The sequence below is a fragment of the Lacinutrix gracilariae genome (genome assembly GCF_042684485.1).
In the GTDB taxonomy this organism is placed as follows: domain Bacteria; phylum Bacteroidota; class Bacteroidia; order Flavobacteriales; family Flavobacteriaceae; genus Oceanihabitans; species Oceanihabitans gracilariae.
Genome location: NZ_JBHULM010000011.1, coordinates 1,095,760 through 1,153,430, shown reverse-complemented (window position 1 = coordinate 1,153,430; position 57,671 = coordinate 1,095,760). Strand labels below are relative to the sequence as shown.

The 57,671-nt window shown below is 32.4% G+C and carries 49 protein-coding genes (1 of these 49 running past the window's edge); 14 read left to right on the top strand and 35 right to left on the bottom strand.

The genetic code is table 11. The features are described 5' to 3' along the window. Positions 1–81: the start of an NADP-specific glutamate dehydrogenase gene (gene gdhA / locus ACFSSB_RS12185; RefSeq protein ID WP_379904614.1), read on the bottom strand. 1,263 nt of this gene lie to the left of the window's left edge; only the first 81 of its 1,344 coding nucleotides appear in the window; it begins with the start codon at positions 79–81; the stop codon falls past the left edge of the window. Between the two features lie 240 nt (positions 82–321). On the opposite strand from gdhA, the gene ACFSSB_RS12180 reads away from it, so the two are divergent. Continuing rightward, positions 322–1,119, top strand: coding sequence for a THC0290_0291 family protein (locus ACFSSB_RS12180; protein WP_379904612.1), 798 nt, complete (start codon positions 322–324; stop codon positions 1,117–1,119). A gap of 72 nt (positions 1,120–1,191) precedes the next feature. Here ACFSSB_RS12180 and ACFSSB_RS12175 read toward each other — a convergent pair whose 3' ends face one another. Then, entirely contained in the window at positions 1,192–2,331 is a 1,140-nt protein-coding gene (locus ACFSSB_RS12175) for a cystathionine gamma-synthase (RefSeq protein ID WP_379904610.1), read from the bottom strand. Positions 2,332–2,429: 98 nt separating this feature from the next. On the opposite strand from ACFSSB_RS12175, the gene ACFSSB_RS12170 reads away from it, so the two are divergent. Next, positions 2,430–3,155 carry a DUF3298 and DUF4163 domain-containing protein gene (locus tag ACFSSB_RS12170; protein ID WP_379904608.1) on the top strand — a complete coding sequence of 242 codons (726 nt, stop codon included), beginning with the start codon at positions 2,430–2,432 and terminating at the stop codon, positions 3,153–3,155. Here the strand turns inward: ACFSSB_RS12170 and ACFSSB_RS12165 are convergent, their stop codons facing one another. After that, positions 3,156–3,611: a DinB family protein gene (locus ACFSSB_RS12165; RefSeq protein WP_379904606.1), complete on the bottom strand. Its 456-nt coding sequence runs from the start codon at positions 3,609–3,611 to the stop codon at positions 3,156–3,158. Positions 3,612–3,684: 73 nt separating this feature from the next. Between ACFSSB_RS12165 and ACFSSB_RS12160 the strand changes: the two genes are divergently transcribed. Then, on the top strand, positions 3,685–4,038 hold the full coding sequence (locus tag ACFSSB_RS12160) for an arsenate reductase family protein (RefSeq protein WP_379904604.1): 354 nt from the start codon (positions 3,685–3,687) through the stop codon (positions 4,036–4,038). Beyond that, on the top strand, positions 4,031–4,924 hold the full coding sequence (locus tag ACFSSB_RS12155) for a DMT family transporter (RefSeq protein ID WP_379904602.1): 894 nt from the start codon (positions 4,031–4,033) through the stop codon (positions 4,922–4,924). Before ACFSSB_RS12160 ends, ACFSSB_RS12155 begins: the two co-directional genes overlap by 8 nt. Here the strand turns inward: ACFSSB_RS12155 and ACFSSB_RS12150 are convergent. Then, a complete protein-coding gene (locus tag ACFSSB_RS12150) occupies positions 4,913–5,392 on the bottom strand; it encodes an acyl-CoA thioesterase (RefSeq protein WP_379904600.1) in 480 nt (159 codons plus the stop codon). The two genes, ACFSSB_RS12155 and ACFSSB_RS12150, sit on opposite strands and share 12 nt — an antisense overlap. Positions 5,393–5,504: 112 nt before the next feature. Between ACFSSB_RS12150 and ACFSSB_RS12145 the strand changes: the two genes are divergently transcribed. The 3 genes from ACFSSB_RS12145 (at position 5,505) to nadD (ending at position 7,614) form a co-directional block, all read left to right on the top strand. Next, positions 5,505–6,362 (top strand): YicC/YloC family endoribonuclease, encoded by an 858-nt coding sequence (locus ACFSSB_RS12145; RefSeq protein WP_379904598.1) that lies wholly within the window; start codon positions 5,505–5,507, stop codon positions 6,360–6,362. A 72-nt stretch (positions 6,363–6,434) separates the two neighbouring features. Next, positions 6,435–7,034: a guanylate kinase gene (gene gmk / locus ACFSSB_RS12140; RefSeq protein WP_379904596.1), complete on the top strand. Its 600-nt coding sequence runs from the start codon at positions 6,435–6,437 to the stop codon at positions 7,032–7,034. A 1-nt stretch (position 7,035) separates the two neighbouring features. After that, positions 7,036–7,614 carry a nicotinate (nicotinamide) nucleotide adenylyltransferase gene (nadD, locus tag ACFSSB_RS12135; RefSeq protein WP_379904594.1) on the top strand — a complete coding sequence of 193 codons (579 nt, stop codon included), beginning with the start codon at positions 7,036–7,038 and terminating at the stop codon, positions 7,612–7,614. Positions 7,615–7,686: 72 nt separating this feature from the next. On the opposite strand, the gene lysM is transcribed toward nadD, so the two are convergent. Together lysM and ACFSSB_RS12125 are read right to left on the bottom strand one after the other, a co-directional pair. Beyond that, positions 7,687–8,184, bottom strand: a complete 498-nt coding sequence (lysM, locus tag ACFSSB_RS12130; protein WP_379904592.1) for a peptidoglycan-binding protein LysM — start codon at positions 8,182–8,184, stop codon at positions 7,687–7,689. 222 nt (positions 8,185–8,406) lie between these two features. Continuing rightward, on the bottom strand, positions 8,407–9,363 hold the full coding sequence (locus ACFSSB_RS12125; RefSeq protein WP_379904590.1) for a nicotinic acid mononucleotide adenyltransferase: 957 nt from the start codon (positions 9,361–9,363) through the stop codon (positions 8,407–8,409). 266 nt (positions 9,364–9,629) lie between these two features. Here ACFSSB_RS12125 and ACFSSB_RS12120 point away from each other — a divergent pair, with 266 nt between their 5' ends. Further along, complete coding sequence (locus tag ACFSSB_RS12120) at positions 9,630–10,631, top strand: NAD(P)H-dependent glycerol-3-phosphate dehydrogenase (protein WP_379904588.1); 1,002 nt, start codon at positions 9,630–9,632, stop codon at positions 10,629–10,631. Between the two features lie 4 nt (positions 10,632–10,635). On the opposite strand, the gene ACFSSB_RS12115 is transcribed toward ACFSSB_RS12120, so the two are convergent. From ACFSSB_RS12115 to ACFSSB_RS12085, 7 genes are all read right to left on the bottom strand, one after another. Further along, positions 10,636–11,031, bottom strand: coding sequence for a hypothetical protein (locus ACFSSB_RS12115; protein WP_379904586.1), 396 nt, complete (start codon positions 11,029–11,031; stop codon positions 10,636–10,638). Between the two features lie 269 nt (positions 11,032–11,300). Beyond that, positions 11,301–12,719, bottom strand: a complete 1,419-nt coding sequence (locus ACFSSB_RS12110; RefSeq protein WP_379904584.1) for an efflux transporter outer membrane subunit — start codon at positions 12,717–12,719, stop codon at positions 11,301–11,303. Between the two features lie 5 nt (positions 12,720–12,724). Beyond that, entirely contained in the window at positions 12,725–15,859 is a 3,135-nt protein-coding gene (locus ACFSSB_RS12105) for an efflux RND transporter permease subunit (protein WP_379904582.1), read from the bottom strand. 22 nt (positions 15,860–15,881) lie between these two features. After that, on the bottom strand, positions 15,882–17,015 hold the full coding sequence (locus ACFSSB_RS12100; protein ID WP_379904580.1) for an efflux RND transporter periplasmic adaptor subunit: 1,134 nt from the start codon (positions 17,013–17,015) through the stop codon (positions 15,882–15,884). A 12-nt stretch (positions 17,016–17,027) separates the two neighbouring features. After that, entirely contained in the window at positions 17,028–17,531 is a 504-nt protein-coding gene (locus tag ACFSSB_RS12095; protein ID WP_379904578.1) for a GbsR/MarR family transcriptional regulator, read from the bottom strand. A gap of 168 nt (positions 17,532–17,699) precedes the next feature. Next, positions 17,700–18,719, bottom strand: coding sequence for a phenylalanine--tRNA ligase subunit alpha (pheS, locus tag ACFSSB_RS12090; RefSeq protein WP_379904576.1), 1,020 nt, complete (start codon positions 18,717–18,719; stop codon positions 17,700–17,702). Between the two features lie 221 nt (positions 18,720–18,940). Continuing rightward, on the bottom strand, positions 18,941–19,297 hold the full coding sequence (locus ACFSSB_RS12085) for a hypothetical protein (protein ID WP_379904574.1): 357 nt from the start codon (positions 19,295–19,297) through the stop codon (positions 18,941–18,943). 156 nt (positions 19,298–19,453) lie between these two features. Between ACFSSB_RS12085 and ACFSSB_RS12080 the strand changes: the two genes are divergently transcribed. Beyond that, entirely contained in the window at positions 19,454–19,975 is a 522-nt protein-coding gene (locus tag ACFSSB_RS12080; RefSeq protein WP_379904571.1) for a CvpA family protein, read from the top strand. 9 nt (positions 19,976–19,984) lie between these two features. On the opposite strand, the gene ACFSSB_RS12075 is transcribed toward ACFSSB_RS12080, so the two are convergent. The 5 genes from ACFSSB_RS12075 to ACFSSB_RS12055 all read right to left on the bottom strand — a co-directional run bounded on the left by ACFSSB_RS12075 (position 19,985) and on the right by ACFSSB_RS12055 (position 25,497). Next, positions 19,985–20,338, bottom strand: a complete 354-nt coding sequence (locus ACFSSB_RS12075; protein WP_379904569.1) for a DUF6686 family protein — start codon at positions 20,336–20,338, stop codon at positions 19,985–19,987. A gap of 16 nt (positions 20,339–20,354) precedes the next feature. Beyond that, complete coding sequence (locus ACFSSB_RS12070; RefSeq protein WP_379904567.1) at positions 20,355–22,538, bottom strand: PepSY domain-containing protein; 2,184 nt, start codon at positions 22,536–22,538, stop codon at positions 20,355–20,357. Positions 22,539–22,614: 76 nt separating this feature from the next. Further along, positions 22,615–23,100 carry a DUF2271 domain-containing protein gene (locus ACFSSB_RS12065; protein ID WP_379904565.1) on the bottom strand — a complete coding sequence of 162 codons (486 nt, stop codon included), beginning with the start codon at positions 23,098–23,100 and terminating at the stop codon, positions 22,615–22,617. 10 nt (positions 23,101–23,110) lie between these two features. Continuing rightward, positions 23,111–24,589, bottom strand: a complete 1,479-nt coding sequence (locus tag ACFSSB_RS12060) for an ankyrin repeat domain-containing protein (RefSeq protein ID WP_379904563.1) — start codon at positions 24,587–24,589, stop codon at positions 23,111–23,113. Between the two features lie 2 nt (positions 24,590–24,591). Continuing rightward, on the bottom strand, positions 24,592–25,497 hold the full coding sequence (locus ACFSSB_RS12055; protein ID WP_379904561.1) for a DUF6607 family protein: 906 nt from the start codon (positions 25,495–25,497) through the stop codon (positions 24,592–24,594). Between the two features lie 104 nt (positions 25,498–25,601). On the opposite strand from ACFSSB_RS12055, the gene ACFSSB_RS12050 reads away from it, so the two are divergent. Both ACFSSB_RS12050 and ACFSSB_RS12045 read left to right on the top strand, forming a co-directional pair. Next, positions 25,602–27,731, top strand: a complete 2,130-nt coding sequence (locus ACFSSB_RS12050; RefSeq protein ID WP_379904559.1) for a TonB-dependent receptor plug domain-containing protein — start codon at positions 25,602–25,604, stop codon at positions 27,729–27,731. 12 nt (positions 27,732–27,743) lie between these two features. Then, a complete protein-coding gene (locus tag ACFSSB_RS12045) occupies positions 27,744–28,823 on the top strand; it encodes an HmuY family protein (RefSeq protein ID WP_379904557.1) in 1,080 nt (359 codons plus the stop codon). 74 nt (positions 28,824–28,897) lie between these two features. On the opposite strand, the gene ACFSSB_RS12040 is transcribed toward ACFSSB_RS12045, so the two are convergent. The 15 genes from ACFSSB_RS12040 to ACFSSB_RS11970 form a co-directional block, all read right to left on the bottom strand. Then, positions 28,898–29,524, bottom strand: a complete 627-nt coding sequence (locus ACFSSB_RS12040; RefSeq protein ID WP_379904555.1) for a carbonic anhydrase — start codon at positions 29,522–29,524, stop codon at positions 28,898–28,900. A gap of 11 nt (positions 29,525–29,535) precedes the next feature. Further along, positions 29,536–31,398 carry a SulP family inorganic anion transporter gene (locus ACFSSB_RS12035; protein WP_379904553.1) on the bottom strand — a complete coding sequence of 621 codons (1,863 nt, stop codon included), beginning with the start codon at positions 31,396–31,398 and terminating at the stop codon, positions 29,536–29,538. Between the two features lie 41 nt (positions 31,399–31,439). Continuing rightward, complete coding sequence (locus ACFSSB_RS12030; protein WP_379904551.1) at positions 31,440–32,111, bottom strand: DUF2490 domain-containing protein; 672 nt, start codon at positions 32,109–32,111, stop codon at positions 31,440–31,442. Positions 32,112–32,129: 18 nt separating this feature from the next. Then, positions 32,130–32,756 (bottom strand): carbonic anhydrase family protein, encoded by a 627-nt coding sequence (locus ACFSSB_RS12025; RefSeq protein ID WP_379904549.1) that lies wholly within the window; start codon positions 32,754–32,756, stop codon positions 32,130–32,132. A gap of 37 nt (positions 32,757–32,793) precedes the next feature. Beyond that, positions 32,794–33,576 (bottom strand): universal stress protein, encoded by a 783-nt coding sequence (locus ACFSSB_RS12020; RefSeq protein ID WP_379904547.1) that lies wholly within the window; start codon positions 33,574–33,576, stop codon positions 32,794–32,796. Between the two features lie 6 nt (positions 33,577–33,582). Continuing rightward, positions 33,583–35,175 (bottom strand): SulP family inorganic anion transporter, encoded by a 1,593-nt coding sequence (locus ACFSSB_RS12015; protein WP_379904545.1) that lies wholly within the window; start codon positions 35,173–35,175, stop codon positions 33,583–33,585. A 94-nt stretch (positions 35,176–35,269) separates the two neighbouring features. Next, positions 35,270–35,563: a hypothetical protein gene (locus tag ACFSSB_RS12010; RefSeq protein ID WP_379904543.1), complete on the bottom strand. Its 294-nt coding sequence runs from the start codon at positions 35,561–35,563 to the stop codon at positions 35,270–35,272. A gap of 61 nt (positions 35,564–35,624) precedes the next feature. Then, a complete protein-coding gene (locus ACFSSB_RS12005) occupies positions 35,625–36,383 on the bottom strand; it encodes a tetratricopeptide repeat protein (protein WP_379904541.1) in 759 nt (252 codons plus the stop codon). Between the two features lies 1 nt (position 36,384). Further along, positions 36,385–38,157 (bottom strand): BatD family protein, encoded by a 1,773-nt coding sequence (locus ACFSSB_RS12000; RefSeq protein WP_379904539.1) that lies wholly within the window; start codon positions 38,155–38,157, stop codon positions 36,385–36,387. A gap of 70 nt (positions 38,158–38,227) precedes the next feature. Next, positions 38,228–39,109, bottom strand: coding sequence for a tetratricopeptide repeat protein (locus ACFSSB_RS11995; RefSeq protein WP_379904537.1), 882 nt, complete (start codon positions 39,107–39,109; stop codon positions 38,228–38,230). Positions 39,110–39,223: 114 nt separating this feature from the next. Then, a complete protein-coding gene (locus ACFSSB_RS11990) occupies positions 39,224–40,264 on the bottom strand; it encodes a VWA domain-containing protein (RefSeq protein ID WP_379904535.1) in 1,041 nt (346 codons plus the stop codon). A 63-nt stretch (positions 40,265–40,327) separates the two neighbouring features. After that, positions 40,328–41,332: a vWA domain-containing protein gene (locus ACFSSB_RS11985; protein WP_379904533.1), complete on the bottom strand. Its 1,005-nt coding sequence runs from the start codon at positions 41,330–41,332 to the stop codon at positions 40,328–40,330. Between the two features lie 3 nt (positions 41,333–41,335). Beyond that, a complete protein-coding gene (locus ACFSSB_RS11980; RefSeq protein ID WP_379904531.1) occupies positions 41,336–43,018 on the bottom strand; it encodes a hypothetical protein in 1,683 nt (560 codons plus the stop codon). A 15-nt stretch (positions 43,019–43,033) separates the two neighbouring features. Further along, a complete protein-coding gene (locus tag ACFSSB_RS11975; RefSeq protein WP_379904529.1) occupies positions 43,034–43,900 on the bottom strand; it encodes a DUF58 domain-containing protein in 867 nt (288 codons plus the stop codon). A 94-nt stretch (positions 43,901–43,994) separates the two neighbouring features. After that, positions 43,995–44,996 (bottom strand): AAA family ATPase, encoded by a 1,002-nt coding sequence (locus ACFSSB_RS11970; protein ID WP_379904527.1) that lies wholly within the window; start codon positions 44,994–44,996, stop codon positions 43,995–43,997. Positions 44,997–45,157: 161 nt separating this feature from the next. Here ACFSSB_RS11970 and ACFSSB_RS11965 point away from each other — a divergent pair, with 161 nt between their 5' ends. The 3 genes from ACFSSB_RS11965 (at position 45,158) to ACFSSB_RS11955 (ending at position 48,103) form a co-directional block, all read left to right on the top strand. Beyond that, entirely contained in the window at positions 45,158–46,030 is an 873-nt protein-coding gene (locus ACFSSB_RS11965) for an aldo/keto reductase (protein WP_379904525.1), read from the top strand. A gap of 130 nt (positions 46,031–46,160) precedes the next feature. Continuing rightward, a complete protein-coding gene (locus tag ACFSSB_RS11960; RefSeq protein ID WP_379905681.1) occupies positions 46,161–46,913 on the top strand; it encodes an SDR family NAD(P)-dependent oxidoreductase in 753 nt (250 codons plus the stop codon). Positions 46,914–46,969: 56 nt separating this feature from the next. Next, complete coding sequence (locus ACFSSB_RS11955; protein ID WP_379904523.1) at positions 46,970–48,103, top strand: ATP-binding protein; 1,134 nt, start codon at positions 46,970–46,972, stop codon at positions 48,101–48,103. Between the two features lie 83 nt (positions 48,104–48,186). On the opposite strand, the gene ACFSSB_RS11950 is transcribed toward ACFSSB_RS11955, so the two are convergent. Together ACFSSB_RS11950 and ACFSSB_RS11945 are read right to left on the bottom strand one after the other, a co-directional pair. After that, positions 48,187–56,715, bottom strand: coding sequence for a T9SS type B sorting domain-containing protein (locus tag ACFSSB_RS11950; protein WP_379904520.1), 8,529 nt, complete (start codon positions 56,713–56,715; stop codon positions 48,187–48,189). Between the two features lie 2 nt (positions 56,716–56,717). Then, positions 56,718–57,188: a hypothetical protein gene (locus ACFSSB_RS11945; RefSeq protein WP_379904518.1), complete on the bottom strand. Its 471-nt coding sequence runs from the start codon at positions 57,186–57,188 to the stop codon at positions 56,718–56,720. Between the last annotated feature and the right edge of the window lie 483 nt (positions 57,189–57,671).

Genomic DNA, 57,671 nt, shown 5'->3' with positions numbered 1-57,671 from the left:
ATGAACAGCCTGTAAAAACTCAGGTTCATGGCTGTTTTTTTCTTTTACTATATCTAAAAAAGCTTCAATTTTATTTTTCATTTTATGAAATTTTTGATAAATATTATATATCGAATATTATATGTGCAAATATACATTATCTTTAAAAAATAAGGGCTTTTTTTTTGTTTTTAGCAATTCATTTTAAATAATAAATTATTAGCTTGGTTATTATTGCTAGTACAGTAAGAATATTCTATCCTTTTACCTGTTTTATTTGCGGGTTTAGCGAGAATTTCTATATTTGTTGTAAGTATTTTGCTCTAATTTTGAAATCATACCATGTTTAATTTGAAACAATTAACCTTCGTTTTGTTCTTTATTATAGGAACACACACTACTTTTTCACAATTGGGATTTTCTCATGAAATAGGTGTTATTGCTGGTCCTGTGGCCTTTCAATCTGACTTTGGAGTTAGAAATGATTTTGAAACAGACGCTGGAAATACAGGAATTGGTATTGGTATTATACACTATATCAACTTTGCATATAGAGCAGATTGTAATTGCTATTCTACAGATACTTATTTTAATGATCATTTTAAATTACGTAGTGAACTTTCTTGGAACAAAACCAAACTAGATCACTTTGGAGAATGGGTAGATAATCCTAGTCCTAGTTATGATCAACTAAGAACACATCATGGAGAAGCCAATAATTTTGATATTGGTATGCAGTTAGAATACTTTCCTTTAAGTATTCGATCTTTTCAAGGATTTGCTTATAGATTTGCTCCTTTTGTTAGTCTTGGTATGCATTATACTTCTTACAACCCTAAAGTGTATACTGATGAACCTGGAGGAAACATATTAGATCCTAATAATTTTTTCGGTCCTTGGGTACAAGGGCAATCTTCGGTTACTGATGTTATTAGTGATGCATCTGGTAGCACTTGGTCTACTGTAGCTAGTGTTGGTGTACGTTATAAACTTACAGTGGTTTCTGACTTAATGCTAGATTTAAGAACGCAATATTTTTATAGCAATTGGGTAGATGGCTTAAACCACACTTTAGACTCTAACAAAGCAAATGATTGGCTAGTATGGCTAAACTTTGGTTATATTTATTATTTAGACTAGAAATTAAAACATAAAACAAAAAAACTCCAGCTTTTAAACTGGAGTTTTTTTGTTTAGTATAAAATTGTTGTTCTATTCTAACGCTTGTTTTAAATCTGCAATTAAATCTACTTCATCTTCAATACCAACACTTAAACGTATTAGTGAGTCTACCACACCAATTTTTTCTCGTTCTTCTTTTGGTATGCTAGCATGTGTCATGCTTGCTGGATGACCAGCTAAAGATTCTACACCACCAAGTGATTCTGCTAAAGTAAACAGTTTTAATTTTTCTACTATTTTAATTGCTTCCTCATAATTATTTCCTTTAGTAGTAAAAGACAGCATACCACCAAAATCTTTCATTTGCGCTTTTGCAATATCGTGATTTTGATGCGTATCAAATCCTGGCCAATATACTTTTTCAATTTTTGGGTGTGCTGCTAAATACATAGCAATAGCTTTTCCATTTTCACAATGACGTTGCATTCTTACATGTAAGGTTTTTATTCCTCTTAAAACTAAAAAGCTATCTTGAGGTCCGCAAATAGCACCACTAGCATTTTGTATAAAATACAGTTTACCTGCTAATTCTTTATCCTTTACCACCAATGCTCCCATAACAACATCACTATGACCACCAAGGTATTTGGTAGCAGAATGCATAACAATATCTGCACCTAAATCTAATGGTTGTTGTAAATATGGTGTAGCAAAAGTGTTATCTACAGCAAATAAAACATGGTGTTTTTTAGCAATTGCTGCAATTGCTTTAATATCTATAATTTGTAATAATGGGTTGGTTGGTGTTTCTACCCAAATAAGTTTTGTATTAGAGTTTATAAAACTTTCAATAGTGCTAGCATTTTTCATACCAACAAAATGGAATTTAATACCAAAGGATGCAAAAATCTTAGTAAACAACCTATAAGTTCCTCCATATAAATCGTTAGTAGCTATAACCTCATCACCAGGCTTTAAAAGTTTTACAACCGCATCTATAGCAGCAAGTCCAGAACCAAATGCTAAACCAAAATTTCCGTTTTCTAAAGCTGCAAAAGCATTTTCTAAGGCATTTCTTGTAGGATTATGTGTTCTAGAATACGCATAACCTTTATGTTCTCCAGGAGTAGTTTGGGCATAAGTTGTTGTTTGGTATATAGGAGGCATTACTGCACCATAAGCTGGATCTGGTTTTTGCCCTCCATGAATTACCTTTGTATTAAACTTCATTTGTAAATTTATTTATAACAAAAATAAGTTTTAACTCGTTGTATTCAAACCTAAAGTATATCTTTAATCTATCTTTAACTTATTAATTAATTTACACATTGAAATATCTTCGTTTACTTATTCTTCTATGTATTTTCACTTCTTGCGAAAAAGAAAACACCACGCTTGCTTTTTCTGAAATTACTATTTTAAAAGAAACTACTACTACTATTGAAATTAATATGCCTAAAGCACAAGGCAATAATCCTGCAGCAGAAAAAGTAAATGCTACACTTAATAATTTTGTTTGCGAAGCTTTACATATAGATGCTGCAACACCAAAAAAAGAAACTCTAGAGCAATGCATGCAAGATTTTAATGATGCATACAGCAATTTTAACACCTTAATAAGTGAAGAGTTAAAAGAAGAACTACCTAAATGGGAAGCTTTAATTGATGGTGAAGTTATTTACAGCACCACAAATTTTGTTTGTATTGCTATGAACTCTAGCATAAACACAGGAGCTGCAAACAGTAGTTTAATTTTAGAGTTTTTTAATTTTGACACAAAAACAGGAGCGCTTTTAACCACAAAAGATATAATTAACAATACAGAAGATTTTACCTCTTTAGTTAAAAAATATTATAACAAAGAAGTTACTTCCACCTTTATAGAAGCAGAGTCTCTTTTAAACAAAAACACCTTTAAACTACCTAAAACTTTAGGTTTTAGTGAAGATGGTATTATCATTTTATATGATAATTTTAGTGTTGGTGCTTTTGAAAAAGAAATTGTAGAATTTACTATTCCGTATGAAGTAGCAAACAGCTATTTAAAAATTTAATTACAAAGCTCTTTTAAGTGCTAAAATATATCCTAAATGAATACCTTCATGAAAGTTATTAAACGCAATAGCTTCTTCAACATTAGTTAAAGTACTTTTGGTAGAAACCGTATATTCTGTATAGGTTTTAAAAATGTTGTTATTATAATCTTCTTGTGTTTTAGTAATTGTAGAAAACAAAAAACCTTTAATTTCATCAACCTCTACTTGTGTTATATCGCGTTCTGTTTTAGTACCTTTTCTATACATTTCTATCATTTCATCTGTTAAAACAGAAGGCAATCCAGATAACTTATACACCAACAATTGTTGCGTTACAATGGTATGTGCAATATTCCAAATAATAGTATTATTAAACCCTTTAGGCTTTTGATTAAGTTGTTCTAGACTAAGATTCTCTAACAAAGAGTGTAGTATATTTCTATTTTTTAAATTTATTTCAAAGGCCCAATTCATAATTCTATTTTTTGGATAAAAATAATTATTTTTTAAGGAGAATGAACGTAATTTGCAGCATAAATTTTTAGGTATGAAAAAAGTATACTATTTAAAAACTTGCAGTACATGTACTAGAATTTTAAAGGAATTAAATCTTCCTGCAGAATTTATTCTTCAAGACATAAAAAAAGAAGAGATTACAGTTCAACAATTAGAACAAATGAAAGCCTTAGCAGGAAGCTATGAAGCGCTTTTTAGTAAACGTTCTAAACTGTATAAAGAAATGGATTTAAAAAACCAGAATCTAACCGAAAAAGATTATAAACACTATATTTTAGACCACTATACTTTTTTAAGTCGTCCTGTGTTTATAATAGATAATGCTATTTTTATAGGAAACTCTAAAGCAAACGTTGAAGCTGTTAAAAAAGTTTTAAATGCATAAAAGAACCGTTGCCTTAATTGCTGTATTTTTAGTACAATTACTTTACGGCTTAAATTTTACTTTTGCAAAATTTGTAATGAATGAAGGCTATATAAAACCGTTTGGTTTTGTGTTACTTCGTATTTTTGGGGCAACCATATTGTTCTGGATCTTAGATGCTTTTATGCCTAAAGAAAAAATTGATACCAAAGATTTTAAAACCTTTGTTATTGCTGCTTTTTTTGGTGTGGCAACTAATATGCTACTATTCTTTTCTGGACTAGAACTCACTACACCTATTCACGCTGCGGTAATTATGATTACCACACCTATAATTATACTTATATTCTCTGCCTTTTTTTTAAAAGAACGCATTACAGGCTTAAAAGTAACAGGAATATTATTAGGTTTTGCTGGCGCACTAGTACTATCTATTTATGGTAAATCAGCACGTGTTGGTGATAATATATTTTTAGGAAACTTAATGGTTTTTGCAAATGCGGTTTCCTATAGTGTATACATTATTATTATAAAAAAACTTACCGAAAAATACCATCCTTTTACTTTTATAAAATGGTTGTTTCTGTTTGGTTTCTTTATAGTGCTTCCTTTTGGTTATCAAGAAGTACAAGAAATACAGCTAGCTACCTTTTCACCTTATGTTTATTTTTCTGTAGGATTTGTAATTATTGGAGCCACTTTTGGCACCTACTTATTAAATCCTTTAGCCTTAAGAACCTTAAAAGCAAGTACTATTGGTACCTTTATTTATTTACAACCAGTAATAGCAGGAGTATTTGCTATTTTAATGGGAGTAGACTCTTTAAACGCTGTAAAAATAGTAGCTATGCTTCTTATTTTTTCTGGCGTATACTTGGTAAGTAAAACACCTAAATTACAAGACTAAATTTTTAGGCACCTTACCTTTTTCTCTGGTATCTTCTTTAGTAAGTACTTTATACGCTTCAGATTTTGGAAAAGCATCAGCAATAACTAATAACTCCTCAGGTAAAGCAGTCATTTTTCTTGCTTTTAAATCAATCCAAGCTCCCATCATTTCACAATGTGCAATATTTTCGCCTTTTTTATTGTAAAAATTATGGTCAAATTTAAAAAGTGTTCCGTCTTCACTTAAACCAGAAACACTAAGACTAACGGTTATTGCTTGTCCTAAAAAAGCTTCCTTAAAATAATACATATGCTCATAAAAAACAACAGGTCCTATGTTATATTTTGCAAGCTCTCGCATAGAAAAACCTTGCTCTATAAGAAAAGCCATTCTGGTATGACTCATAAAATTAGTATAAGCAGAATTTGCTAAATGTCTGTTAGCGTCTACATCGCTCCAACGTATTTCAAATTGTTTAGTGTACATCTTTTTTAAATTTATATGCAAATTTACATATTTATATTATGCACGCATACTATAAATTGTGTTTTCTAAACCTATACTTTTAGCTATCTTTGTAAAACTTAAATAAATTCTTATGATTCATTCTATGACGGGTTATGGTAAATCTGTTTTACAATTACCAACAAAAAAAATTACTTTAGAAATTAAATCACTAAACAGTAAAAACCTGGATTTAAATGCTAGAATGCCTTCTATATATAGAGAAAAAGAATTAAGCCTACGCAAACTTATTGGTAAACAATTAGAACGTGGTAAAATTGATTTTTCTATTTATGTTGAAGTTACAGGTGAAGAAACCACCACACAACTTAACAAACCTGTGGTAAAGCAATACATGAAACAACTTAAAGAAGTTGTAGATGGTGACGAAACAGAATTATTAAAAATGGCTGTTAGGTTTCCAGATGCTTTAAATACAGAACGAGATGAGATTGATGAAAACGAATGGAATACCATTTTAGACGAAATAAAAGTAGCTTTAAGCAGAATTGACACCTACAGGTTAGACGAAGGAAAAGTACTAGAAGCCGACTTTAAAAATAGAATTGCATCTATTGCAGACCTACTAGAACAAGTCATTAAAATGGATCCTGAACGCATTGAAGGTGTTCGTGAACGTTTACGTAAAGGTGTAGAAGATTTAAAAGAAAAAGTAGACCAAAACCGCTTTGAACAAGAGCTAGTTTACTATATTGAAAAATTTGATATCACAGAAGAGAAAGTGCGTTTACAAAACCACTTAGAGTATTTTATTTCTGCCTTAAACTCTAAAGATTCTAACGGAAAAAAATTAGGATTTATTAGCCAAGAAATAGGAAGAGAAATAAACACCATAGGTTCTAAAAGTAATTATGCACCAATGCAAAAATTGGTAGTACAAATGAAAGATGAGCTAGAAAAAATAAAAGAACAACTTCTTAACGTACTTTAATCTTAATTAAAGACAATCTAGAACTAATAATAATGCACGCTTAGTTTGACAAAGCGCTTTAAAAAATAGAATTTGACTAAAAATAACAAAGAAAAAGGGAAACTAATAGTATTTTCTGCTCCTTCAGGATCTGGAAAAACAACCATTGTTAGACACCTACTTAAACAAGAAAAATTAAATCTAGCATTTTCTATTTCTGCAACTTCAAGAGAAAAAAGAGGAACAGAAGTACATGCCGAAGACTACTATTTTTTATCTGCAAACCAATTTAAGCAGCATATTAAAGATGACGAATTTCTAGAATGGGAAGAAGTCTATAGAGATAATTTTTATGGTACTTTAAAAACCGAAGTAGAACGCCTTTGGTCTTTAGGTAAAAATGTAATTTTTGATATTGATGTTTCTGGTGGTTTACGTATTAAACGCAAATTTCCAGAACAAACCTTGGCTGTTTTTGTAAAACCACCAAGTATTGATGAGTTAAAAATTAGATTAAAAAAACGCAAGACAGAAAGCGACGATAAAATTAATATGCGTGTTGCAAAAGCTAGTGCAGAACTTGCTACAGCACCTCTTTTTGATGTGATTATTGAAAATGATAATTTAGATAAAGCACTACTAGAAGCGGAAACTATAGTTGGTGATTTTTTAAACCCGAAAAAAGAGGAATAAAATGAAAGTAGGTTTATACTTTGGCTCTTTTAATCCTATACACATTGGTCACTTAATAATTGCTAACCATTTAGCAGAGCATAGTGATTTAGATCAAATATGGTTTGTAGTAACACCACACAATCCTTTTAAAAAGAAAAACACCTTACTTGATAATTACCAACGTTTAGAAATGGTATATCAAGCTACCAAAGATTATATAAAACTAAAACCTAGTGATATTGAGTTTGGCTTACCACAACCCAATTACACCATAAATACCTTAGCGCATTTACAAGAAAAATACCCTAAAAATACTTTTAGTTTAATCATGGGAGAAGACAATTTAAAGAGTTTTCATAAATGGAAAAACTACGAGCTTATTTTAGAGAATAATGATATTTATGTTTACCCTAGAATTTCTGAAGGAAAAGTAGAAACACAGTTTGATAATCATGAACGTATTCATCATATAGATGCACCAATAATACAGCTTTCTTCTACCTTTATACGTAAAAACATTAAAGCAGGTAAGAATGTAAAACCAATGCTACCAGAGTATGTTTGGAAGTATCTTGATGAAATGAATTTTTACAGATAATTAGATTAAATCATAAAAAAAACGCCAACTTAAAGTTGGCGTTTTTTTTTATATTATCTACAATTAGTACAACTAGTCTAAAGCAGGAATACGTAAAACTTGACCTGGATAAATTTTATCAGGATGCTCTAACATTGGTTTATTAGCTTCAAAAATCACAGGATATTTCATAGCATTACCATAAAATGTTTTTGCTATTTTACCTAAAGTATCACCACTAACTACAGTATGAAATTGCGCTTCTGGCTCTACATGTTCTACAGTCATTTGGTCATCTACTGTAGCAATACCATTAGAGTTACCTACTACTAATATTATTTTTTCTCTTGTTGCTTGATCATAAGCCATACCAGAAATGGTGGCTGCATCATCATCAATAAATACACTTAAGTCTTCTACTTGTAAACCTAAGTCTTTAACTGTTGTTTCTAATCTTTTTGCAACTAATGCTTCTTCTTTAAGTTCTTCTGCATTTGCTTTTGCTGCTGCTTCAGCTGCTTCTTCTTCCGTAGTTTTTCCTATTCCAAAAACTTTTGCACCTGCATCTTTAATAAATGAAAATAATCCCATAATTGTTTTTTGTGTTTAATGTTGTTAATTAATTATTGTAAAGTTTAAAAAAAACTTCTTCAATTCCAATTAATGTTAACAACTAACGTGCCAATATCTTACAAAAAAGAAACCGTTTAAAAATTTCTTTTTAAACGGTTTCCAAATTAACTAACTAACCAATTTTTATAGTGATGACCATTTACTAATCCATAGCAATCACTTTATATTTTTTATTTTTTCTTACCATACATCACGTGTGTTTTCACGTACGTTTTCTGTTTTTTCTGTACGTTGTACTCGTGGTTTTTCTGCACTAGATTTTGTTTTATCTGTTGGTGTTCCTGTTTTTAAATACTGTATATAACCTCTTCCTCTAAACTCATATAAAGTACCTGATGCGTTATGAAACAACTCTATAGTATTATCACTAATAACGCTCAATTCAAAAAATTCATTGTCAAAGTAATTATAATCTAATGTTAATGTTTTTTGGTACATATTACCACTTACATTTCCAACGGTATATATTCCAGAATAATCCCAAAATATATTGTTTGGGTTGGTACCAACTCCATCTTGTGAGCTTCTAAAGGTTACTCCGTTTCCTCCAGCTAAAAACTGCATAAAATTTTCATTATCAAATTCATTTAAAGCGCCATAGTTACTAGTGTATGTTTTTTCCCAAGCTTCATATTCTTGTAAGAAATAATGAATATTATCATAAAAAACATAATTATAATCAAAGTTAGATCGTTGGTAACCATGTAAAAAATACGAAGTGTCGTTATAAGGATTATACAATTCTATGGTATTATAATCTATTTGGTAAACATCAAAAGTGTTATATCCATCAATATCATGATTTACATCTAAAATCATATTATAGGCATTATAATAACCTACAGAAATACCATAACCGTTTCCTTGACTACCAATACCTACTAAGTTATTGTTAGCATACAGCACTCCGTTTCTAAAAGACACTGTAAATGCTGTTTGTAAAAAACGTGTTTCGCCATAACCTATGGTTTGATTAATATCTACATACCATAACTCATAAGAACTCAACAGTTGGTTTAATGAAGCCGTTGTTGTTGGGTTATTACTATAATTATTTTCATAAATATCTTCATGATAACATGAGGTAAATAAAAGTGCTATTAAAGCAAATCCTGAAAGTAGTTTAGTAGTTTTCATATGTTTCTATTTAATTAAAACGCTTGTATAATATAATTTGTAAAACAGCTATAAATCTAGGTTATTAATTAAGATTTCAATGGTTTTTACGCCTTATATTATTTGTTGTTTTAGGTTTAATATTTTACAACATTCAAAACGCATGCCAAAAAATTTAAGTATCTGTTTTTACATCGCTTAGCTATCATTGATATTTTATGTATTTTTGGTTTTTAAATGAATTAGTATTTTTTCGCTTTCGCGGAAATGAAAAGAAAATATTCTCCATGAGTACACCTTTAAAATTTGCTGTTTTTGGTAGTGGCAGTTGGGCTACTGCAATAGTAAAAATGTTATGTGAAAACCAACAAGAAGTTGGTTGGTATATGCGTAGTGTATATATAAAAGAACATTTACTAAAAGAACAGCATAACCCAAGCTATTTAAGCTCTGTAGAGTTTCATTTAGAGCAGTTAAAAATAAGTAATGATATAAATGAAATGGCAGCATATGCCGACGTATTAATATTTGTAATACCGTCTGCTTTTATGTATTCTGAACTAGAAAAACTTACTTATAACATTCAAGATAAAATTGTAGTTTCTGCCGTAAAAGGCATTATACCAGAAACAGGAAAACTAGTAGGTGAGCATTTTCATGATGTATATAAAATTCCTTTTGAAAACATTGGTGTCATTGCTGGTCCTTGTCACGCAGAAGAGGTTGCTCTAGAGCGTTTGTCTTACCTAACCATTTCTTGTGCAGATCCAGAAAAAGCACAAGATATAGCTAACGCACTATCTAGCGACTATATTAAAACCAAAATTAGTGATGATGTAATTGGTACAGAATATGCTGTAATGCTTAAAAACATATACGCAATTGCCGCAGGAATAGCACACGGATTAGGTTATGGTGACAATTTTCAGAGTGTACTAATGAGTAATGCAATACGTGAAATGAAGCGTTTTATTAAAAAAATGCACAAAATGAAACGTAATATTAACAACTCTGCATATTTAGGAGATTTGTTAGTAACTGGTTACTCTGTTTTTTCAAGAAACAGAATGTTTGGTAACATGATTGGTAAAGGCTACACAGTAAAGTCTGCACAGATGGAAATGAGCATGGTTGCAGAAGGCTATTACGCTACAAAATCTGCACATTTACTAAACAAAAAAAACAAAAAGAAAACGCGTTTACCTATCATTGAAGCTGTTTACGAGATTCTTTATGAAAATAAAGACGCTAAAAAAGTGTTTAAAAAATTAACCGATAATTTAGATTAACAAATTATTTTACTAAAACACCTTGAGCTCCTATTAAAGGAATAGTTTGCAATGCTTTTAAATTGATGGTGTTTTTTCTAAAGGTGTAGGTTTTATCAAACATTTTATTGCCTTCAAAAAAAGATACTTTAAATTGGTTGTTTATTGCAAATAGCTCTTCTTGCATCAGTTCAATTTTAGCATAGCTTTTTTTAGGTAATCGGTCTAGTTTTTTTCTAAAAACAGAAGTTATTTTATCTTCAGAAAACCCACTAGTTACTATAAGAACCATCTCTAAGTCTACATCTTTATTATTTACAATATATGCATTCCAGTCTTGGCTTTTATACGTATCGTTATACTCATTAACCACAGCAATGTAAACATCTTCAACTTTAGGGATTTCTATATCTTTTTTCATTTTGCAAAAATAACAAACTATTAAAAATAAGAAATATAATACTTAGGCATTATTCTTTTTTTAACTTAAAATGAATAAAAAGTGGAAAAACGATTCATTAGTTGCTTCTATTTTCACTAGAAATTGTAAAATCACGTCAATTTTTAATAAAAACCCAACATTAGAAAGTTTTCCATTTGCAAAGATTACTCTTATTTTTAGGTGTTTTTTTAAATAGAAAAGAGGGTTTAAAACATTAAACCCTCTTTTTAATTAGTATTACTCTAATTTTATCTCCAACCACCACCAAGGGCTTCATATAAATCTACAACAGAAATTAATTGTTGTAATTGGCTGTCTATAATATTAAGTTCTGCGCTTAAAGCACTTTGTCTTGCTGTTAATAAATCTAAATAATTAGCATAACCATTTTTAAGTAACTCTTCAGAATTTGCTTCTGCAGTACGTAAGGCTTCCACTTCGTTTTTTCTGAATTGAAATTTCTTGGTTTCAGCTTCATAAGAAAACAATGCATTTGACACTTCGCTTCCAGCAACCAATAAGGTTTTCTTGAAATTTAATAAAGTGCTTTCTTGATTTGCTAGAGCAACTTCCTTTTGTGTTTTAAGCTTTCTTTGATTTAAAAGCGGTTGTGTTAAGCCACCAACAACGGTTGCAAATAAAGAATTTACATTTAATAATTTATCTAATTCTAAACTTTGTAATCCGCCTGAAGCTGTTAATGTTAAAGATGGATACAAGCTACTTTTAGCAACATTAGTAAGTTCAAAATCTTTAATTAACGCATATTCTGCAGCCATAACATCTGGTCTGTTACTTAACAATGTTGCTGGCACACCAAGTTTAATATCTTGTTCTATTTTTTGAACATCTAAACTACTTCTTTCAAAACTTTGTGGTTGTTTACCTAATAATATACTTAGTGTATTTTCGGTTTTAAAAATAGCTGTTTCAATATCTACTTGTAAAGCCTTGGCACTATTGTATTGCGCTATATTTTGGTCTACAGCAACTTGTGTTACTTGTCCAGCATCTTTTAATGCTTTAATAGTAGCCACACCACTTTCTCTGGCTTCTATAGTTTGTTTAGTAACCTCTAATTGCGCATCTAAAGCCAATAAGTTATAATAGGTATTTGCAATACTAGAAATCAATTGCGTTTTTACGGCTTGATGTCCTGCTACACTTTGCAAATAAGCAGCTTGTGTTGCTCTTTTATTAGATCTTATTTTGCCCCAAATATCTGCTTCCCATGAAAGGTTAGCAGTAATATCATAGGTATCTGTTCCTCCACTAAATATAGATCCGAACTGACTGTTTTCAGAAAATTCTTGACGTGTATAGTTAGGACCAACGCTTAAAGTTGGCAAATAACCTGCTTTACCTTGTTTTGCATAAGCTTGAGCAGCAATTATTTGTTGCAATGCTATACGTACATCCATATTATTTTGCAGACCTTCTTCTATATATTGTTGTAGGTATGGATCTGTAAATAAATTTTTCCAAGATACGTCTGCAATAGAAACGCTATCTGTAGGTAAATTTTCTGTTCTGTAAAGCGCTTCTGTTTCTGCAGTTAATTCTGGTCTTACATAGTCTTGCGCTACAAAACAACTTTGTAATGTTAAGGCAACAACTAGTAATAAAACGGCTTTGTTAAAATTTCTATGTTTTATAATGGTTTTCATAGTTTTTAGTCTTCAATAGTTTGTACTGCTGGTTTACTTGAAACTTTTTCTTGTAACCACTGGAATAATATAAATAGTATAGGAATTACAAACACACCTATAATGGTACCAATAAGCAGTCCGCCAACAGCACCTGTTCCAATAGACCTGTTTCCTTCAGAACCTACTCCTTTAGCTAATACTAATGGCATTAAACCTAGTATAAAGGCAAAAGAGGTCATTAAAATTGGACGTAAACGTGATTTTGCACCATCTAATGCAGCATCAAGAATACTTTCACCACTTCGCCTTTTCTGCAATGCAATTTCCACAATAAGTATGGCGTTTTTAGCCAATAGCCCAATTAACATGATTAAGGATATTTGGAAATAAATATTGTTTTCTAATCCTAATAATTTTGTAGAAATATAGGCTCCGAATACACCAAAAGGTAAGGACAATACCACTGCAAATGGTAGTAAATAACTTTCGTATTGTGCACTTAATAAAAAGTAAACAAATACAATACTTAATATAAATATAAAAGTGGTTTGGTTACCAGCACTTACTTCTTCTCTAGTTAATCCAGAATATGCAACCGTATAGTTACTTGGTAGTTTGGCTACTTCTTCTTCAATCACTCTAATAGCATCACCAGTACTATAGCCATCATTTGTAGCACCAGAAATCATTGTAGAATTTAATAAATTGAAACGTGTTACCGATTGTGGTCCATACACACGTTTTAAGTTTACAAACTGTGTAATTGGTGTCATTTCGCCTGTATCTGTTCTTACATACATGCTGTTTAAGGCACTTTCGTCTGCTCTATCTTCTGGTAACGCTTGAATGTATACTCTAAATTGTTTTCCGTATTTAGAAAAATCAGATGCATAAATCCCTCCAATATAACCTTGTAAAGTAGAAAAGATACTATTTACAGAAACTCCTTTTTCTTTTGCTAATGGTACATTTACTTCCATTTCGTATTGTGGATAGTTGGTACTAAAAGAAGATTGTGCATACTTAATTTCTGGATGACTCATTAAAGCCATAGAAAAATCTTTATTGGCTTGATCTAGATCTTTAAATTCACCTCCATACTTATCTAACAAATTCACTTCAAAACCAGATGAGTTACCAAAACCACGTATACTTGGTGGTGAGAAGAAAATAATTTTAGCTTCTGGCACTCCTGCTGCAATACCAAATAATTTTCCGGTAATAGCTTGCGCAGATAGCGATGCATCTTCACGCTCACTCCAGTCTTTTAACTTAATAATTCCCATACCATAGTTAGAACCTGTACCATTAATTAAACTTCTACCTTTAATAAAGTTAACACCAACAATACCATCCATACCATCTATTTTAGAGTATAGCTTTCTGGCAACAGCATCTGTTCTATCTAAAGAAGCACCTGCAGGCAATTCGATATTAGCAAAAATAATCCCTCTATCTTCATTAGGTACAAAACCTGTAGGTGTTGTATTTGCTGCCCAATAAATACCACCAACAGCAATAATTAATAATAATGCAGATACAAATTTGTTTTTATATAAGAATTGTAGCGAATTACCATAACGATGTATAGTAGCATTAAAACCACGATTAAACAATGTATAAAAACGCTGTAAAGGACCTTTACCTTTTACCTCTTCGTCATCATGCGATTTTAATAACAAGGCACATAAAGCAGGACTTAAGGTTAATGCATTTACTGCAGAAATTAAAATAGCTATAATTAAGGTTACACCAAACTGCTCATAAAAAACACCTGTAGGACCTGTTACAAAAGTTACAGGAATAAATACTGCAGCCATTACTAAAGTAATAGAGATGATGGCTCCAGAAATCTCGTTCATGGCTGTTAATGTTGCTTTTTTAGGATTATGCTCGCCATCGTCCATTTTAGCATGTACAGCCTCTACCACAACAATAGCATCATCAACCACAATACCAATGGCAAGCACTAACGCAAATAGCGTTAAAAGGTTAATAGAATACCCAAAAACATTCAAGAAAAAGAATGTACCAATAATAGAAACAGGTACTGCAATTGCAGGAATTAAAGTAGAACGGAAATCTTGTAAAAAGATAAACACTACTAAAAACACTAATAAAAAGGCTTCTAATAAGGTGTGTACCACTTTTTCAATAGATGCATTTAAAAATAAACTAGTATCATAAGGCACAAAAATATTTAAACCTTCTGGCAGATCACTTTTAACCTTTTCTAAAGTAGTTTTAATATTTTCAATAATCTCTTGTGCATTAGATCCTTTGGTTTGAAAAATACCCATAAATACAGCAGGATTACCTAAACTCATGGCATTTGCTGCGTATGATTGTGCATCTAACTCAATAGTTGCTACATCTTTTAAGCGTAAAAACTCTCCGTTACCTAAGGCCTTAATTACAATGTCGCTGTATTGACTTTCGTTTTTAAAACGACCACTATACGTTAAGGTATAAGAGAAAGATTCTCCATTATTTTGCCCTAAAGAACCTGCTGCTGCTTCTAAATTTTGTTCCGCTAAAACTGCAGAAATATCAGAAGGAATTAATCCATATGCTGCTAATTTTTCTGGTTTTAACCAAATACGCATAGCGTAATCCTGTTGCGAGAATACACTAACGTCTCCAACACCACTAATACGTTGCATGGCAGGAATAACGTTTATTTTTAAGTAATTCTGAATAAAAGTAGCGTCGTAGTTATCGCTTTCCGAATACATAGACACAAACATTAACGCACTAGTTTCTACTTTTTGTGTAATAACACCTGTTTGTGTTACCTCTGACGGCAACAATGGTGCAGCTCTTGCCACACGATTCTGCACATTTACCGCAGCAATATCTGCATCCATTTCTTGGTCAAAATAAACGGTAATTTCTGCAGTTCCAGTATTTGATGCTGTAGAGGTCATATAGGTCATTCCTTCTACTCCATTAATCTGCTCTTCAATAGGAATGATAACACTCTCTAAAACAGTTTCGGCATTTGCTCCTGTATAACTTGCTGTTACCTTAATAGTTGGTGGCGCAATATCTGGATATTCTTCTATAGGTAATGTACCAATACTTATGGCACCTAGTAAAACTATGATAATAGAAATTACCGTTGAAAGCACAGGTCTTTCAATAAATGTTTTTAACATAACTAAAATTTTTAGAGGTTATCTAATTTCTAAATAAGGTTGCTATAGGCTTAATAGCTTCATTAAAATCGGTTTCTTGAGGCGAAATAGCCATCCCGTTTCTTAACTTACTAACTCCAGATACAATAATTTTATCACTTACATCTAAACCAGACTCTACAACATAAAGGTTATCTACTGCGTCTTTTACTTTTATAATAGCTGTTTGCACCTTATTATCTTCTCCTAACTTAAAAATCATCACATTACCTTGTTGCTCAAAGGTTGCAGATTGAGGTACTACTAAAGCATCTTTATATTCTATAGGAAATCTAATTTTACCACTATTTCCGTTGGTTAAAATTTCGTTAGGATTATTGAAAGCTGCTCTAATTTGAATGGTTCCTGTACTTTGGTTTATTTGTCCTGTACTGGTTTGAATACGTCCTTTTTCAGAATACTCTTTTCCATTCGCTAAGATTAAAGTTAAATCTGGCGAATTTTTAATACGTTCTGCTTTTGTTTTTCCTTCAGATTGCATTAAATGGTCAATATATTGTGCTTCATTAAAGCTAAAAAACGCATATACTTGATCAATTTCACTTACTGTGGTTAGTGGAGTTAGGTCACTAGGACTAATTAAAGCACCTTCTCTAAAATTAATAGCACCAACATAACCGTCTATAGGGCTTTTAATTGTTGCATAACCAATATTAGCAGAAACACCACTTAAGTTTGCTTTAGCTTGTGCTAAATTAGCTTTAGCTGTTTCTAATTGTACTGGACTAATAATGTTTTTTTCAACAAGAGGAATTAGTTTATCTACTTCTACTTGTGCTACATTTACTCTTGCTTTTGCTGCTCCAGCATCTTGACTTAAAGACTGTGTTTCTAATTTAAATAACACTTGACCTTTACGCACTTTTTGACCTTCGTCTACATATACTTTTTCTATATATCCTGAAGTTTTAGCTCTAACATCACTGTTTACTACACCTTCAATGGTTACAGGATAGTCTGTATAACCTGTTACTGTTTTTGGTTGTACTTGAGCCACTGGATAAGGCGCAGGAGGAGCTTGTTTTACAGCAGCAGCATTGCTTTGCTTATCACCACAACTCATAACAACTAAGAATAGACTTAGCCCTAGAATAGCATTTAATTTATTGTTTTTCATTTTTACCTGACTTTAAATATGGAATTGATTGTTTATTAATTTTTCTCTTAATTCTTTTACCGAAGCTGTTGCTTCGTCTACAAACTTGACGTAATCATTATGAAAACTTAAATCGAATTTCTCTTCTTCGTTTTTAATTTTTACTTCGTTTTGGATTTCTTTATAGGATTTAATTTCTAGATGAATAGCACGCTCTTCATCCCAATGGCTTATCATTCTGTCTACATGTTGAATAATGGTATTTTTATTAATGATAAAGTACTTTTTTCGATCTCCTGTTTTGGTGAAATATTCTATTTTATTTAAATCTTGTAAATGATTTAGATGTGTAGAAATAGTACTTTTACTTGCACAAAGCACACTCACCATATCTTCAAAAGTAGCTCCGCTTTTACCAGTTAAAATAATGTAAGCCAAAATACGTGCTGCAACAGGAGCTATTTGCTCTCTGTTTTCTAAATGCACTCCTAGTTTTTCAACCAAAGCCATTTTTTCTTTGCAGATATTTTCTTTCATTGTTAATTGTTTTTTCTGTTTTCTGAAAACAAATAATCTATTCTCAGTAAAATGATAAACAAAATTACAAGTTAGTTCGGAACAAACCGAACTAAACGAAGTTAATTTATTGTTAAATAAAAAAGCCGACTGTTAACAGTCGGCTTTTTTAATATATTATAATGTTGTTTATAGTGCAGATTTAAACTGCTCTAAGAAACGTACATCATTTTCACTTAACAAGCGAATATCGCTAATTTGATTTAGTAACATGGCTATTCTGTCTATTCCCATACCAAATGCAAAACCAGAATATTCTTTAGAGTCGATACCACAGTTTTCTAACACGTTAGGATCTACCATACCACAACCCATAATTTCTAACCAACCTGTTCCTTTGGTAATTTTATAATCGGTTTCTGTTTCTAATCCCCAATACACATCTACCTCAGCACTTGGCTCTGTAAATGGAAAGTAAGAAGGACGTAAACGTATTTTAGATTTACCAAACATTTCTGTTGTAAAGTATTGCAGTGTTTGCTTTAGGTCTGCAAAACTTACATCTTTATCTATATATAAACCTTCTACTTGGTGAAAAAAACAGTGTGAACGTGCTGAAATAGCTTCGTTTCTGTATACACGACCAGGAGAAATGGTACGAATAGGTGGTTTATTGTTTTCCATATAACGTACTTGTACAGAACTTGTATGTGTACGTAATAAAATATCTGGATCTGTTTGTATAAAAAAGGTATCCTGCATATCTCTTGCTGGATGGTATTCTGGCAAGTTTAATGCGGTAAAGTTATGCCAATCATCTTCTATTTCTGGACCTTCACTTACGTTAAAACCAATACGAGAAAAGATATCTATAATTTCATTTTTAACAATAGATATTGGGTGTCTTGCTCCTATTTCTATTGGTTCACCAGGACGTGATAAATCTCCGTAAACTCCTTTTTCTTCTTCTTGGTTTTCTAACTCTTCTCTTAAGGCATTTACCTTTTCTTCAGCAGTTTTTTTAAGTTTATTAATAGTTTGACCAAATTCTTTTTTCTGGTCGTTTGCTACATTTTTAAACTCTGTAAAAAAGTCGTTTAACAATCCTTTTTTACCTAAGTATTTAATTCTGAATGCCTCAACCTCTTCTTTAGATTGTGCTTTAAATGCTTCTGCTTCTGCTATAAGTTCTTTTATCTTGTCTATCATGGTATGTATAAATAGGTGGCAAATTTAAATAAAATATCGGCATTACGTATTGCAAACAACGAACTAATATTTAAAAAAAAGAAGGTAATTACCACAGCAAACACAAAATATGCTTGGTAATACCATAAGTTGGTTGTGCTTTGCGTTAGCGATTGGAGCTTTGTTGGAGCTCATCTTGGATAGCGACTGCGGAAAGCGCGACCCTTGTGGTAACGCCCTTATTAGTCTATAAATTCTGTTTCTACAAAGTAGTTTACTATGGCTTCTTTCATTAAAATACTTTGCTCTCCTGCTTTTAAATGTGGTAATGTTGCTTTGGCTTTATAATGTGGCCAGCCATCTTCATCAACAAAATCAAACTCATAATAGCCATAAGGCGTAAGTACTTTGCAGATTGCAATGTGCATGAGGTCTAATTTTTGATCTTTTTTAAAACTTCTGTTTAATTGCCCTAATTCTTGTACACCAATAAGGTAGATTATTGCATCTAAATCTAGTGTGTCTCCATCTGCAAATTGATTAGATAGTTTTTGCACTACCAAATCCCAACGCTCTTTTAATTCTTGATCTCTTGACATATTTAACTTGAAAGTATTCCCGAAGTTTCGGGTGGTATTTAGGTTATTTTAATAAATGCCAAAGTTAGTAAACCTCTGTGTCACTTCATTACATCTCTACTTAAAAAAAGGAGAGAAGTTTTGTTATTTACTATATTTGACAAAATTGTAAGTTTTATGAGCGTTTTAGATATAGTTTTAGGTGCATTACTCCTTTTTGGATTGGTTAGAGGTTTTATGAAAGGTCTTTTTGTAGAAGTTGCCTCTCTTGTTGCATTAGTTGCTGGTGTTTATGGCGCTATACATTTTAGTGGTTTTGCTACCGAGTTTTTAGAAAGTAAAGTAGATTGGGACGAGAAATACATAAACATTGTTGCTTTTGCTATTACTTTTGTGGTTATTATTTTAGTAATTTCTCTTGCAGGAAAAGCTCTTACTAAATTGGCTGATTTTGCAGCTTTAGGTATTATAAACAAACTATTAGGAGGTGTTTTTGGCGCCTTAAAAATTGGTTTAATTTTAAGTGTAATTCTGGTTGTTTTTAGCAGAATGAATAACACCATACCTTTTGTTGGCGAAGAGGATTTAAAGGATTCTATTTTATACAATCCCGTAAAATCACTTTCACCAATGATTTTTCCGAGTATTATTAAAGCCGAAGATTCTGAAGAGGAAACGTCTGAAACCGAAGAAGCTTAAACTGTTCTACTAATTTAAAAGGAGCGTATAGTCTATATCTTCTAAACTTAAATAGCTATTATAAACATGTTTTTTGTTAGAAAAAAGTGCTTTTAATTCTGCTATTTCTTGCCTATTAAACATTAAAACGAGATTAGATTGTTGTGATGGAATTGGAATTTTTCGTTTTATATATGCTGCTTCATATTTGTTTTCCCAGTAGTCTGCTTCTAAAGCAAAAAGGTATTTTTTAAACTGCTGATATTGCACTACAGTAAACTCTAAATACACATTATTAAACTCTAAATGATAGATATTACAGTTTGTACAAATAGATAACTCGCCATTACTACCTTTAGCTATTGTTTTTATATTAGTACACATAGGTTTTGTTTTAAGCTTAGTAACAATCTGTTTTAATTTGCTTTGTAAATGCAGATAATGGTTGGTTTAAGTGTTGTGTGGTAATTGTATTTAAAACTGCTAGCACATCTTTTTGCATAGCTAAAGAACCACAAATCATAATAACTGCATTATTTTTTAAGGCATCTGCTATTTGTAAAGCGTCTCTTTGCAAAAGGTCTTGCACATAGGTTTTTGGCGATTGTTGCGAAAATGCCAAATGTAATTTGCTTAATTGTTTTTTATTTTGTGCTTCTTTTAATGCTGCACGATATAAGTTAAACGAAGAATTTTGCCTTAAACCATAATACAAATGGGTTTCTGTGTGTTTTGTATTTTGATCTAGCATTCCTAAAAAAGGAGCAATTCCTGTTCCGTTGGCAATAAGTATTACTTTTGATGCTTTTTTAGGAAAATGAAAAGCCGTGTTTTTTACTATTCTTGCTTTAAAATGATCTCCTTTATTTAAGGTTTCTAAAAAACCAGAACCTAATCCGTTTTCATGAAGCTTGACACTTAGTTGCACGTTTTTGTTTACTTTACCTATAGAATACAAACGCTCTCTATAATCGTTTTTTGGGTAGATTGCCAGTAAATCTCCTGAAGTAAACGTATTGCCTTTTGGTTTTAAGTTAATAATAAAGGTTTGGTCTGGATGTGCTTCTGCTTTGGTTTTATCTACTACAGTAAGCGTATTATTTAATTTGGGTTTTGCTGCTAGTTTTTCTTTAGAAATAGATATAGGAAGCTTTCGGTTTGTATTCCATAAACTTAGCCATTCTTCAAAAGCTGTAACCGATTTATCATTGATGGTAAAAACAGGTAATTCTTGGGTAAACTGCTGTTGCATTTCTGCATCTACATCAAAAGCAAATTTGCAAAAATCTGGATATGCTAATGAGCCAAAACCTACAACCGAATAGCTAATTTCTTGCCTTTGTTTTACGGTTTTTAAACGCTCTAAAAAGGTATTGGCATTGGTTGGCGCTTCACCTTCACCATAAGTAGATGTCATTATAATAAAATGCGTTGCTTTACTATACGTAGTATAATTATTAAGCTCTGTACAATAAACGGTTTTACCTGCTTTTAGTAACTGTTGTTGTAATTGATTAGCAAAAGGAACTGTATTTCCGTTTTCTGAACCTACTAAAATCACATAGCTACAAGCGTCTTTTTTATATTTATTTTTAAGTTTAGATTTTCTGCGTTTTAGTGTCATTGCAAAACCAGAATAGATAAAAAACAAAATATTTACACTTGCTATTGCTAAAATTAGAGACCACAAAATACTACCTTTTCCTGTGTGAAGATTCAGGCTTAAGTTTGAAAACACAGTAGTTAAAGGAGTTTGTTTTTGACTTAAAATTTCACCATTAAACTGGTTTACTACTATCTCTCTATCTTTAAGGGAAATGGTATAATAGTCTTCTACATCTTCAGAAAAAGGAAATTCTATACTTTTTACTTGAGCCAGTTTGGTGTTTTTAAAAACAGGAATTTCTTGAATATTGCGCTTTGGTATTTCAGAAAGGTTTTCAAAATCTATGGTATGCGTAATGGTATTTTTTGGCAGTACATCAAACTTTTCTAAAGACAAATAAACTCCTGTAATAGTAAGGATAAGTATTGGAATTAACGATAGTCTACCTAACACCACATGCCAATATTGGTTAAAGTTCTCGTTTACTATTTTAGAGAAAAACTTTTTTAAAGCGCCTTGTCTTTTTAGTATTAAAACCGTTCCTGAAATGGTAATTAAGAATAATAAAAACGAGCATAAACCAACAAAAAAACGTCCTATACTTTTTAAAAATAAGGATCTATGAAAATTAGTAACCCATTTAAAAAACTTAGACACTTCTATTTTATCTCCTAAAATCTGTGCTGTTTTAGGGTTTATATAACCTTGTAAACTCTCCCCATTTTTAGTAATAACAGAAGCTAAAACAAATTGGTTTGCATCTACTTGCACGTCTAAAACCTCTGGATATTCTGCTTTTAAATTAGAAATGGTTTCGGCAAGCGTAATGCTTTCAAAATTAGAAACCTTATAAGGTTGCAACTGCTCTGAAATGGGCTGAAATGCCAAGATAATTCCAGTTACAGAAGCTAATAAAATAAAAACAAACGAAGATACAGCTAGTGTTAAGTGGCTGTATCTCCAGATAGAAATGGTCATGTTTTTCTAGTTTATAAAACTTCTTAACAAAGTCTATACAGCGTGCAGACTAAGTACGCGAAGTACTACATTGGTTTTAGTTAGGCATTAAACGAACGTAACGTATAAAACCTGTACCTTCTTTTTTACTTTTTACACTTTCTGAGGTTAATTTAAACTCCACATCTTTGGTGTAATATTCTTGGTCCTCTACTGCAGTTTCAAAACGAATACTGTAACCAGCATCAATTTTAGAATCTTCAATATCTATAACATTTATACTTCTTGCTCCTCCTGCAATTGTTGCTCCTGTAATAGCATCAATATCTGTTCGTTTTTTTCCGTAGAACTGCCACCATTCTGAAATATCGTGATACCACTCATCATCATCTCCTTGTACGTAAAGTGTTTTTTCATATTCGCCTTCTGGATTAATAAGTGAAATAACTACGTATGCATTTTCGCCTGTATAATTAATCATTTGAATCATACATTTATAAGATGTAGATTCTGCCTTTGTTGTAAAGGATAATGTAGCAATTACAAGAACTCCTAGTACTAAAAGTGTTTTTAATGTTTTCATTAATTCGTGTTTATTTTAAAAAATCTAAATTGATTTTCTGTGCTTTTAAAATTTCGTTTTCTGTTGCTAAATCGTAAGCAGTTTCTTCAAAATCTGTTGTAGCTTCTATATTAGCTCCTATAGAAATTAAATACTTTAAAATTTCAGTATCTTTTGCTTGTAGAGCTGCTAAATGTAAAGCAGTGTTTCCTTCGTTATTTTTAGCATTTACATCTATTTTAAATTGCTCTAAAAGCTTTATAAAATTGCTATTATTTTTAGCTACAGCCAGATGGTATAAAGTGTTTCCGTTTTCTTGCGTTTTTGCAATATTTAATCCATTTTCTGTTAAAAGAACCAGTTTTCCCTTAAAATCTTCTTCTTTTTTAGCAGAAAACGATTCTACTAAATAAGCCGTTAAGTTGTTTTTATTAGCATCTAAAACAGTAATATCTGCTTTATTTTCTATTAAAAAACCAACCACATCAGGAGTGTTATTTGCTACAGCTAAAGCTAGAGCAGATTCCCCTTTTTTATTTACCTGATTTATATTTTTTAAGTACTTGAATAAAAATGTAACTGTTTCTAAGTTGTTATGGCTTACTGCGTTTAAAAATGGTGTATTGCCATTGTAGTCTGGTGTATTTACATCTAAGCCTTTTTCTACTAAATAGTTAATTAACTCTACATCTTTATTTGTTGAAGCTACTATATGTAATGGTGTTTCGCCTTTTATTGCTGCATTTTTTGGGTTTAAGCCAACACTTTCTAAGTATTTATAGAAGTCTAATGTATTGGTTTTACCTCTAGTTCCTGTTGCTGCAAATAGAAAGGCATTATCATTTCCTTTTACACCTTTTTCTAGTAATTGATTTAATAAATCTATATTTCCTGTTTTAGCAACATAATTAAATACACCATTGCCATTGTCATCTACACTATCAATAGAAGCACCTTTTGAAGTAAAATAATTTATTAGCGTAAAATCTTTATCGTAAGGAGCAGATAATAACAATGCATTAGCGTCTTTTGGAGTAAGATCTGTTTTTACATTTGCTCCGTTTTCAATACAAAGGTCATACACTTTTGTGTTTTGCTGTCCTGAATTAGCAGCAAAATTTAAGATTGTATTTCCTTTATCATCTGTAATATCTGTTTTTGCTCCTTTGCTTAAAAGGTATTCCATAAAATCAACATTTCCTTTATAAGCTGCCCAGAAAATATATGTTCTACCATCATGTGTTAGTTTATTTACATCATTTCCTTTTTTAGACTGAATGTGCTTTAAGGTTTCTAAAGAAGCGCCTTGCAGAATTGCATACACAACAGCATCAAAATTATTGCTATTAGATGCTGCTATATTATTTCCTTCTTTAATTTTAGCTTCCACAGTTTCAATACTTGGGTTTGATTTCCAGAAACCCCTGTTTAAAAACACATTTTGTTGTGCAAAACTAGGTATGCTAATCACTAAAACGAGTATTGCTATTATAGTTTTTATATTTTTCATTTTTATTGTTTTACAAACGATTCAATTAAAGGATTAATTTCTTCTGCTGTTTTGTATTTTTCTTTATCAAACAAATACTTAAACAAAACTTTATTATCTACTTTTTCTTCTAAAACTAAATCTTTATTTCTTGCAAAAATAGCATTCCATTTTGCACGTACCAAAGCCCATTTGTCTTTTTCTTTTGCCCAATATTCTTGAGCTGCAATACATTTACTATCGTCTACTTTTTTATATACATTATGTCCTTTTTCTTCTGCAACAAGTTCATAAACTCCTTCTTCACTAATAATTTTTTGGTTGTCTTGATCATGAATCCATCCTGTTGCAATAATTTCATGTCTATTGGTTCTACCTGTAACATTATAATCGCTACGTTGTGTATACTCACGTCTTGGTAAAGGCGCGTTTGTTGTGTTTTCCCAATAGTGTTTTCCATCTACATGCACCCAAGTTGCTGTACCTTCGTAACGCGGACTATCATCTACTTGAAATACTTTTTGAGACCATTGTCCTTTAACTTGTCTCTTATCTAATTTTGTGTATTTCCATTCATTATTTCTAAAATACTCATACAAATCGGTGTTTTCATACTCCCAATCTTGTCTCCAGTGTTTCACTATATATGGATGCTCTTTAGAACCAACAATTAATAAATGTTGCATAGAAATTTTATCTGCACTGTCTTCTACCAATTGTACCCATTCTAGGCCTTTATCATGTTTTGTTTTAGACGCAACGTATGTAGAGTCTTCAGAATACTGAAATGTTTCTGCAAAATTGAAGCTTACTTCATAACAACCACACATGGCTTTAATGGCTTTTTCGTCTTGTTTTTTCTTGTTTTGGGCGTTTACATTAAAACTTAATGTTGTTAAAAAGAAGAATACTAAGGGTAAATATTTCATTACTAAAATTTTATTATTTGAGATTAAGAAAAATTAAAAATACTTTATTCTTATTTAGATTGAATTAAAATAAGATTATATATTTGCGACAAATATAAAATAGAATGAGTCTAAATAAAAACTATATTACACTTTATTTTTTACTTTTTTTTAGTTCTTTATCCTTTTCACAAATAAAAAAAGATTCTACAGAAGTAGAACAACTTGAAGAGGTTGTGGTTACAGGTCAATACAATGCACAATCTATAAAAAAGTCGGTTCATAATGTTATTGTTATTAAAAGAGAACAAATAGAACAACAAGCAGCAAATAACTTAGCAGACTTATTAAATTTTAATTTAAATCTTAACATTATTGCAAATGCACAAACCGGAAAATCAAACATTTCCTTTTTTGGTTTAGACGAGCAATACTTTAATATTTTAATAGATAACATTCCTTTAGTCAGTGATAATGGTTTAGGAAACAATACCGATTTAACACAAATAAATCTTGATGATGTAGAGCGTATAGAAATTGTTGAAGGCGCTATGGGAGTAGAATATGGAGCCAATGCCATTTCTGGAGTTATTAATATAATTACCAAAAAATCTATTACAACAGATTGGCAGATTCAAGCTTCTTTACAAGAAGAAACTGTAGGGAATGAATACGCTTGGTTTGACGAAGGAAGACATATACAATCTATAAACGTAGCACATAATATTAATGAAAAATTATTTGCTAGAGTTGGAGTTAACAGAAACCAATTTGCTGGATTTTTTGATAATAGACAAGGTAAAGATTACTACCAAAATGATGGTTTACGTGGTTATGAGTGGTTGCCAAAAACTCAATTAAACACCAATGCATTAGTACATTATAAAGCCAAAAAAATTAGAATCAACTATAGGTTTGAATATTTTAATGAAGCTTTAAATTATTATGATGCTACTGTAAGACCTAATATAGATGTTACTACACAAACTAGTAACCCTTCTGCCACAGACAGAATATACAACACCAATAGGTTTGTAAATAATATAAACCTTTCCGGAAAAATGGATAATGGTGTTAACTATAAAGCTAATTTTTCTTACCAACAGCAAAAGCGAGATTTAAACATTTTTAACTACTACATTGTTACAGAAAATAAAACTGACGAAACAGAGGAAACCTACCAATCTACAAAGGTGTTTTTCTCTAATGCATCTGTAAATAATTTATTTAAAAAAGAGAAATATAATTTTCAGCTAGGTTACGACACAAGATATATAGAAGGTTTTGACACACAAGCCACTGGTGAACAATTTGAAGGAGATAAAACACTTTCTATTTACAGTCTTGCTGCCTTTGGTTCTGCAGAATATAAAGTAACCAACGCTTTTTCATTACGACCAGGTTTACGTTATGAGTACAACTCTAAATTTAATGCTAAGTTACTAGGTTCTTTTAGCGCTAGATATTTAATGTCTCATGGTTTTGAGCTTAGAGGAAGCCTTGGTAGTTCTTACAGAACGCCTAGTTTTGAAGAATTATACTACTACTTTGTAGACTCTAATCACGATGTACAAGGAAATGAAAATTTAGATCCAGAAAATGGATACTCGGCTTTTTTAAACCTAAAAAAGAGAAGTTGGATACATGATGTTTCCTTAGTAAACACAATTAAGTTAAGCTATATAGATTTAGACGATAAAATTGAATTAGCAGTAGTAAATACCACACCTTTACAATACAAATACATCAATATTGATGCCTATAAACTTTGGGGAATAACTTCTGAAAACGCTATTAAAACAGAGCATTGGACTTTTAATTTAGGAGCAACACTACAAGGAGTTTCTAGAATTATTAATACCGATGAAAATGCCAAAAATGATTTTCTATACGCTTTACAATTAAACACAAGTGCTACCTATACTATACCAAAATGGGATACTGCGTTTACTGTGTTATTAAAATATAATGGCGAACAAGAAAACTACTTTGCAAGTTCTAGTGATGCAGATGGCAACTCTGCTTATACCAAAGAAACTACAGAAGCCTATGGTTTATTGGATGCTTCAATTAAAAAATCGTTTTTCAATAATACACTTCAAACTACTATAGGAGGAAGAAACCTACTCGATATTACTAGCGTTGCTGTAAACAATTCTAGTACAGAAGGAACCCATTCAAGTAGCGATAACAATTTATTATTAGGTTACGGAAGATCTTTTTACATAAAACTATTATATAATTTAAATTTTTAAACACTAAATATCATGACAAACAAATTTTTAACCCTTATTTTAAGCATAACAGTACTGGCTTTTACAAGTTGTAGTAGTGATGATAATGCTTCATCAGAACCTATTGAAATAACAATTGAAGGAGCTGCTGTTTCACCAGAAATTGGAGGACCAAACCAACCAAACCAAGTATATGTAGATTTAAGTACAAACACAACTACAGCTGTACAACGTGATTCTTGGGATTTAGGTTTTTATTCTGGAAGTGAGTTTAGATTGGTTTTAAATGGCTCTATTTATATGGCTGCTGCTGCACTTACAACAACAGATATTGATGCTGTTAATAGCACTTCTACTGAAGTACAAAACTTACAACCACAAGTAGCTGTTGGTACTTTTGAAGCTTCGAACACGGCTTATGTAGATGCTCCTGATGGTTCTTTTTCAAGTCCTGCAATAGCTGAAATAGAAGATACAGACAACCACGTATACTTAGTAAATTTAGGTTACCACGTAGGAACAGAAACACCTGCAACAGGAAGTGTTGCTGTTTCTGGAGAATCTAGAGGTTGGAAAAAAATTAGAATAACAAAAGATGGTAATGATTATGTACTACAATATGCAGATTTAGATGCTACTACACATGATGAAGTTACTATTTCTAAAAACAGTGCGTACAACTTTACCTTCTTTAGTTTTGATACCGAAACAGAAGTTAATGTAGAGCCTACAAAATCGAATTGGGATTTAAACTTTACTGTTTTTACCAATGAAATTGAAGGTTATGGTTCTTATGGTTATACCGATTTTGTAGCAAATAACACCAAAGGAAATGCAACTGCATATATGATTGATACAGAAGTTGACACATTTACTTATGCAGATTTTACACTTGCTGATGTTGTAACGACAAACTTTACCAATGACCAAAGAGCTATAGGAAGCAGCTGGAGAAATGGAGGAGGACCTGGATCTTTACCTTCTTTAAAAGAAAATGTATTTTATATAGTAAAGGATACTGATGGTAACTTTTACAAGCTTCAATTTTTAGCTTTAACGAATGAAGCTGGAGAACGTGGTTACCCAGAATTTGTGTATAGCTTATTACAATAAGCCTCTTATATTTTTAGAATTAGTTCTTTTAAAAATCAAAAAAGCCACTCTTTTGAGTGGCTTTTTTGTTATTGTTAATCTAAATGATAGATTTCTCTAATATCATTTAATATGCTTTCAAAGTCTATTTTTAAATCTACTAAATCACCTGTATGAATATCAAAAATCCAACCATGTACAATTAAACCTCTACCACGTACTGCTTTTTGAATTGCTGCTGTTTTAATAAGGTTAACACATTGTTCTTGCACGTTTAATTCTACTAAACGTTCGTACTTTTTTTCTTCGCAAGTAATAGCATTAAGCTCTTTGTTATGAATACGATATACGTCTCTTATATTTCGCAGCCAAGGGTTTAACAAACCTAAGTCTGCAGACTGCATTGCAGCTTTTACACCACCACAACCATAATGACCACATACTACCACATGGTTTACTTTTAAATGCTCTACAGCATACTCTACTACAGACATGGCATTTAAATCTGTACCAATAACCATATTCGCTATATTTCTGTGTATAAAAGCATCACCAGGGCCTAAGCCCATTAATTCTTCTGCTGTAACTCTACTATCACTACAACCAATAAAAAGTAATTCTGGGTTTTGCCCTTCGCCTAGCTTTTCAAAGTAATTTTGGTCTTCGTTAAGTTTACGTTTAATCCAATCTTTATTCTTTTTAAATACAATATCTAAATTCATCTTTTATTTTATTAGTACTCGTCTTTCACATTTTCTTTAATCCACTTAACGCAAGTATTAAAACTTTCAAAAATATGTTCTTTCGGAATTAAATCTGGGATAATATCAATTCTTTCCATCATATATTGTGGTTGTTTTAATAAGCCAACAAAAAGCACAGTAATTTTATTTTTTTGTAATTCTAGAAGTAAATCTTCCATTGCATATAAACCGGTTTGATCCATATATTGCATTCTTCCTAAACGTATAATAACGGTTTTTGCTGTTTTAGGAATTTGTAAGGATAGGGCTTGAAAATCACTAGTAGAGCCAAAAAACAAAGGACCTTTTAGGTGTTTTATAAAAACTTCTTCTTTAAGATTCTCTGGAAAATCAACCTCATCAGACCATACTTCTTCTTTTAATGATTTAACATCAGAACGTTCTGCTGTAAGGTCTCCAATTTTTTTCATAAACATTAATGAAGCAATAATTAATCCGATACCTACTGCATAAATTAAATCCCAAAACGTAGAAAGTAATAAAACAATAAGCATAATTAAAACCTCTGAACTTAGTTTAAATGGTCCTAATTTAATGTCTCTAGGTAAACTTGGTATAGCTTTAAGCCCTTTATAATCCATAACTCCAATACCAACAGTAATTAAAATACCAGCCAATACAGCTGCAGGAATTTTAGATGCCACAGGAGCTAAAGCAAGCATAATAACTAGCAGCATAACACCTGCAATCATACCAGACAATTTGGTTCTACCTCCTGCATTTATATTTACAACGGTTCTAATAGTTGCACCTGCTCCAGGAATACCACCAAAAATGGCTCCAATAGTATTTCCTATACCTTGCCCAATTAATTCTTTATTGGGTTTGTGTTTTGTTTTAGTCATATTATCTGCAACCACACTTGTTAACAAAGAATCTATTGCACCTAATAGTGATAATGTTAATGCTGTAAATATATAAGGTGTAACACTACCTAAACTAAAGCCTGTTATTATTTCTAATTTTGGCATTGGAATTCCGCTAGGAATCTCAGAAATGGGTCTGTAACCTAAATTAAAACCATAGGCAATACCAGACATTATTACTAGAGCAACCAAAGTGCTTGGTATTGCAGTAGTGATTCGTTTAAATCCGTAAATAATAAATATGGTACCTAGTGCTAAAATAAGTTCTAGCCAATTAATATTTTGCAATGCTCTTGGTAGCACTTTTAACGCTCCTATGGTTCCTGAAGCATCTTTTGCTGCTAGAGTTTGTGACTCTTTTAAAATTTGTTCTGGAGTAATTTGGTGCGCTCTATTTATGGTTTCTTTAAAATTTTCAAGCACTAAAATACCTTCTCCAGCTTCTTCTTTTAAAATATTTTCAAGAATAACTTCTTCTGCTTGTGGTTTAAATTGGTCTACAAACTCTTGATCTTCTTTAGGATAATACCCTATGGATGGCAAAATTTGTGTTAGTAAAATAATAACACCAATGGCTGTCATAAAACCAGAAACCACTGGATATGGTATATACCTAATATATTTACCAAGGCCTAAAAAACCTAAACCTACTTGTATTAAACCAGCTAATAAGAAAACGGTTAAAATGGCTGGTAGTGCTTTTTCAACGCTTCCGTCATTTGCAGCAACAATTCCTGCAATAATAACCATACTAACTGCTGTCATTGGTGCTGTTGGACCAGAGATTTGCGTTGGTGTACCACCAAAAAGCGCAGCAAAAAAACTTATAAAAATAGCACCATAAAGTCCTGCTTCTGGACCTAGTCCTGAAGACACACCAAATGCTAATGCCAATGGTAAAGCAACAATTCCTGCAGTAATACCACCAAAAGCATCTCCTTTTAAATTTGAAAATAAATTTTTCATAAGTATGATAATTAGCGTTAAATTATACTAGTATAATATAGTTAAAGATTAATAAATGCAATGACATTTATTTGGTCTCTAAAAGATTTTTCAAAAACCTGACTCATATATCCTAACTCTAATTTAATGTTTTTGTTTAACTTATAACCTAAACCACCATAAATTCTATTTCTATCAAAAACAGAAGGTTCGGTATTTAAAAACACTTCATTATAGGCAGACAAATAGATTGTCTTTGAAATAATCTCTGTATTATTTAAAGGATAATTTAATGATAAAAAATAACGTAATCTCATTTTAAAATCATTTTCTACAAAACGTTGTTCAAATCTGTAACGCTGTGTAAGCTTCAATCTCCATTTATTTTGTTTAGTAGTAAACTGCTGAAAAACTCGATGTTCATGAACAGATACTTTATCATCATCTGTATTTTCTACATAATTTTCAGATAAAATATACCCATAACCTAATAACAAATTATCGTTGTTTTCAGACAAATTATAGCCAATACCTGTTCTTAATAAAAGCTGTTCTAAATCGCCAATTGCATCATAATTTCTGTATTGTACTTCTGTATGAATATTCCATTTAGAATTTACTTGTTTGTTTCCTATGTATATTAACCAATTTCCTAGATTACTCTCTTGGCTATTTACAAAAAAAGGCAACACTAATGTAAAAATTAGTGTTGCCATAAAAGTTTTCTTTTTCATTAAAGCAATGTGTTTTTATTAATAAAACGCTACAGCTCCAGTATTTATATCATACATTGCTCCAACAATTTTAATTTCACCATTCTTTTCCATTTCAGAAAGAATAGGGCTTTCTGCATGAATTCTATCTATAGTTAATTCTACATTTTTCTTAGATACCTCATCTACAAAATCTAAGTTTTTTGAATTTCTAAGACTTTCATCTTTTGGTTCTGTTACTGCATTTACTGCTGGATTAATCTTTTCAATTAATTTAGTAAGATTACCCATTTCTGCATGATCACAAGCTCCTTTTATTGCACCGCAACTTGTGTGTCCTAATACCACAATTAACTTTGTTCCTGCTAGTTTACATGCAAATTCCATGCTTCCTAAGATGTCTTCGTTTACAAAGTTTCCTGCTATACGTACGCTAAAAATATCTCCTAAGCCTTGATCAAAAACAAGTTCTGCAGATACACGTGAATCTATACAACTTAAAATAGTTGCAAATGGAAATTGACCTTCACTAGTATCATTTACCTGCTCTAAAAGATTACGGTTTGCTTTTAAATTATTTTGAAATCTTTGGTTTCCTTCTTTTAAAAAGTTTAAAGATTTATCTGGCGTCATTGTAGACTGCGTTTCTTTAGTATGTGCTTTCATCGTTTTATTTTTCTTTAAGATACTACTTTTATAGCATCTATATTTTGTCTTCTGTTAATAATAGTGAAACATTAAGTGTATTTATTATGTCTCTTTTTGTTTTATTGTTTTTATCTAAACACATTAAATTTATTTTGTTTTTAGATATATATTTTGATACACTTTCTAATGCTGTATCACTTTCTTCAAAAATATATTCAAAATTATTATTGTTTAAAGTTGTGTTTTGTGACACCTCATTATTTAAACCTTTAGTAATATGGAATGTTTTAATTGGCGATTTTGTTTTATTTACTAATTTTTCAATAGAATTAATATTTAAACTTTTATCTACAGTGTTTAAAACTCCTAACGAAACCTCTTGATTTGGTTGTAGTGCATCTTGGTTAGATGCAATCATAACAGGTCCTTTATGCGTTTTTAAAACAAATTCTGTGATGTTATCACCAATAAAATTTATTTTTTTTCCTTTCTTTTTACCAAGTACTACAATATCTGGATTATTTTCTTGAATATAACTTTCAATTTCGTGCTTTACGTTTCCCAAAGATAACTTATAGTCTATACTTACACTATATTCTTTACCTATAGGCTTTACTATACTTTCTATTTTTTTATCTGTAATTAGATGATTGTGATTAATAGATCGTATAGCAGATAACTGGCTTTCTCTTTCTACTACTTCTATTGGCTTTTTTATATGAAATAGGGTTATTTCACCATCAAGCATTTTTGCTAAGCTTACAGCGCTTTTTAAATCTAAATCATTGCTGTTTTTTAAATCTGAAAGTAGTAAAATTTTATATTTTGCCTTTTCCATGATACCTTAACTTAAACTAATTTTAGATTTAGGTCTTAGTTGAAAAAACTCAATAAAACTTGGTGGATTTTCAACAACACCACGTTTAGAAATTAACTTAATATCAATATTTCTTTCTTTTGCTTTAAAGGCAAAATCTTCCAGAATTTCAATAATATCATAATCTAGATATCTTGTTTTTCTAACATCAAACTCTAAATAAGTATCTCTTGGTAAACTATCTAATTCTTTTAAGATGGCTCCTTTATTAAAGAAGGTTACTTCTTCAGCAAGTTCCATTTTAATTTTATGTTTTCCGTTGCTTTTATCTTCAATATGTAAGAAGTGAGAGTTTTGGTAGCTTTTTAATAAAACAACTACAACTCCTACCATTAAACCTAAACCAATACCAACTAATAAATCTGTAAAAACAATACCAACTATAGTTACAAAAAATGGTACAGACTGTTTCCACCCTAATTTATACATTTTTTTAAACAACGCTGGTTTTGCAAGCTTGTAACCAACTAATAATAAAATAGATGCTAATACAGATAAAGGGATTTTATTAAGTAAATTAGGTATTAAAATAACAGATATTAATAGTAAAAAACCATGTAATATAGTAGACATTTTACTTTTACCACCAGATTGAATATTAGCAGAACTACGTACAATTACTTGTGTTATTGGTAAACCACCAATTAAACCAGAAATAATGTTTCCTGTACCTTGTGCTAACAACTCTCTGTTAGTAGGTGTTACATTTTTATCTGGATCTATTTTATCTGAAGCCTCTACACATAATAGGGTTTCTAAACTTGCTACTAAAGCAATAGTAAATGCTACAACCCAAACCTGAGGATTTGTAATTGCTGAAAAATTAGGAAAACTAAATTGCCCAATAAAAGAGTTAAAATCTTCAGGAACAGGTACACTTACCATGTGGTTTCCGCTAATAGACAATATTTCATGATTTTGCGTTAGCATAAAAAATACAATACCTAATACTACCACTACAAAAGGTCCTTGAATCACTTCAAATACTTTTGATTTTTTACTTAAAACCTGTTCCCAGAATATTAATAGAATTAAACTGATTAAACCTATTAATGCTGCTCCTGGATGAATATTATTTAACATGGCAAACAACTCAGAAAAGGTATTACCTCCATCAATTTCAAAAAACTCTAAATCCCAAGCAGATGCTTCATCATACCCAAAAAAGTTAGGTATTTGTTTTAAAATAATGATAATACCAATACCTGTTAGCATTCCTTTAATAACTGAAGAAGGGAAATAATACCCAATAATACCAGCTTTTAACACACCAAAAAGTAGTTGAATTACACCACCTAAAACCACAGCTACTAAAAAGTTTTCATAACCTCCTAAGCTACCAATAGCTGTTAATACAATAGCTGCTAAACCAGCTGCAGGACCACTTACTCCTATTTTAGAACCACTTAAGGCTCCTACTACAACTCCTCCTATAATACCAGCTATTAATCCAGAGAAAAGAGGTGCTCCACTGGCTAATGCAATACCTAAACATAAAGGTAATGCCACAAAAAATACAACGACACTTGCAGGCAAGTCGCTTTTAAACGTTTTAAACATAAAATAATTTCTTTTGGGCTAAAGATTTGTATCTAAAGCCTATTTTCTTAATAATTTTTTTGGGGACTTAAGTAGTCCTAATCTTTTTGAAATATTAAGAAATGAAATCTGGTGGTGGAGAAATTAAATTGAAATGAGGAATTGGATAGTTTTTAAAAACATATCCTGAATTGTTTTCATTAGAAACTAAATCAAAATAGAAGTCGCTGGTTTTATCACATAAAAATAAAACAGGAGGGTCTACTGTATAGCTTTCATTTTCTTCTTCTGAAACAGAAAAAACTACAGAAACATCAATAGTATCATCAACTATTGTTATAATAGTTGGTGTAGCTATAAACAGTATAAAAATTACTGATAAAACTATAGATACTCCTTTTTTTGACATTCCCTTTTTTAAAAATTAGCTGTAAATATACTATTTTAAACTGTTACAGTGTTATGCAAATTTAAATTTCGTTTAAAGCTTTTATAGCATCATTAGAAATCCATCCTTGCTTACCATCTGAAAGCTTGATTTTTTTCCAATTATTAACAGTATCTAAAATTAAAACTTTGGTGCCTTCATGTAGTCTAAAGGATTCTTGACTTCTTAAATTAGGCTCACTTTTTACTAAAGCCTCTTGCGAAAACACAATTGCTGGTTTGTAGTTTTTATCTAAATCGTATTTTTTAAAAGCGAAAAATAAGGTGACAATAGCTAAAAACAAAAAGCTAGAACTACCTATAAATGCCATTCTTTTTTTGTTAGAAGAATAACTAAAATAATACCACAACGACAACAATACAAAAAGAACCATTGCAATTACCGAAGCATAAGCCCAACCATTAAAACTAAAGGTATTGGTTAGGTTTTTAAACAGTTTACTTATACCCACTTCTGGCACAACATCTATAGCATCTACTGTCATGTTTCTTGCAAAGGCAATATTGTTTTGTATTTCTTTATCATTAGGAGAAAGCATTAAGGCTTTTTCAAAGTAATAAATACTTGGTGCGATATTATTTAGTTTATAATGCGCATTACCAAGATTAAAATATAAGGATGCAGAGTGCTTATTAGCATCTAAGATAGATTCGTACTTTGCTATTGCTTCAGTAAACTTCCCTTCATTATACAAGGCATTACCTTCTTCAAAAAGGGTATTGTTTTGCGCTACAGAAAGTGTAGTGAGTAAAAAGGTTACTATGTAAATTATATGTTTCATATTAACGAATTTGCTTATCTATTTCTGAAATTGCTTTTGATGCTTTTTCATAATCTTGTTGCATTTCTACTTGCGTAATTGGTGTATAACGTGCCAATTCGCAGTTTTTAAGTATGCTAACAAACTCTAAAACAGTTGCGTTTGCTACTTCTTTTTCGTTTAATATTTGGGTAATTTTATCTTTACTAAAATCACTAGTCTCTATTTGCAGCTTGGCTTTTAAGTAATTATGTAATGCTTTTTCTAGCGCTACATAAAACGCTTCTTTTTGACCTAGAGTACGTTTTGCCTCGCTTAAATATTTTTTAGCTAGTTTATCTGCTTTTCTAATTTTATTACCTGTAACATCTGCTAAACGTTCCTCGCGTTTGTTTCTAAACACAATGGCTAATGGTATTGCTAAAAGTGGTCCTAATAAAGCAGTCCAAAAACCTGTAGATTTAAAAAAGTTCTTTTTGGTTGTAGAAACTAAATTAGCTTTGGTTTTTATAAATGCAAAATGATCATTTCCTAAAACAGGCTGTTTATTAGTAGCACTTGTTATAGCATTATTAGTAGCAGATTCTTTATTTGTTGGACCTTCAAGCACATCAATAATTAGCTCCTTTGAGCTTAATGTCTTGTAGCTTTCTGTCTTTAAATCAAAATAAGAAAAAGAGATGCTTGGCAAAGGATATTTACCTTTAAACTGCGGAACAACAGTATAACTTTGGCTTCGTTTTCCTTGCATTCCTTTAATTGTAGTAGAAACTTTATCTCTATTTTCTGGTTCATAAACCTCTAAGGAACTAGGAAGACTCAGTTTTGGCAATTCAAACAACTTTAAGTTACCATTACCTGAAACTGTAACTGTTGCTTGAAGCGATTCTGATGCGTTTAATGCTTGTTTTGAAGTAGCAACCTCAAAATTAAAATCACCAACAGCTCCTGTAAAATTAGCAGGTTTATTATTTTCTGGTAGTGGCTTTACATTAATTTTTCTGCTTCCTGCAGATATGGTTTTATTTGCTTGCGTCATTAAACGCTCTCCAAAAATATTACGTCTGTTTGTTGGCACATCTACTGTAATATCTAGGCTTAATGGCTCTATTTCTAGTTTTCCTGTTTTTTGAGGATACAATACTGTTTTACGTAAAACGACATATCTATAGTCTTCGCCTTTATAAGTACCATTTAGTATTTTTAGTCCTTTTATATCTATGTTTTGCGACCAGAAATCATTGTATCTAGGACTGTCTGTTTCTCTCCAGTTACTAACTCCTGTGTTTGGCGAAACATACAGTTTGTAAACTACAGTAATGGCTTCGTTTAAATAAGGATCTGTTTTAGATACTTCTGCAACCAAATGAATATTGTCTTCTATAGATATATCTGGATTGTTAGGATCGTTTGGTTTATCTACTGCTTTAGAAATAACTACAGTTATAGGAGTAGTTTTATAGGTATTTCCTTTAATTTCTATAGTGGCTTGATTAATGGTAAACTTACCTTGTTTTTTAGGTGCTAAAAAATAGCTGTAGGTTTTATTGAATGATTTTTTACCATTTACCCAAGAATGACTAACAGACTGGTTTGGTCCTGCAACTACATTAAAATCTTTAAAGCTAGGTGGATTAAAATTATCACCATCTTCATTCATTTCAAAATCTATTCGCAAGCGTTCATTAACACCCAATTTTTTCTTGCTCACTTTAGCTTCAAATTTTACTTGTGCAGAAACTATACTTGTAGCAAGTAGAATAAATAATATAGTGATGTGTTTTATTGTTTTCATTTTAATTTACGATTTTTGATTTTGATTTACGATTCATCTTTAAATCATAATTCAGCATTCAGCATTCGTTTTACCAATCTTTTTCTGTTTGAACGCGTTCTCCTTTGGCTTTTTGCGCATTCATTTTATCTTGTACTTTTTGTTCTTGATCATTCATAGCTTCTAACAAGTTTTTAACTTGTTGTGGCGATAACTGTCCTGGTTGTTGTTTAGGTTTTGGGTTATCTTTTTGCTCGTCTTCTCCACCTTTTCCTTCATCATCTTTTTCGTCTTTAGGATTACCATCTTCATCCTTTTCATCTTCACCATCCTTTTTATCTTGATCTCCTTCGTCTTCTTGGTCTTGGTCTTTATCTTGATCGTCGTTTTCTTTGTCCTGATCCTTATCTTGGTCTTTTTGATCTTCTTGATCTTCTTGATCTTGTTGATCGTCTTTATTTTCTTCGTTTTGATCTTTATTCTCGTCCTGCTGATCTTGTTGATCTTGCTGTTGCTCTGCACATTCTTTTGCTAAAGCATAATTATAACGTGTTTGGTCATCTAAAGGGTTGTTTCGTAATGCATTTTTAAAAGCTTCTGCTGCTTCTTTACATTGTTTATTTTGCATTAAAACATTACCAATATTATGATACGCTCTATACTTTTCATCTTTTGTTGTGGCGTATTTTGCTGTTTGCTTTAGTCTGTATAAAGCTTCGTCATAAATTCCTTTTTTGTAATAGGTGTTTCCTAAATTATATGCACCAACCGCATAGTTTGGTTGTTCTGAAATCGCTTTTCGGTATTCCATTTCTGCCGAAACATAATCTTCATTATCTACCAAAATATTAGCATCATAAACAAAGTCATTTGCTTTGTTTTTTGATAGTATTTCTTGGGCTTCTTTTTCTTTGTCTTGTGCAAAAGAAGCTATACTAAAAAGGGTTAATATGATTATTACTATATGTTTCATTTATATTTTACTAAATTATAAAACTACTGGTTTGGTTATAGTTAAAGGTTTTATAAAATTGTTTACTTCTTCAATAACTAAAGCCTTTTATACTTTGCTAAAGATGGTGTTTTATTATAAGTTTTCGTTGAATAGATTTAGTTTTTTTAACCATTCTGTTTTTCGTTCTAATAAAAAGATATCTATAAACAGAAGAAGAAATGCTAATGCTAAAAACCATTGAAATTGGTCTTTAAAATCTGCAAACTCTTTAGCTTCAAATTCTGTTTTATCCATTTTATTTAAAATATCTCTAATGGTACTTACTACTTCATTGGTGTTTTTTCCGTTAATATATACACCATTGGCTTCTGCAGAAATGCTTTTTAAATTTTCTTCGTTTAGTCTTGTGATTACAGTTTCGCCTTGTCTGTCTTTTTTATAATTTAATACAACACCATTTCTTTTAATTGGTATTGGTCCTCCTTTAACATCACCAACACCTATTGTAAAAATTCTAATTCCGTGTTTACTAGCTTCTTCTGCTGCACGTATTGCAGATTCGCCAAAGTGATCTTCACCATCTGAAATAATGATTAAAACTCTATTGGTTTGCTCTTCATTATCAAAATAAGTTTCTGCTAATTCTATGGCTCCATTTATTGCTGTTCCTTGCGAAGACAACATATCTGTATTCATGTTTTGCAAAAACATTTTGGCTGCTGCATAGTCTGTAGTTATTGGTAGTTGCGGAAATGCTTTTGCTGCATATGCAATAATACCTACTCTATCACTTGCTAGATTGTTTATTATTTGGGTTACTAATTGCTTCGATTTATCTAGCCTGTTTGGTGCAATATCTTCTGCTAGCATACTTTTAGAAACGTCTACAGCAAAAACAATATCTACACCTTCGCGTTTTACAGTTTCTAGTTTTGTACCTACTTTAGGGTTTACCAACGCAATAGCTAAACTGGCAAATGCTAAACATAAAACAACAACTTTTAATATGCTTTTAAAAAGGGATTGATTTGGACTTAATTTTTTTAAGATTGTTTTATTGGCAAAGTTTTTTTGTGCTCTATGTTTCCAGAATTGAAGCAACAAAAAGAGTAGGATTATTACTGGAATAATCACTAAAACCCAAAACCATATTTTTTCTTCTAATTGATACATTTATTTTAGTATTCAGTAGTAGTATTCAACAGACTGCTTAGTCTTGAATATCTAGTTTTTAAATTAAACAAAGCTTCTAAAAATTGTGAAACGCAATAATAGCTCTATTGCTAATAAAAGTCCTGCTAATAGTACTAACGGACGATATTTTTCTTCGTAATTATAAAATTTAAACTCTTCTATTTCTGTTTTTTCTAGTTTATTGATTTCGTCATAAATTTCGGCAAGCTTTTTATTATTGGTTGCTCTAAAGTATTTTCCGCCTGTAGCCTCTGCAATTTCTTTAAGTAATGCTTCGTCAATTTCTACTTGCACTCTAGCATATTGAAAAGAACCATTAGGATTAACAGCATAAGGAGATAGCGCCATTCCGTTAGTACCTAAACCAATGGTGTATACTTTAATACCATATTCTACTGCTAATTCACTTGCTATTTTAGGATCTATAAAACCAGAGTTGTTTACACCATCTGTAAGTAAAATAATAACTTTACTCTTAGCTTTACTGTCTTTTAAACGGTTTACAGAAGTTGCTAAACCCATTCCTATTGCTGTACCTCCTTCAATAATATTGTTATATCGAATTTCATTTAAAGAACGTAATACAATAGATTTATCACTTGTAATAGGTGTTTTGGTATAACTTTCTCCTGCATATTCTACCAAACCTATTCTATCATTTGGTCTTCCTGCTATAAATTCTGCTGCTACATCTTTTAAGGCTTCTAAACGATTAGGACTTAAATCTTTTGCCAACATACTTGCAGATACATCTATTGCCATAACAATATCTATACCTCGAGTTGTTTTTGTTTTTGTAGAAACATCTACAGTTCTAGGTCTTGCCATTGCAGTTATTAATGCTGCTAAAGCTAGTAGACGCAAAGCAAAAAGCAAATGTCTTAATTTTGGCAGCCAAGAGTTGCTTACCTTAAAACCCTTTAAACTAGATATTTTTAATTCTGCAGTTTGCTTTTTATGTTTAAAAACATACCATAGCAATGCCAATGGAAGTAGTAAAAACAACCAGAAAAATTCTTTATTTAAAAATTCTATTCCTTCAAACATGATTTACTTTTCTTCTTGTTCTTTTTTTGCTATTTCTTCTTTTATTAACTCAACAGAGTCTACAATTCTTTCTGCTATTTCTTTAGCATACACATCGTCTTTTCTGTAGGTAATTGCTATTTCTTGTATTACATTTTGTGATGTAAAATGCAGCAATATATATTCACCATCAAAATAGTTTTCTGTGCCTGCAACAGGTAGACTTGCTGTTCCGTAGGTTTTTAAACCTTCGGCATTATTAGGTGTTACAAATTTTTCGTTTTTAACAAGCATATTTATAACTCCTTGCTTTTCTAAATCTTGAATAGCCTTTTCTGAAACTTGATTTAGATCTATTTTTTCTTGACCTTCTTGCTGATTCACTTTTAGTGTACTAAGCTTAACACTTAAAGGTTCTGAAGCACTACCAAAACTAAAAACACTCATTTGTAGTTTTGCTTTTACTTCTTCAGGAATTGGCGGATTATCTCTTTTTAAAACTTTTGGTGTTGAAATAGTAATTGCAGGAAAACCATAATCACTAGTTACCCAATTACCTTCTAACAGCTCTTTAGATTCATGACCAATAATAGTGTCTTTTACATAAGTAAAGCCATATTTTAATCCAAAACCAACAAACGTAGCTATACACAATGCTACAACTGCAACAATTGTAAGAATTGTTTTTTTGCGTTTTTGTTTTTTCTCTAATGCTTCTTGATATCTTTGGTCTTGCTTTTTCTCTTCTTCGGTTGGTTCTGGCAAGGCTTCTTTTACTTGATCTATTTCAACATCAATAGTATTTCTATCTAATTTTGCCAGTTCTATATCTGGAGCAGATTTTGCAAATTTTACTAAATCGGCACGCTTTAAGATGGTTTCAATATTTTTAATATCCTCTTTACTAATATCTATTTGATTGCCATCTTTTAATAAATTTAACCTGTTTATTAATTCATCTGTAGTACTTTCTAGAGCACGATCATAGACTTTTTCGTCTAGATATTTTCTTATAATAAAGGTTAACTCAGAATAGTAATCTTTTATTTCTGCATTTTCTAAATAACTACTTTCATCTAAATTTTGAAGTGCTAGTTTTGCTCTATCATAAGGCGGAAGCAATGCAATTTTTTCTTCTTTTGTAAGTGGTTTTTTTCTCCATATAAACCAATATAATACAAAGCCAATTACAGATAGAATTAGTAAGGTTAACAGAAAATATTTAAACCATTGGCTTGGTGTTTTTTCTACTTCAATAATTGGTTTAATATCATACAATCCTTGTTTTGTAGTATCTACCACAATATTTTTTACTTCTACTTGTAAAGAATCTGTTTGAAATACTTTGGTACCAATTACAATTTTTTGTCTAGGAATGGTATACACTCCAGAGTCAAATTGCGTTAAACCGTATTTTTTTATTAGTTTATATTTTGCATCTTCTTTAGTAGTATCTATAGCGTAAGATTCTATAACCTCTAAAGGAAGAAATGTTTGTCCTTCAGGAAAAACCACAACATTTGTTGTATCTGTTTCTACTTGTACTTTATAGGTAATTTGCGCTCCTATTTTTATAGAAGTAGAATCTATAGAAGATGTCATTTGTTGCGCAAATGAAAAGACAGAAAATAGAATAAACAATAAAGACAGCGCTACTGCTTTAGTCTGCTTTATTTTATCATTCAAAAATCTAAAATCGTAATTCATAAATTGTTAATCTTTTTATCCTCTTCTTTTAAAATAACCTAAAAGCTTTTTTACATAACTTTCATCTACACGACAATCTATGGTTCCTGCTCCAGATTTAGCAAAGCTATCTCTATAATAGTCTACTTTTTCATGGTAGAATTTAGCGTAATTTTTACGTACCGATTTAGATTGTGTATTTACTAAAAGTAACTCTCCTGTTTCTTCATCTTGCATTTGCACCATACCAATATTTGGCATTTCTTCTTCGTGCTTATCATACACTCTAATTCCGGTTATATCGTGTTTACCAGCAGCAATTTTTAAGGTTTGTTTATAATCATCTGCAATAAAATCAGAAAGCACAAAAACAATAGCTTTCTTTTTCATTACGTTACGCATAAACTTTAAAGCTTCGGCTACATTGGTTCCTTTGCTTTTTGGTTGAAATTCAATTAGCTCACGTATAATACGCAATACATGCGATCTTCCTTTTTTAGGAGGAACATAAAGCTCTACCTCATCGCTAAATAAAATCAAGCCTATTTTATCATTGTTCTGCGTAGCAGAAAAGGCTAAGGTTGCAGCTATTTCTGTTACTACTTCGTTTTTAAATTGCTCCTCTGTACCAAATAATTCAGACCCAGAAACATCTACCATAAGCATCATAATAAGTTCTCGCTCTTCTTCAAAAACCTTTACATGTGGTATTATTGTTCTTGCAGTAACATTCCAGTCTATATTACGTACATCATCACCATATTGATACTGTCTTACTTCAGAAAAAGTCATACCACGACCCTTAAAGGTAGAATGGTATTCTCCTCCAAAAATATGATCAGACAGTCTACGTGTCTTAATCTCAATTTTTCGTACTTTTTTCAGTAATTCTTTGGTATCCATTGTTTTTCTGTCATTGCGCACCTGATGCGAAATCTATCTAATTAAGTTTTTAATAATTATCAATAAGATTCCTGCCTTCGCAGAAATGACAATTTTATGGCACTTCAATCTCGTTTACAATTTTGTTTATAATATCTACAGAGGTGATATTTTCTGCTTCTGCTTCGTAGGTAATTCCTATTCTATGACGTAATACATCATACACAACAGCACGAACATCTTCTGGTATTACATACCCTCTTCGCTTAATAAACGCATAACATTTTGCAGCTGTTGCAAGGTTAATACTACCACGAGGAGATGCACCAAAAGAAATTAATGGTTTTAAGTCTTGTAATTTATATTTTTCAGGATAACGTGTAGCAAAAATGATGTCTAGAATGTATTTTTCTATTTTTTCATCCATATATACTTCACGTACCACTTGTTGTGCCTTTATAATTTGATCTACAGAAACCACAGCATTTACTTTTTCCCAAGAACCTTTTAGGTTAGCTCGCATAATTAATTGCTCTTCTGCTTGCTTAGGGTAATCTATTACTGTTTTTAACATAAAACGGTCAACCTGTGCTTCTGGTAAAGGATACGTACCTTCTTGTTCTACAGGATTCATGGTAGCCATTACTAAAAACGGTTTATCTAACTTAAAAGTATCATCACCAATGGTTACCTGTTTTTCTTGCATTGCTTCTAATAAAGCAGATTGCACTTTTGCAGGTGCTCTATTAATCTCATCGGCTAGTACAAAATTTGCAAATATTGGACCTTTTTTAATTTTGAAGTCGTTTTCCTTCATATTATAAATTAAAGTTCCGGTAACATCTGCAGGTAATAAATCTGGAGTAAACTGTATTCTACTAAAACTTCCAGCTACAGCTTGAGAAAGTGTATTAATAGCTAAGGTTTTTGCCAGACCAGGAACACCTTCTAATAAAATATGTCCTTGACCAAGTAATCCTATTAATAATCGCTCGACCATATCTTTTTGGCCCACAATTACTTTATTCATTTCTAATGTAAGTAAATCTACAAAAGCACTCTCCTTTTCAATTTTATCGTTAATTGACTTAATATCAACTGTACTTGTAACTTCCATCTTTTTTAATTTTTAAAGGCTTGAATTTAATATTCCTAATTTGGATGTGCAAATTGTTAAAATTTTCAATGCCTTGCTGTTAATAATTGGTTAAAAGTTGTAGTGTTTAATATATGTTTAAGAGTTTTTCTTTTCTATTTTTAATGTTCAAAATAAAAAAAATGACTACTAAATTATTTTCAAGAATTATTGCTGGAACCATGACTTGGGGCGAATGGGGAAAACAACTCTCTAAAAAAGAGATGATTAACCTACTAAACCATTGTGTTTCAAAAGATATTACAAGTTTTGATCATGCAGATATTTATGGTAGCTATACTACTGAAACTGCATTTGGTAACGCTTTCGCGGAAAGCAATATAGCTCGTGAAAAAATTCAATTAATTAGTAAATGTGGTATTCAATACATTAGTGAAAACAGAAAAAACGAAGTAAAACACTACAATTACAGCAAAGAATATATTATTTGGTCTGCCGAAGAATCGCTAAAAAACTTAAAAACAGAGTTTTTAGATCTCTTATTACTACATAGACCAAGTCCTTTAATGCAACCTGATGAAGTAGCTGAAGCCATAACCATATTAAAAAGCCAAGGAAAAATAAAAGCTTTTGGAGTTTCTAACTTTTTACCATCACAAGTAGATCTAATTTCAAAATACACAGAGGTTTCTGTAAACCAAATAGAATTTTCCTTAACACAACATACAGCTATGCATAATGGCACATTAGACCAAATGCAAATAAACAATATCATACCAATGGCATGGTCTCCTTTAGGTATTGTTTTTAAAGAAGATACAGAACAAACCAGACGTATACATAAGCAACTTGGTGCTTTAATAGAAAAATACAACGCAACAGAAGATCAACTTTTACTTGCTTGGATTTTAAAACATCCTGCAGGAATACACCCAATAATAGGAACCACAAACCAAAAACGAATTGAAAATGCCGTACAAGCAATAAACATAGCGTTAGAACTAGAAGATTGGTTTAAAATTTTAGTGGCTTGCCAAGGACACAAAGTCCCATAAAACAAGCTACAGTATTTAGCACCAACATGCAATTGCTTGCTAAAGCATAAACAAGAAAAACAATTCCACTTTCGTGGAAAGGAATACAGATAATAACATTAAAAAGATTTCTGATTTTACAGGAAAAGACATGAAAAAAACAGCATTAATAACAGGAGCAACAAGCGGAATAGGAAGAGCTACAGCACATGAATTTGCAAAACATGGCATAAACCTAATTCTTTGCGGAAGAAGACAAGAACGCTTAGACACCATAGAAAAAGCATTAAGCAAACAAACCAACGTACACACCTTAAATTTTGATGTACGCGACAAAAAAGCAACTTTTAATGCAATGGAATCCCTACCAGAAGCGTTTAAAAACATAGACATTTTAATAAACAATGCAGGAAATGCACATGGTTTAGACCCAATTGAAAGCGGAACTTTAGAAGATTGGGATGCCATGATAGACATTAACGTAAAAGGATTGCTATATGTTAGCAAAGCAGTAATACCGATAATGACTAAAAACAAATCTGGACATATCATTAATATTGGCTCTTCTGCAGGAAAAGAAGTTTACCCAAAAGGAAACGTGTATTGTGGTAGCAAACACGCTGTTTTAGCCATAACAGAAGGTATGCGAATAGACCTTAATCCTTACGGAATTAAAGTTGGAGCCATTAATCCTGGTTTGGTAGAAACCGAATTTTCACAAGTACGTTTTAAAGGTGACGCCATTGCAGATAACGTATACAAAGGGTACAAAGCACTACAACCAGAAGATATTGCAGACATTATTTACTTTGCTATTACGCGTCCTCCTCACGTAAATATTGCAGATTTATTAGTATTTCCAACAGCACAAGCAAGTAGTACTATTGTGAAAAAAGAACTATAACCTAAAAAGACTTTGCTCGAGTAAATTTCGAGCAAAGTCTACATACAAAAGCACCAATGATTAATAAACGCCTTTTAATTAAAAACTTATTAGCTCACAACGATGAGAACAGTTTTTATGACAAAAAGCGTAAAATAGATATTAGCCAAAAAGAAGGAAAAGCAAAGTTTTTAAAACACGTATGCGCACTCTCTAACAGCAATCCTAAAAACAATTCCTACATTGTAATTGGCGTTGAAGACGAAGACAACAAAATTATTGGTGTAGATTTTTTTGACGATTCTAAAATTCAGAATTTAATTAACGCATACCTAAATAACCCTCCAATTGTTCAATACGAAAACATTCCTTTTCCTCATTTACCAGACAATAAAGTAGTTGGCTTAGTAACCATAAGAGGAATAGGAAAACTAACTTCTCTACGAAAAAACATCTGGAAATATTATGGTGGAGCTGTATTTTTTAGAGATGGCAGCATGAGTATGCCTAAAAATTTTAAAAGCAACATTACAGATGTAAACTCTCCAATTGTTGAAGCCATAGAAAACCACTCTAAAAACAACATTCAACACACCTTAGATAGCGTTTTTAATTTTTTTAATAAGAAAAAAGACTTCCAACCCAAATACAAGGTTTTTAAAGAATACTTTGTACTATGCTGGTCTGGAAAACAAAAAATTGTTGGCAAGGAAATTTTCTATTCCAGAGTAGATATTGAAATGATAAACGAACAAGTACGTTTATTTTTTTCAACTTTAGACGAAGTAGCTATAAACCATAATGAGGATAGTTTTAAAATTATTGAATATGTTAATCTAGGATTACATAATGCTTCAAAATATTACAAGTTAGAAGAAACTGTTATTCGTTTTGAAAATAACGCCAACTACACCATTGAAACCAATTTACTTTTTGAAGCTCCTCAATTTAACAAAAGAGTTTTATACCATATCTACAACTCTAACAACGCCTTACTAGAAAAGCTTAAAAACAACCTAAAGCTTAATAAAAACGAAGAAATAGACTTAGTTAACCTTCCGGAAACTTATCTAATTTGCTACTTAAACAATTTTCACGAAGCCATAGATAAACTCATAGAAGCAAAGCCTTATTTAAAAAAACACAGTGAAAAAGCATATCTATTTTTTAAAGAATCCCTACGTATTCTTCGAAAAATAAAATACAGCTAAACAACTATTAAACACAAACAACAAGCAGTATTACTCGCTTTTTCACATAATGTTTTAATAACTTAAACACACACTCCAATTACCTACCTTTTCAAACTAAAGTGTGCTTTAAACTCTTTTCTACTCGCTCCTACCAAATCGTTTACACCTCTATATTGTAACAAGAACCAATAGTCACTTGCTGGCATAGGCTGCCCATTAAACGTTCCGTCCCAACCAAGACTCGTAGGACTTAATTGCTTTAACAACTTACCATATCTATCAAAAATGTAGATTTTAGCATCTGGCTGATTTCCTAAACCTAAAATTTGCCAAGTATCATTATAACCATCATTATTTGGGGTAAAAAACAATGGATAATCTAACACTAAAATCTCTTTTTGATCATCTCCACAACCGTTTATATCTCTAACTTCAACAGTATGCACACCAGGGGAAACATCTGTAAAAATATAACTATTAGCATCTGGTAAATTATTTACCCAAGAACCATTATCTAGACTAAACTCATAATCACCTCCTCCTGTTGCTATAGCTTCTATAGTATGTGTATTTGCAAAATCTGGAGTTATTGTATGCACCTCTAACAAAGGAGAACCACTTTCAATAACAACCGTTATAGTATCTACATCTCCAACAACAGTAGAACAACCTGTCATTACATTAGTAACTACCACACTATAAACTCCTGCTTGAACAGGAACCAAACTACTTCCTGTTTCTCCAATTATTAAAACGCCATCTAAAAACCACTCGTAACTATAATTCAATTCATCTAAACCTGTAGTAATCACAGGAGGATCTATAACATTTGCTCCATCCATGCACAAAACATAGCTATCATCTAAATTTAAAACAGGCAAAGAATTCACTGCAATTGTCATGGTCTGTGTAGTTGCACAAATACCTGCATTTGGCGTAAACGTATAAGTAGTAGTCATTGTATTATCTAATGCTGGACTCCACGTTCCATCTATTCCATTGTTTGAAGTTGTTGGCAATGCAGTCAACGTATCTCCATAACATATTTCTGCTACTTGTGTAAAAGCTGGAACAACCTGTGGGTTTACAGTTATCGTCATAGTTTGCTCACTTGCGCAAACACCTGCCTCTGGGGTAAAGGTATAGGTTGTAGTTGTTGTATTATCTAGAGCTGGACTCCACGTTCCATTTATTCCATTATTAGATGTTGTTGGTAACGCTGTCAATGTATCTCCTGAACATATTGCTACTACTTGTGTAAAAGTAGGAGTTATTTCTGGATGCACTGTTATCGTCATGGTTTGTGCAGTTGCACACTCGCCTGCATCTGGAGTAAAAGTATACGTCGTCGTTGCTGTATTATTTAACACAGGACTCCACGTTCCATTTATTCCATTATCTGAAGTTGTTGGTAACGCAGCCAATGTATCTCCTGAACAGATTTCTGCTACTTGCGTGAAACTAGGAGTTACTACTGAATTTACCATTATCGTCATGGTTTGCGTAGTTGCACATTCACCTGCATCTGGCGTAAAAGTATACGCCGTCGTTGTTGTATTATCTAATGCCGGACTCCACGTTCCATTTATACCATTGTCTGAAGTAGCTGGTAAAGGAGCTAATGTATCTCCTGAACAAATATCTGGAACTTGCGTAAAAGTTGGTACAACCTCTGTATTTACTGTTATCGTCATGGTTTGCGTACTTGCACACTCGCCAGCATTTGGAGTAAAAGTATACGTCGTAGTTGTTGTATTATCCAATACTGGACTCCATGTTCCGTTTATTCCATTGTCCGAAGTAGTTGGCAAGGCAACTAATGTATCGCCTGAACAAATGCCTGGAACTTGCGTGAAAGCTGGTACAACCGCTGGATTTACCGTTATTGTCATGGTTTGTGTACTCGCACATTCTCCTGCATCTGGAGTAAAGGTATAGGTTGTCGTTATTGTATTATCTAATGCTGGACTCCATGATCCATTTATTCCATTGTCTGAAATTGTTGGTAACGCAGGCAATGTATCGCCTGAACAAATATCTGGAACTTGCGTGAAAGTTGGTACAATCTCTGGATTTACTGTTATCGTCATGGTTTGCGTACTCGCACACTCGCCTGCATCTGGAGTAAAGGTATAGGTTGTCGTTGTTGTATTATCTAATGCTGGACTCCACGTTCCGTTTATTCCATTGTCTGAAGTTGTTGGTAATGCTGTCAATGTATCTCCTGAACATATGTCTAGAACTTGCGTGAAAGTTGGTACAACCTCTGGATTTACCGTTATCGTCATAGTTTGTGTACTCGCACACTCGCCTGCATCTGGAGTAAAAGTATATGTCGTCGTTGTTGTATTATCTAACACTGGACTCCACGTTCCATTTATTCCATTATCTGAAGTTGTTGGTAATGCCACCAATGTATCGCCTGAACAGATACCTGGAACTTGCGTGAAAGTTGGAACGACATGACCAACTGCTATAGTCATAGTTTGTGTAGTTGCACATTCACCTGCATTTGGCATAAAAGTATACGTCGTCGTTGTTGTATTATCTAACGCTGGACTCCATGCTCCATTTATTCCGTTATTAGATGTTGTTGGCAATGCTGCCAATGTATCTCCTGAACAGATTTCTGGAACTTGCGTGAAAGTTGGTACAATCTCCGGATTTACTGTTATCGTCATGGTTTGCGTACTTGCACATTCGCCAGCATCTGGAGTAAAAGTATACGTCGTCGTTGTTGTATTATCTAGCATTGGACTCCATGTTCCGCTTATTCCATTACCCGAAGTAGCTGGCAATGCTGTCAATGTATCACCTGAACAAATATCTGGAACTTGTGTGAAAGTTGGAACCACATGACCAACTGCTATAGTCATCGTTTGTGTAGTTGCACATTCTCCTGCATTTGGTGTAAAAGTATACGTCGTCGTTGTTGTATTATCTAACGCTGGACTCCATGTTCCATTTATTCCGTTATTAGATGTTGTTGGTAATGCTGCCAATGTATCGCCTGAACAGATTTCTGGAACTTGCGTAAAAGTTGGTACAACCTCCGAATTTACCGTTATCGTCATGGTTTGCGTACTCGCACACTCGCCTGCATTTGGAGTAAAAGTATAGGTTGTCGTTGTCGTATTATCTAATGCTGGACTCCACGTTCCATTTATTCCATTGTCTGAAGTTGTTGGTAATGCTGTCAATGTATCACCTGAACAAATATCTGGAACTTGCGTGAAAGTTGGTACAATCTCCGGATTTACTGTTATCGTCATGGTTTGTGTAGTTGCACATTCACCTGCATCTGGAGTAAAAGTATAGGTCGTCGTTGTCGTATTATCTAATGCTGGACTCCATGTTCCACTTATTCCATTGTCTGAAGTTGTTGGCAATGCTGTCAATGTATCACCTGAACAAATACTTGGAACTTGCGTGAAAGTTGGTACAATCTCTGGATTTACTGTTATCGTCATGGTTTGCGTACTCGCACACTCGCCTGCATCTGGAGTAAAGGTATAGGTTGTCGTTGTTGTATTATCTAATGCTGGATTCCACGTTCCATCTATTCCATTGTTTGAAGTTGTTGGCAATGCAGTCAGCGTATCTCCATAACATATTTCTGCTACTTGTGTAAAAGCTGGAACAACCTGTGGGTTTACAGTTATCGTCATAGTTTGCTCACTTGCGCAAACACCTGCCTCTGGAGTAAAGGTATAGGTTGTAGTTGTTGTATTATCTAGAGATGGACTCCACGTTCCATTTATTCCATTATTAGATGTTGTTGGTAACGCTGTCAATGCATCTCCTGAACATATTGCTGCTACTTGTGTAAAAGTAGGAGTTATTTCTGGATGCACTGTTATCGTCATGGTTTGTGCAGTTGCACACTCGCCTGCATCTGGAGTAAAAGTATACGTCGTCGTTGCTGTATTATTTAACGCAGGACTCCATGTTCCATTTATTCCGTTATTAGATGTTGTTGGTAACGCAGCCAATGTATCGCCTGAACAAATTTCTGCTACTTGTGTGAAATTAGGAGTTACTACTGAATTTACCGTTATCGTCATGGTTTGTGTAGTTGCACACTCGCCTGCATCTGGAGTAAAAGTATAGGTCGTCGTTGCTGTATTATCTAATGCAGGACTCCATGTTCCATTTATTCCATTGTCTGAAGTGGTTGGTAATGCCGCCAATGTATCGCCTGAACAAATATCTGGAACTTGCGTAAAAGTTGGTACAACCTCTGGGTTTACTGTTATCGTCATGGTTTGTGTAGTTGCACATTCACCTGCATCTGGTGTAAAAGTATAGGTCGTGGTTGTTGTATTATCTAACGCTGGACTCCATGTTCCATTTATTCCATTGCCTGAAGTAGCTGGCAATGCTGTCAATGTATCACCTGAACAAATGTCTGGAACTTGCGTAAAAGTTGGTACAACCGCTGGATTTACCGTTATTGTCATGGTTTGTGTACTCGCACATTCTCCTGCATCTGGAGTAAAGGTATAGGTTGTCGTTGTTGTATTATCTAATACAGGGCTCCATGTTCCATTTATTCCGTTATTAGAAGTAGTTGGTAACGCAGCTAACGTATCGCCTGAACATATGTCTGGAACTTGCGTGAAAGTTGGTACAACCTCAGGATTTACTGTTATCGTCATGGTTTGTGTACTCGCACATTCTCCTGCATTTGGAGTAAAAGTATAGGTTGTCGTTGTTGTATTATCTAATGCTGGACTCCACGTTCCATTTATTCCATTGTCTGAAGTAGTTGGTAACACTGCCAATGTATCTCCTGAACAAATATCTGGAACTTGCGTGAAAGCTGGTATAACCTCTGAATTCACTGTTATCGTCATGGTTTGTGTACTCGCACATTCTCCTACATCTGGTGTAAAAGTATACATCGTCGTCGTTGTATTATCTAACGCTGGACTCCACGTTCCATTTATTCCATTGTCTGAAGTGATTGGTAACGCAACTAATGTATCACCTGAACAAATATCTGGAACTTGTGTAAAAACTGGTACAACCTCTGGATTTACTGTTATCGTCATGGTTTGCGTAGTTGCACACTCGCCTGCATCTGGAGTAAAAGTATAGGTCGTCGTTGCTGTATTATCTAACGCAGGACTCCATGTTCCATTTATTCCATTGTCTGAAGTGGTTGGTAATGCCGCCAATGTATCGCCTGAACAAATATCTGGAACTTGCGTAAAAGTTGGTACAACCTCTGGGTTTACTGTTATCGTCATGGTTTGTGTAGTTGCACATTCACCTGCATCTGGTGTAAAAGTATAGGTCGTGGTTGTTGTATTATCTAACGCTGGACTCCATGTTCCATTTATTCCATTGCCTGAAGTTGTTGGTAATGCTGCCAATGTATCACCTGAACAAATATCTGGAACTTGCGTGAAAGTTGGTACAATCTCAGGATTTACTGTTATAGTCATGGCTTGCGCACTTGCACATTCGCCAGCATCTGGAGTAAAAGTATAGGTTGTCGTTGTTGTATTATCTAACGCTGGACTCCACGTTCCGCTTATCCCATTATCTGAAATGGTTGGTAACGCAACTAATGTATCGCCTGAACAAATATCTGAAACTTGCGTAAAAGTTGGTACAACTTCTGGATTTACCGTTATCGTCATGGTTTGTGCAGTTGCACATTCTCCTACATCTGGTGTAAAAGTATACGTCGTCGTTGCTGTATTATCTAACGCAGGACTCCACGTTCCATTTATCCCATTGCCTGAAGTAGTTGGTAAGGCAGCTATTGTATCGCCTGAACATATGTCTGGAACTTGCGTGAAAGTTGGTACAACCTCAGGATTTACTGTTATCGTCATGGTTTGTGTACTCGCACACTCTCCTACATCTGGAGTAAAAGTATACGTCGTCGTTGTTGTATTATCCAACGCTGGACTCCACGTTCCACTTATTCCATTGTCCGAAGTGGTTGGTAAGGGAGCTATTGTATCTCCTGAACAAATATCTGGAACTTGCGTGAAAGTTGGTACAATCTCCGGATTTACTGTTATCGTCATGGTTTGCGTACTCGCACACTCGCCTGCATTTGGTGTAAAAGTATAGGTTGTCGTTGTTGTATTATCTAGCGATGGACTCCATGTTCCATTTATTCCATTGTCCGAAGTGGTTGGCAAGGGAGCTAATGTTTCACCTGAACAAATATCTGGAACTTGCATGAAAGTTGGTACAACCTCTGGATTTACTGTTATCGTCATGGTTTGCGTACTTGCACATTCACCTGCATCTGGTGTAAAAGTATAGGTTGTCGTTGTTGTATTATCCAATGCTGGACTCCATGTTCCGTTTATTCCATTGTCTGAAGTAGTTGGTAAGGCAGCTAATGTATCTCCTGAACAGATTTCTGGAACTTGCATGAAAGTTGGTACAACCTCTGGATTTACTGTTATCGTCATGGTTTGCGTACTTGCACATTCACCTGCATCTGGTGTAAAAGTATATGTCGTAGTTGTTGTATTATCTAACGCTGGACTCCACGTTCCATTTATTCCATTGCCTGAAGTTGTTGGTAATGCTGCCAATGTATCACCTGAACAAATATCTGGAACTTGCGTGAAAGTTGGTACAATCTCAGGATTTACTGTTATCGTCATGGCTTGCGCACTTGCACATTCGCCAGCATCTGGAGTAAAAGTATAGGTTGTCGTTGTTGTATTATCTAACGCTGGACTCCATGTTCCATCTATTCCGTTATTAGATGTTGTTGGTAAGGCAGCTAATGTTTCACCTGAACAAATATCCGGAACTTGTGTAAAAGCTGGTACAATCTCTGGGTTTACTGTTATTGTCATGGTTTGCGCAGTTGCACATTCACCTGCATCTGGTGTAAAAGTATACGCCGTCGTTGTTGTATTATCTAATGCTGGACTCCATGTTCCATTTATTCCATTGTCCGAAGTAGTTGGTAAGGCAGCTAATGCATCTCCTGAACAGATATCTGGAACTTGCGTGAAAGTTGGTACAACCTCAGGATTTACTGTTATTGTCATGGTTTGTGTACTTGCACATTCGCCTGCATCTGGAGTAAAAGTATACGTCGTCGTTATTGTATTATCTAACGCTGGATTCCATGTTCCATTTATTCCGTTATTAGATGTTGTTGGTAATGCTGCCAATGTATCGCCTGAACAAATATCTGGAACTTGCGTGAAAGCTGGTACAATCTCTAGATTTACCGTTATCGTCATGGTTTGTGTACTCGCACATTCTCCTGCATCTGGAGTAAAAGTATATGTCGTCGTTGTTGTATTATCTAACGCTGGACTCCACGTTCCGTTTATTCCATTGTCTGAAGTAGTTGGTAAGGCAGCTAATGTATCGCCTGAACATATGTCTGGAACTTGCGTGAAAGCTGGAATTATTTCAGTTCCTGAAGAATTTAAAACTAAATCTCTAGGAGTACAACCTGGCGTTCCTGTATCTATATTAGTATATGACCCAGCACTTAGATTAGTAATATGAATTTCACCAAGCGCATTACTTATTATATTTATTGACTGAGGAGCTGGATCATTATAAGTAATTACATACGAAGTATTTGGCAACAACAATGATATTTCAATTTCACCATCAGAAGAACCACAACTAGAAGGATCTGTACCCATAATTGATGGACAACAATCTGTAGATCCTGCACCAGAATTACCTTGATTGGTTTGGGATAAAGTAATATAACCTGAATCCCCATTATAATTTGTAACAAGAAACATATAAAACTCTCCAACAACAGCATTTGGTATGGTTGCTGTTTCTACTGCAGCTATACTGTAACTACAATCCACAACAGTTCCATAACAATTATGATCGCCATAACAATCTCCAGAAGCAAAATCAACACAAGCAGAAGCAGGATCTGTAAAAGGTCCCCAAACCACATAATCTACATCTAATCCTGCACCAGTACCACCTGGACCTGTAGTTTGTTCAATTTCTATAACTATTTCGCCAGAAACACCTATTTCAACATAATACCACGCTGGGTTTGGCGCAGAAAGCAAACAACTATTATCAACAACTGCATAAGGAGCATCTGGAACACAATCACCATCTGAAGTATTAGGAAACTCTAACACTCCTGCATCTGCGCAAAAGGGCCCTGCTCCAGAACAAACCGAATTATCAGGAATACCTGAGTTTCCGGTGTCACCTCCAGGTGTTGAAACACAAGAAATATCTGCTTCCCAACCCGAATAATTAAAAGAACTATCAGAATCAAAAGCAACCGTTATACATCCTGAAGAATGACTGGATGCCATAAATCCACCAGAACAAGGCTGTATATCATCTAAATCATCAAAAGAACCAATAAAAGTCCCTCCAGTACCAGTTCCTTCATAAAAAGATAAAGACTCAAAAAAGCTTTCTATGTCTAAATAAGAAAAATCAAATTGGATATAAGTACCTGGAGTATCTGGACAAAAAGTAATTTCGTAATGTTCATTATTACCATAATTACCAGAAGCTCCTCCAGAGTCTAAAAAAGTACCACTACAAGTAGTAATTACACCTCCTAAATCAATTTCATATTGTGCATATGTAAATAAACTAGACAAAAAAACGACATATAGAATAATAGTTTTTTTCATAATTATAATCCTTTATTTTTTCCATGAATAAAAATTAAATAGTCTGTACCACCTATACGGTAAATTTTAGTTTCCCGAGGAGTTAAAGGCAATTGATACTTTAAAGGATTAAAGGAATCAGGCTTATAATATGCATCTATCTTTAATTGTTTATTATACTTATTATTTAAAGGAACAGAAGACAGTAAATCGAATTCTTTTCCTCTATATTCTGGCATATATTTTACCTCATATCGTTTTTGAAAAAAATAAGTAATTACCTGTAGTTTTTTTGATTTGGAATTAAAAACCAATTCATCTGCTGCATCCTGATAGACTTCAACAATACATTTTTCAATAAAAGCATTACTATAATTTTCTTTTGAATGGACCTGAGCATAAGAATAACCTACTGATAACACACAAAAAAGCAACACAAAAACACTACGGAATACAAATGGTACATTTTGATAATTTGTTGATTTTAATTTCATTTGGGACATTTATTAAAACAGTTAAAGATTCAACATTTTATTACAAAAAAAACGAAACAACACACCTTGTTTCGTTAAATAATCTGCATAAATTAAAGTAAAAATGTTAAAAAAAACAAAAAAATTCCTACAAAACTGTTAATTCTCTGCGTATTATGCAAAAAATTAACTAATGCGAAATAAAACCAAATCTTACCTAGAAACCATCATTAAAACAGAAAAGACACTCATTATCAATACATTAAAAACAAAGACAAAAACATACTAAAGAGCAAACACCACGAAATCAACACATAAGCAGGACTATTTTTTTTTAGAATAAATCTAGTCTACTTTTCTAAAAAGACACTTATTTAGAGTATAAACATGATTTACAACAAACTATATTCTAATAAACAAACAAACCTAAATCCGTTTAATAAACTAACAATATTAACAAGTACTCTTTTTAACCAACATGAAGTATTGCACAAATTTTAAAAA

What these genes read in the sequence shown, in the direction of transcription:
- ACFSSB_RS12000 (WP_379904539.1), bottom strand. Translation starts at nt 38,157, where the DNA reads ATGAAAACAATAAAACACATCACTATATTATTTATTCTACTTGCTACA.
- ACFSSB_RS12010 (WP_379904543.1), bottom strand. Translation starts at nt 35,563, where the DNA reads ATGTCAAAAAAAGGAGTATCTATAGTTTTATCAGTAATTTTTATACTG.
- ACFSSB_RS12040 (WP_379904555.1), bottom strand. Translation starts at nt 29,524, where the DNA reads ATGAATTTAGATATTGTATTTAAAAAGAATAAAGATTGGATTAAACGT.
- lysM (WP_379904592.1), bottom strand. Translation starts at nt 8,184, where the DNA reads ATGGGATTATTTTCATTTATTAAAGATGCAGGTGCAAAAGTTTTTGGA.
- ACFSSB_RS12120 (WP_379904588.1), top strand. Translation starts at nt 9,630, where the DNA reads ATGAGTACACCTTTAAAATTTGCTGTTTTTGGTAGTGGCAGTTGGGCT.
- ACFSSB_RS12050 (WP_379904559.1), top strand. Translation starts at nt 25,602, where the DNA reads ATGAGTCTAAATAAAAACTATATTACACTTTATTTTTTACTTTTTTTT.
- ACFSSB_RS12095 (WP_379904578.1), bottom strand. Translation starts at nt 17,531, where the DNA reads ATGAAAGAAAATATCTGCAAAGAAAAAATGGCTTTGGTTGAAAAACTA.
- ACFSSB_RS12085 (WP_379904574.1), bottom strand. Translation starts at nt 19,297, where the DNA reads ATGTCAAGAGATCAAGAATTAAAAGAGCGTTGGGATTTGGTAGTGCAA.
- ACFSSB_RS12100 (WP_379904580.1), bottom strand. Translation starts at nt 17,015, where the DNA reads ATGAAAAACAATAAATTAAATGCTATTCTAGGGCTAAGTCTATTCTTA.
- ACFSSB_RS12110 (WP_379904584.1), bottom strand. Translation starts at nt 12,719, where the DNA reads ATGAAAACCATTATAAAACATAGAAATTTTAACAAAGCCGTTTTATTA.
- ACFSSB_RS12075 (WP_379904569.1), bottom strand. Translation starts at nt 20,338, where the DNA reads ATGTGTACTAATATAAAAACAATAGCTAAAGGTAGTAATGGCGAGTTA.
- ACFSSB_RS11985 (WP_379904533.1), bottom strand. Translation starts at nt 41,332, where the DNA reads ATGTTTGAAGGAATAGAATTTTTAAATAAAGAATTTTTCTGGTTGTTT.
- ACFSSB_RS12055 (WP_379904561.1), bottom strand. Translation starts at nt 25,497, where the DNA reads ATGAAATATTTACCCTTAGTATTCTTCTTTTTAACAACATTAAGTTTT.
- ACFSSB_RS11960 (WP_379905681.1), top strand. Translation starts at nt 46,161, where the DNA reads ATGAAAAAAACAGCATTAATAACAGGAGCAACAAGCGGAATAGGAAGA.
- ACFSSB_RS12150 (WP_379904600.1), bottom strand. Translation starts at nt 5,392, where the DNA reads ATGTACACTAAACAATTTGAAATACGTTGGAGCGATGTAGACGCTAAC.
- ACFSSB_RS11955 (WP_379904523.1), top strand. Translation starts at nt 46,970, where the DNA reads ATGATTAATAAACGCCTTTTAATTAAAAACTTATTAGCTCACAACGAT.
- ACFSSB_RS12145 (WP_379904598.1), top strand. Translation starts at nt 5,505, where the DNA reads ATGATTCATTCTATGACGGGTTATGGTAAATCTGTTTTACAATTACCA.
- ACFSSB_RS12180 (WP_379904612.1), top strand. Translation starts at nt 322, where the DNA reads ATGTTTAATTTGAAACAATTAACCTTCGTTTTGTTCTTTATTATAGGA.
- ACFSSB_RS12115 (WP_379904586.1), bottom strand. Translation starts at nt 11,031, where the DNA reads ATGAAAAAAGATATAGAAATCCCTAAAGTTGAAGATGTTTACATTGCT.
- ACFSSB_RS11975 (WP_379904529.1), bottom strand. Translation starts at nt 43,900, where the DNA reads ATGGATACCAAAGAATTACTGAAAAAAGTACGAAAAATTGAGATTAAG.
- ACFSSB_RS12030 (WP_379904551.1), bottom strand. Translation starts at nt 32,111, where the DNA reads ATGAAAAAGAAAACTTTTATGGCAACACTAATTTTTACATTAGTGTTG.
- ACFSSB_RS11945 (WP_379904518.1), bottom strand. Translation starts at nt 57,188, where the DNA reads ATGAAATTAAAATCAACAAATTATCAAAATGTACCATTTGTATTCCGT.
- ACFSSB_RS12165 (WP_379904606.1), bottom strand. Translation starts at nt 3,611, where the DNA reads ATGAATTGGGCCTTTGAAATAAATTTAAAAAATAGAAATATACTACAC.
- ACFSSB_RS11990 (WP_379904535.1), bottom strand. Translation starts at nt 40,264, where the DNA reads ATGTATCAATTAGAAGAAAAAATATGGTTTTGGGTTTTAGTGATTATT.
- ACFSSB_RS12080 (WP_379904571.1), top strand. Translation starts at nt 19,454, where the DNA reads ATGAGCGTTTTAGATATAGTTTTAGGTGCATTACTCCTTTTTGGATTG.
- ACFSSB_RS12060 (WP_379904563.1), bottom strand. Translation starts at nt 24,589, where the DNA reads ATGAAAAATATAAAAACTATAATAGCAATACTCGTTTTAGTGATTAGC.
- ACFSSB_RS12175 (WP_379904610.1), bottom strand. Translation starts at nt 2,331, where the DNA reads ATGAAGTTTAATACAAAGGTAATTCATGGAGGGCAAAAACCAGATCCA.
- ACFSSB_RS11950 (WP_379904520.1), bottom strand. Translation starts at nt 56,715, where the DNA reads ATGAAAAAAACTATTATTCTATATGTCGTTTTTTTGTCTAGTTTATTT.
- ACFSSB_RS12105 (WP_379904582.1), bottom strand. Translation starts at nt 15,859, where the DNA reads ATGTTAAAAACATTTATTGAAAGACCTGTGCTTTCAACGGTAATTTCT.
- ACFSSB_RS12125 (WP_379904590.1), bottom strand. Translation starts at nt 9,363, where the DNA reads ATGAAAACTACTAAACTACTTTCAGGATTTGCTTTAATAGCACTTTTA.
- ACFSSB_RS12065 (WP_379904565.1), bottom strand. Translation starts at nt 23,100, where the DNA reads ATGAAAACATTAAAAACACTTTTAGTACTAGGAGTTCTTGTAATTGCT.
- pheS (WP_379904576.1), bottom strand. Translation starts at nt 18,719, where the DNA reads ATGATAGACAAGATAAAAGAACTTATAGCAGAAGCAGAAGCATTTAAA.
- ACFSSB_RS12155 (WP_379904602.1), top strand. Translation starts at nt 4,031, where the DNA reads ATGCATAAAAGAACCGTTGCCTTAATTGCTGTATTTTTAGTACAATTA.
- ACFSSB_RS12035 (WP_379904553.1), bottom strand. Translation starts at nt 31,398, where the DNA reads ATGAAAAATTTATTTTCAAATTTAAAAGGAGATGCTTTTGGTGGTATT.
- ACFSSB_RS12025 (WP_379904549.1), bottom strand. Translation starts at nt 32,756, where the DNA reads ATGAAAGCACATACTAAAGAAACGCAGTCTACAATGACGCCAGATAAA.
- ACFSSB_RS12160 (WP_379904604.1), top strand. Translation starts at nt 3,685, where the DNA reads ATGAAAAAAGTATACTATTTAAAAACTTGCAGTACATGTACTAGAATT.
- nadD (WP_379904594.1), top strand. Translation starts at nt 7,036, where the DNA reads ATGAAAGTAGGTTTATACTTTGGCTCTTTTAATCCTATACACATTGGT.
- ACFSSB_RS11965 (WP_379904525.1), top strand. Translation starts at nt 45,158, where the DNA reads ATGACTACTAAATTATTTTCAAGAATTATTGCTGGAACCATGACTTGG.
- ACFSSB_RS12020 (WP_379904547.1), bottom strand. Translation starts at nt 33,576, where the DNA reads ATGGAAAAGGCAAAATATAAAATTTTACTACTTTCAGATTTAAAAAAC.
- ACFSSB_RS12015 (WP_379904545.1), bottom strand. Translation starts at nt 35,175, where the DNA reads ATGTTTAAAACGTTTAAAAGCGACTTGCCTGCAAGTGTCGTTGTATTT.
- ACFSSB_RS12070 (WP_379904567.1), bottom strand. Translation starts at nt 22,538, where the DNA reads ATGACCATTTCTATCTGGAGATACAGCCACTTAACACTAGCTGTATCT.
- ACFSSB_RS11995 (WP_379904537.1), bottom strand. Translation starts at nt 39,109, where the DNA reads ATGAAACATATAGTAATAATCATATTAACCCTTTTTAGTATAGCTTCT.
- ACFSSB_RS12005 (WP_379904541.1), bottom strand. Translation starts at nt 36,383, where the DNA reads ATGAAACATATAATTTACATAGTAACCTTTTTACTCACTACACTTTCT.
- ACFSSB_RS11980 (WP_379904531.1), bottom strand. Translation starts at nt 43,018, where the DNA reads ATGAATTACGATTTTAGATTTTTGAATGATAAAATAAAGCAGACTAAA.
- ACFSSB_RS12045 (WP_379904557.1), top strand. Translation starts at nt 27,744, where the DNA reads ATGACAAACAAATTTTTAACCCTTATTTTAAGCATAACAGTACTGGCT.
- ACFSSB_RS11970 (WP_379904527.1), bottom strand. Translation starts at nt 44,996, where the DNA reads ATGGAAGTTACAAGTACAGTTGATATTAAGTCAATTAACGATAAAATT.